General features: G+C 71.5%; 53 protein-coding genes and 4 pseudogenes (1 of these 57 only partly in view). 30 read left to right on the top strand and 27 right to left on the bottom strand.

From position 1 onward, the window contains the following. Positions 1–147, bottom strand: the start of a protein-coding gene (locus ACWCPI_RS03355) for a class I SAM-dependent methyltransferase (protein WP_451036812.1). The gene continues 717 nt to the left of window position 1, outside the view; only the first 147 of its 864 coding nucleotides appear in the window; its start codon is at positions 145–147; its stop codon lies off the left edge, out of view. 367 nt (positions 148–514) lie between these two features. Here ACWCPI_RS03355 and rpsA point away from each other — a divergent pair, with 367 nt between their 5' ends. The 4 genes from rpsA to ACWCPI_RS03335 all read left to right on the top strand — a co-directional run bounded on the left by rpsA (position 515) and on the right by ACWCPI_RS03335 (position 4,258). Then, on the top strand, positions 515–2,008 hold the full coding sequence (rpsA, locus tag ACWCPI_RS03350; RefSeq protein ID WP_376532476.1) for a 30S ribosomal protein S1: 1,494 nt from the start codon (positions 515–517) through the stop codon (positions 2,006–2,008). Between the two features lie 181 nt (positions 2,009–2,189). Further along, positions 2,190–3,128, top strand: coding sequence for a PAC2 family protein (locus ACWCPI_RS03345; RefSeq protein WP_451036494.1), 939 nt, complete (start codon positions 2,190–2,192; stop codon positions 3,126–3,128). A gap of 63 nt (positions 3,129–3,191) precedes the next feature. Continuing rightward, complete coding sequence (coaE, locus tag ACWCPI_RS03340) at positions 3,192–3,827, top strand: dephospho-CoA kinase (RefSeq protein WP_451036493.1); 636 nt, start codon at positions 3,192–3,194, stop codon at positions 3,825–3,827. Between the two features lie 50 nt (positions 3,828–3,877). Continuing rightward, the gene (locus ACWCPI_RS03335; protein WP_451036492.1) at positions 3,878–4,258 is read left to right on the top strand and encodes a tetratricopeptide repeat protein; all 381 of its coding nucleotides are present in this window, start codon (positions 3,878–3,880) and stop codon (positions 4,256–4,258) included. 32 nt (positions 4,259–4,290) lie between these two features. Here ACWCPI_RS03335 and ACWCPI_RS03330 read toward each other — a convergent pair whose 3' ends face one another. Next, the gene (locus ACWCPI_RS03330) at positions 4,291–4,611 is read right to left on the bottom strand and encodes a DUF6343 family protein (protein ID WP_451036811.1); all 321 of its coding nucleotides are present in this window, start codon (positions 4,609–4,611) and stop codon (positions 4,291–4,293) included. Between the two features lie 64 nt (positions 4,612–4,675). On the opposite strand from ACWCPI_RS03330, the gene ACWCPI_RS03325 reads away from it, so the two are divergent. Beyond that, positions 4,676–5,599 carry an acyltransferase domain-containing protein gene (locus ACWCPI_RS03325; RefSeq protein WP_451036491.1) on the top strand — a complete coding sequence of 308 codons (924 nt, stop codon included), beginning with the start codon at positions 4,676–4,678 and terminating at the stop codon, positions 5,597–5,599. A 101-nt stretch (positions 5,600–5,700) separates the two neighbouring features. Continuing rightward, positions 5,701–6,159 carry a DoxX family protein gene (locus tag ACWCPI_RS03320; RefSeq protein WP_451036490.1) on the top strand — a complete coding sequence of 153 codons (459 nt, stop codon included), beginning with the start codon at positions 5,701–5,703 and terminating at the stop codon, positions 6,157–6,159. A 63-nt stretch (positions 6,160–6,222) separates the two neighbouring features. Here ACWCPI_RS03320 and ACWCPI_RS03315 read toward each other — a convergent pair whose 3' ends face one another. Further along, a complete protein-coding gene (locus ACWCPI_RS03315) occupies positions 6,223–6,753 on the bottom strand; it encodes an RNA-binding S4 domain-containing protein (RefSeq protein WP_451036489.1) in 531 nt (176 codons plus the stop codon). A gap of 50 nt (positions 6,754–6,803) precedes the next feature. Here ACWCPI_RS03315 and ACWCPI_RS03310 point away from each other — a divergent pair, with 50 nt between their 5' ends. From ACWCPI_RS03310 to ACWCPI_RS03295, 4 genes and pseudogenes are all read left to right on the top strand, one after another. Beyond that, a complete protein-coding gene (locus tag ACWCPI_RS03310; RefSeq protein WP_451036488.1) occupies positions 6,804–7,529 on the top strand; it encodes a uracil-DNA glycosylase in 726 nt (241 codons plus the stop codon). 48 nt (positions 7,530–7,577) lie between these two features. Then, positions 7,578–7,790, top strand: a pseudogene (locus ACWCPI_RS03305) (hypothetical protein); the annotation flags it as partial. Beyond that, positions 7,763–8,425, top strand: a complete 663-nt coding sequence (locus tag ACWCPI_RS03300) for a maltokinase N-terminal cap-like domain-containing protein (RefSeq protein WP_451036487.1) — start codon at positions 7,763–7,765, stop codon at positions 8,423–8,425. The pseudogene ACWCPI_RS03305 and the gene ACWCPI_RS03300, both read left to right, overlap by 28 nt. A 187-nt stretch (positions 8,426–8,612) precedes the next feature. Next, positions 8,613–8,956, top strand: a pseudogene (locus tag ACWCPI_RS03295) (aspartate/glutamate racemase family protein); the annotation flags it as partial. Between the two features lie 88 nt (positions 8,957–9,044). Here the strand turns inward: ACWCPI_RS03295 and ACWCPI_RS03290 are convergent. The 3 genes from ACWCPI_RS03290 to ACWCPI_RS03280 form a co-directional block, all read right to left on the bottom strand. Further along, positions 9,045–9,503, bottom strand: a complete 459-nt coding sequence (locus ACWCPI_RS03290; RefSeq protein ID WP_451036486.1) for an N-acetyltransferase family protein — start codon at positions 9,501–9,503, stop codon at positions 9,045–9,047. Next, on the bottom strand, positions 9,500–9,937 hold the full coding sequence (locus ACWCPI_RS03285; protein WP_451036485.1) for a RidA family protein: 438 nt from the start codon (positions 9,935–9,937) through the stop codon (positions 9,500–9,502). Before ACWCPI_RS03285 ends, ACWCPI_RS03290 begins: the two co-directional genes overlap by 4 nt. Before the next feature lie 94 nt (positions 9,938–10,031). After that, positions 10,032–10,700, bottom strand: coding sequence for a hypothetical protein (locus tag ACWCPI_RS03280; protein ID WP_451036484.1), 669 nt, complete (start codon positions 10,698–10,700; stop codon positions 10,032–10,034). Positions 10,701–10,984: 284 nt separating this feature from the next. On the opposite strand from ACWCPI_RS03280, the gene ACWCPI_RS03275 reads away from it, so the two are divergent. Then, positions 10,985–12,907, top strand: a complete 1,923-nt coding sequence (locus tag ACWCPI_RS03275) for an FUSC family protein (RefSeq protein ID WP_451036483.1) — start codon at positions 10,985–10,987, stop codon at positions 12,905–12,907. On the opposite strand, the gene ACWCPI_RS03270 is transcribed toward ACWCPI_RS03275, so the two are convergent. Further along, positions 12,866–13,441, bottom strand: a complete 576-nt coding sequence (locus ACWCPI_RS03270) for an SAM-dependent methyltransferase (RefSeq protein WP_451036482.1) — start codon at positions 13,439–13,441, stop codon at positions 12,866–12,868. The genes ACWCPI_RS03275 and ACWCPI_RS03270 overlap by 42 nt on opposite strands. Positions 13,442–13,659: 218 nt before the next feature. Between ACWCPI_RS03270 and ACWCPI_RS03265 the strand changes: the two genes are divergently transcribed. The 3 genes and pseudogenes from ACWCPI_RS03265 (at position 13,660) to ACWCPI_RS03255 (ending at position 15,896) form a co-directional block, all read left to right on the top strand. Further along, a complete protein-coding gene (locus ACWCPI_RS03265; protein ID WP_451036481.1) occupies positions 13,660–15,024 on the top strand; it encodes an amidohydrolase in 1,365 nt (454 codons plus the stop codon). Positions 15,025–15,198: 174 nt separating this feature from the next. Next, a pseudogene (locus ACWCPI_RS03260) lies at positions 15,199–15,556 on the top strand (DUF899 family protein); the annotation flags it as partial. A 154-nt stretch (positions 15,557–15,710) separates the two neighbouring features. Continuing rightward, on the top strand, positions 15,711–15,896 hold the full coding sequence (locus ACWCPI_RS03255) for a hypothetical protein (protein WP_388811769.1): 186 nt from the start codon (positions 15,711–15,713) through the stop codon (positions 15,894–15,896). A 44-nt stretch (positions 15,897–15,940) separates the two neighbouring features. Here the strand turns inward: ACWCPI_RS03255 and ACWCPI_RS03250 are convergent, their stop codons facing one another. The 3 genes from ACWCPI_RS03250 to ACWCPI_RS03240 form a co-directional block, all read right to left on the bottom strand. Beyond that, the gene (locus ACWCPI_RS03250; RefSeq protein WP_451036480.1) at positions 15,941–17,884 is read right to left on the bottom strand and encodes an ABC transporter ATP-binding protein; all 1,944 of its coding nucleotides are present in this window, start codon (positions 17,882–17,884) and stop codon (positions 15,941–15,943) included. 162 nt (positions 17,885–18,046) lie between these two features. After that, a complete protein-coding gene (locus ACWCPI_RS03245) occupies positions 18,047–18,472 on the bottom strand; it encodes a hypothetical protein (protein WP_451036479.1) in 426 nt (141 codons plus the stop codon). Next, positions 18,463–19,098, bottom strand: a complete 636-nt coding sequence (locus tag ACWCPI_RS03240; protein WP_451036478.1) for an ATP-binding protein — start codon at positions 19,096–19,098, stop codon at positions 18,463–18,465. The genes ACWCPI_RS03245 and ACWCPI_RS03240 overlap by 10 nt, the downstream gene beginning before the upstream one ends. A gap of 239 nt (positions 19,099–19,337) precedes the next feature. On the opposite strand from ACWCPI_RS03240, the gene ACWCPI_RS03235 reads away from it, so the two are divergent. From ACWCPI_RS03235 to ACWCPI_RS03225, 3 genes are all read left to right on the top strand, one after another. Continuing rightward, entirely contained in the window at positions 19,338–20,198 is an 861-nt protein-coding gene (locus ACWCPI_RS03235; protein ID WP_451036477.1) for a helix-turn-helix domain-containing protein, read from the top strand. Then, entirely contained in the window at positions 20,199–20,453 is a 255-nt protein-coding gene (locus ACWCPI_RS03230; RefSeq protein WP_019757219.1) for a DUF397 domain-containing protein, read from the top strand. It abuts the gene before it with no gap. A gap of 102 nt (positions 20,454–20,555) precedes the next feature. Then, on the top strand, positions 20,556–21,371 hold the full coding sequence (locus tag ACWCPI_RS03225; RefSeq protein ID WP_451036476.1) for an SAM-dependent methyltransferase: 816 nt from the start codon (positions 20,556–20,558) through the stop codon (positions 21,369–21,371). A 21-nt stretch (positions 21,372–21,392) separates the two neighbouring features. Here the strand turns inward: ACWCPI_RS03225 and ACWCPI_RS03220 are convergent, their stop codons facing one another. From ACWCPI_RS03220 to pdxR, 4 genes are all read right to left on the bottom strand, one after another. Then, positions 21,393–22,097: a fused DSP-PTPase phosphatase/NAD kinase-like protein gene (locus tag ACWCPI_RS03220; protein ID WP_451036475.1), complete on the bottom strand. Its 705-nt coding sequence runs from the start codon at positions 22,095–22,097 to the stop codon at positions 21,393–21,395. A gap of 126 nt (positions 22,098–22,223) precedes the next feature. Further along, entirely contained in the window at positions 22,224–23,138 is a 915-nt protein-coding gene (locus ACWCPI_RS03215; RefSeq protein ID WP_451036474.1) for a hypothetical protein, read from the bottom strand. Beyond that, entirely contained in the window at positions 23,135–25,759 is a 2,625-nt protein-coding gene (locus ACWCPI_RS03210) for a PEP/pyruvate-binding domain-containing protein (RefSeq protein ID WP_451036473.1), read from the bottom strand. The genes ACWCPI_RS03215 and ACWCPI_RS03210 overlap by 4 nt, the downstream gene beginning before the upstream one ends. Positions 25,760–26,085: 326 nt before the next feature. Then, positions 26,086–27,564, bottom strand: a complete 1,479-nt coding sequence (gene pdxR, locus ACWCPI_RS03205; RefSeq protein WP_451036472.1) for a MocR-like pyridoxine biosynthesis transcription factor PdxR — start codon at positions 27,562–27,564, stop codon at positions 26,086–26,088. A gap of 143 nt (positions 27,565–27,707) precedes the next feature. Here pdxR and ACWCPI_RS03200 point away from each other — a divergent pair, with 143 nt between their 5' ends. Beyond that, a complete protein-coding gene (locus ACWCPI_RS03200) occupies positions 27,708–28,226 on the top strand; it encodes a carboxymuconolactone decarboxylase family protein (RefSeq protein WP_451036471.1) in 519 nt (172 codons plus the stop codon). An 18-nt stretch (positions 28,227–28,244) separates the two neighbouring features. Here the strand turns inward: ACWCPI_RS03200 and ACWCPI_RS03195 are convergent, their stop codons facing one another. The 3 genes from ACWCPI_RS03195 to ACWCPI_RS03185 form a co-directional block, all read right to left on the bottom strand. Further along, complete coding sequence (locus ACWCPI_RS03195; protein WP_451036470.1) at positions 28,245–29,732, bottom strand: glutamate synthase subunit beta; 1,488 nt, start codon at positions 29,730–29,732, stop codon at positions 28,245–28,247. A 194-nt stretch (positions 29,733–29,926) separates the two neighbouring features. Continuing rightward, positions 29,927–30,406, bottom strand: coding sequence for an anthrone oxygenase family protein (locus ACWCPI_RS03190; RefSeq protein ID WP_451036469.1), 480 nt, complete (start codon positions 30,404–30,406; stop codon positions 29,927–29,929). Between the two features lie 655 nt (positions 30,407–31,061). Then, entirely contained in the window at positions 31,062–31,757 is a 696-nt protein-coding gene (locus tag ACWCPI_RS03185; protein WP_451036468.1) for a DUF2293 domain-containing protein, read from the bottom strand. A 174-nt stretch (positions 31,758–31,931) separates the two neighbouring features. Here ACWCPI_RS03185 and ACWCPI_RS03180 point away from each other — a divergent pair, with 174 nt between their 5' ends. Both ACWCPI_RS03180 and ACWCPI_RS03175 read left to right on the top strand, forming a co-directional pair. Continuing rightward, complete coding sequence (locus ACWCPI_RS03180) at positions 31,932–32,591, top strand: uridine kinase (protein ID WP_451036467.1); 660 nt, start codon at positions 31,932–31,934, stop codon at positions 32,589–32,591. A gap of 150 nt (positions 32,592–32,741) precedes the next feature. Beyond that, entirely contained in the window at positions 32,742–33,179 is a 438-nt protein-coding gene (locus tag ACWCPI_RS03175; protein WP_388811802.1) for a CBS domain-containing protein, read from the top strand. Positions 33,180–33,381: 202 nt separating this feature from the next. Here ACWCPI_RS03175 and corA read toward each other — a convergent pair whose 3' ends face one another. Further along, entirely contained in the window at positions 33,382–34,509 is a 1,128-nt protein-coding gene (gene corA / locus ACWCPI_RS03170) for a magnesium/cobalt transporter CorA (RefSeq protein ID WP_451036466.1), read from the bottom strand. Positions 34,510–35,011: 502 nt separating this feature from the next. Between corA and ACWCPI_RS03165 the strand changes: the two genes are divergently transcribed. Beyond that, a complete protein-coding gene (locus tag ACWCPI_RS03165) occupies positions 35,012–35,806 on the top strand; it encodes a methyltransferase domain-containing protein (protein WP_451036465.1) in 795 nt (264 codons plus the stop codon). A gap of 333 nt (positions 35,807–36,139) precedes the next feature. Here ACWCPI_RS03165 and ACWCPI_RS03160 read toward each other — a convergent pair whose 3' ends face one another. Both ACWCPI_RS03160 and ACWCPI_RS03155 read right to left on the bottom strand, forming a co-directional pair. Next, positions 36,140–37,030: a carbohydrate kinase family protein gene (locus ACWCPI_RS03160; protein WP_451036810.1), complete on the bottom strand. Its 891-nt coding sequence runs from the start codon at positions 37,028–37,030 to the stop codon at positions 36,140–36,142. Positions 37,031–37,201: 171 nt separating this feature from the next. After that, positions 37,202–38,110: a pseudouridine-5'-phosphate glycosidase gene (locus ACWCPI_RS03155; protein WP_451036464.1), complete on the bottom strand. Its 909-nt coding sequence runs from the start codon at positions 38,108–38,110 to the stop codon at positions 37,202–37,204. Between the two features lie 100 nt (positions 38,111–38,210). Between ACWCPI_RS03155 and ACWCPI_RS03150 the strand changes: the two genes are divergently transcribed. Next, a complete protein-coding gene (locus ACWCPI_RS03150) occupies positions 38,211–38,639 on the top strand; it encodes a VOC family protein (RefSeq protein ID WP_451036463.1) in 429 nt (142 codons plus the stop codon). 29 nt (positions 38,640–38,668) lie between these two features. Here the strand turns inward: ACWCPI_RS03150 and ACWCPI_RS03145 are convergent, their stop codons facing one another. The 3 genes and pseudogenes from ACWCPI_RS03145 to ACWCPI_RS03135 all read right to left on the bottom strand — a co-directional run. Beyond that, on the bottom strand, positions 38,669–39,958 hold the full coding sequence (locus ACWCPI_RS03145) for an MFS transporter (RefSeq protein ID WP_451036462.1): 1,290 nt from the start codon (positions 39,956–39,958) through the stop codon (positions 38,669–38,671). A 146-nt stretch (positions 39,959–40,104) separates the two neighbouring features. Beyond that, positions 40,105–40,659 (bottom strand): methylated-DNA--[protein]-cysteine S-methyltransferase, encoded by a 555-nt coding sequence (locus ACWCPI_RS03140; protein WP_451036461.1) that lies wholly within the window; start codon positions 40,657–40,659, stop codon positions 40,105–40,107. 71 nt (positions 40,660–40,730) lie between these two features. Further along, a pseudogene (locus tag ACWCPI_RS03135) lies at positions 40,731–41,594 on the bottom strand (glycerophosphodiester phosphodiesterase); the annotation flags it as partial. Positions 41,595–41,872: 278 nt separating this feature from the next. Here ACWCPI_RS03135 and ACWCPI_RS03130 point away from each other — a divergent pair. From ACWCPI_RS03130 to ACWCPI_RS03100, 7 genes are all read left to right on the top strand, one after another. Further along, positions 41,873–42,739 (top strand): MHYT domain-containing protein, encoded by an 867-nt coding sequence (locus tag ACWCPI_RS03130; protein ID WP_451036460.1) that lies wholly within the window; start codon positions 41,873–41,875, stop codon positions 42,737–42,739. A gap of 40 nt (positions 42,740–42,779) precedes the next feature. Beyond that, positions 42,780–44,927, top strand: coding sequence for an excinuclease ABC subunit UvrB (uvrB, locus tag ACWCPI_RS03125; RefSeq protein WP_451036459.1), 2,148 nt, complete (start codon positions 42,780–42,782; stop codon positions 44,925–44,927). 198 nt (positions 44,928–45,125) lie between these two features. Then, a complete protein-coding gene (locus tag ACWCPI_RS03120; RefSeq protein WP_451036458.1) occupies positions 45,126–45,704 on the top strand; it encodes a TerD family protein in 579 nt (192 codons plus the stop codon). Positions 45,705–45,758: 54 nt separating this feature from the next. Next, a complete protein-coding gene (locus ACWCPI_RS03115; RefSeq protein ID WP_451036457.1) occupies positions 45,759–47,780 on the top strand; it encodes a TerD family protein in 2,022 nt (673 codons plus the stop codon). Between the two features lie 224 nt (positions 47,781–48,004). Next, the gene (locus tag ACWCPI_RS03110; protein WP_451036456.1) at positions 48,005–49,006 is read left to right on the top strand and encodes a TerC/Alx family metal homeostasis membrane protein; all 1,002 of its coding nucleotides are present in this window, start codon (positions 48,005–48,007) and stop codon (positions 49,004–49,006) included. A 139-nt stretch (positions 49,007–49,145) separates the two neighbouring features. Next, complete coding sequence (locus ACWCPI_RS03105) at positions 49,146–49,448, top strand: hypothetical protein (protein WP_451036455.1); 303 nt, start codon at positions 49,146–49,148, stop codon at positions 49,446–49,448. Positions 49,449–49,551: 103 nt separating this feature from the next. Beyond that, positions 49,552–50,652 carry a calcium:proton antiporter gene (locus ACWCPI_RS03100; RefSeq protein ID WP_451036454.1) on the top strand — a complete coding sequence of 367 codons (1,101 nt, stop codon included), beginning with the start codon at positions 49,552–49,554 and terminating at the stop codon, positions 50,650–50,652. A 92-nt stretch (positions 50,653–50,744) separates the two neighbouring features. Here ACWCPI_RS03100 and ACWCPI_RS03095 read toward each other — a convergent pair whose 3' ends face one another. Both ACWCPI_RS03095 and ACWCPI_RS03090 read right to left on the bottom strand, forming a co-directional pair. Continuing rightward, positions 50,745–52,049 (bottom strand): MFS transporter, encoded by a 1,305-nt coding sequence (locus tag ACWCPI_RS03095; protein WP_451036453.1) that lies wholly within the window; start codon positions 52,047–52,049, stop codon positions 50,745–50,747. A gap of 62 nt (positions 52,050–52,111) precedes the next feature. Then, positions 52,112–53,158, bottom strand: a complete 1,047-nt coding sequence (locus ACWCPI_RS03090; protein WP_451036452.1) for a S66 family peptidase — start codon at positions 53,156–53,158, stop codon at positions 52,112–52,114. A gap of 103 nt (positions 53,159–53,261) precedes the next feature. Here ACWCPI_RS03090 and aroQ point away from each other — a divergent pair, with 103 nt between their 5' ends. Continuing rightward, positions 53,262–53,735: a type II 3-dehydroquinate dehydratase gene (aroQ, locus tag ACWCPI_RS03085; RefSeq protein WP_451036451.1), complete on the top strand. Its 474-nt coding sequence runs from the start codon at positions 53,262–53,264 to the stop codon at positions 53,733–53,735. Positions 53,736–54,007: 272 nt separating this feature from the next. Here aroQ and ACWCPI_RS03080 read toward each other — a convergent pair whose 3' ends face one another. Both ACWCPI_RS03080 and ACWCPI_RS03075 read right to left on the bottom strand, forming a co-directional pair. After that, entirely contained in the window at positions 54,008–54,664 is a 657-nt protein-coding gene (locus tag ACWCPI_RS03080) for an MBL fold metallo-hydrolase (protein ID WP_451036450.1), read from the bottom strand. A gap of 65 nt (positions 54,665–54,729) precedes the next feature. Beyond that, entirely contained in the window at positions 54,730–55,416 is a 687-nt protein-coding gene (locus tag ACWCPI_RS03075) for a maleylpyruvate isomerase family mycothiol-dependent enzyme (RefSeq protein WP_451036449.1), read from the bottom strand. Positions 55,417–55,542 lie beyond the last annotated feature (126 nt).

Raw genomic sequence — 55,542 nt, 5'->3', positions numbered from 1 at the left:
GAGGAACGTGCCGTGCTCGACCTGGTACTCGTCCGCGTTGCGGTCCCACCAGCCCCGGTTCGCCCGGGAACTCTCCGCGACACCGGCGCCGCGCCGGGTGGCCTCGGGTTCGAAGGCTTCGGTTTCGGACGCTTCGGGCTCTTGGATGATCGGCTCCCTCGTCGTACTCTTCCGTCCAGCCCGTCCCGGCGGTGCCGCGAAAGGGGCACCTCGGCCTCTGCGTGGCCTCGGAAGACTGGACTTGTGCCGGTTATGCGGCGATCCGCCCCGCGTGGGCGGCTTCGCGCATTGACCCTGTCCGGCTGCCCCCGTATGCTACAAGTTGCGCTGCGGGCCTGCGCACCTCAGACGTAGCAGGCTGCGCTCGCATCTGTTGTATGTCCCCTCGGTTGTCGAGGCGCCACCAGGATTTTCAGTGGCGCTTCCTTGGCTGTCCGGCTTCTTCAGAGCGAAACGGGCTCCCGGCGTAAGCAGTACCTACGACTTCAATGTCCGTACCGGAGCCCTTTCCCACATGACGAGCAGCACCGAGACCACCGCCACCACCCCGCAGGTAGCGGTCAACGACATCGGTAACGAGGAAGCCTTCCTCGCCGCGATCGACGAGACGATCAAGTACTTCAACGACGGCGACATCGTCGACGGCGTCATCGTGAAGGTCGACCGGGACGAGGTCCTGCTCGACATCGGTTACAAGACCGAAGGTGTCATCCCGAGCCGCGAGCTCTCGATCAAGCACGACGTCGACCCCAACGAGGTCGTCGCCGTCGGTGACGAGATCGAGGCCCTGGTCCTCCAGAAGGAGGACAAGGAAGGCCGCCTGATCCTCTCGAAGAAGCGCGCCCAGTACGAGCGTGCCTGGGGCACCATCGAGAAGATCAAGGAAGAGGACGGGATCGTCACCGGTACCGTCATCGAGGTCGTCAAGGGTGGTCTCATCCTCGACATCGGCCTCCGTGGCTTCCTGCCGGCCTCCCTGGTCGAGATGCGCCGTGTCCGCGACCTCCAGCCGTACGTCGGCAAGGAGCTCGAGGCCAAGATCATCGAGCTGGACAAGAACCGCAACAACGTGGTCCTGTCCCGTCGTGCCTGGCTGGAGCAGACCCAGTCCGAGGTCCGCCAGACGTTCCTCACGACCCTGCAGAAGGGTCAGGTCCGTTCCGGTGTGGTCTCCTCGATCGTCAACTTCGGTGCCTTCGTGGACCTGGGTGGCGTCGACGGTCTGGTCCACGTCTCCGAGCTGTCCTGGAAGCACATCGACCACCCCTCCGAGGTCGTCGAGGTCGGCCAGGAGGTCACCGTCGAGGTCCTCGACGTCGACATGGACCGCGAGCGCGTCTCCCTGTCGCTGAAGGCGACCCAGGAAGACCCGTGGCAGCAGTTCGCCCGCACCCACCAGATCGGCCAGGTCGTGCCCGGCAAGGTCACGAAGCTGGTTCCGTTCGGTGCGTTCGTCCGCGTGGACGAGGGCATCGAGGGTCTGGTCCACATCTCCGAGCTGGCCGAGCGCCACGTGGAGATCCCGGAGCAGGTCGTCCAGGTCAACGACGAGATCTTCGTCAAGGTCATCGACATCGACCTCGAGCGTCGTCGCATCAGCCTCTCGCTGAAGCAGGCCAACGAGTCCTTCGGTGCCGACCCGGCCTCGGTCGAGTTCGACCCGACCCTGTACGGCATGGCCGCGTCCTACGACGACCAGGGCAACTACATCTACCCCGAGGGCTTCGACCCCGAGACCAACGACTGGCTCGAGGGCTACGAGAAGCAGCGCGAGGAGTGGGAGCGCCAGTACGCCGAGGCGCAGACCCGCTTCGAGCAGCACCAGCAGCAGGTCATCAAGTCCCGCGAGGCCGACGCCGCTGCCGCGGCCGAGGGCGGCGAGGCTGCGGCTCCGGCCGCGTCCGGCGGCGGCTCGTACTCCTCCGAGGGCCCGGACAACTCCGGCGCGCTGGCCTCGGACGAGGCGCTTGCCGCGCTCCGCGAGAAGCTGGCCGGCGGCCAGAGCTGAACGCTCGCTGAGCAGTAGCTCCTGACTGAGGGGCCGCACCTTTCGAGGTGCGGCCCCTCAGCCGTGTCTGGGGGCGGCCGACCAGCGGCCGGATCCGCAAAGATCGTGAGTCGCCCTGTCCCGGGAATGTCCACGCCCGTAAGGGCGTTGTCACGTACGGACACAAGGAGGAGCGGTCACAGTGCTTGATCCGCAGGGTTTGTACGCATGGGAGCCGAAGGGTCTGGCGGTCGTCGACATGGCGCTGGCCCAGGAGTCGGCCGGTCTTGTCATGCTCTACCACTTCGACGGATACATCGACGCGGGGGAGACCGGCGACCAGATCGTCGAGCGGATCCTCGACTCGCTGCCCCACCAGGTCGTCGCCCGCTTCGACCACGACCGGCTGGTGGACTACCGCGCCCGCCGTCCGCTGCTGACGTTCAAGCGCGACCGCTGGAGCGGCTACGAGGAGCCCGCTATCGAGGTGCGGCTCGTCCAGGACGCCACCGGGGCGCCCTTCCTGCTGCTGTCCGGGCCCGAGCCGGACGTGGAGTGGGAGCGTTTCGCGGCGGCCGTGAAGCAGATCGTGGAGCGGCTGGGCGTGCGCCTGTCGGTGAACTTCCACGGCATCCCCATGGGCGTCCCGCACACCCGCCCGGTCGGCCTCACCCCGCACGGCAACCGCACCGAACTCGTCCCGGGCCACCGCAGCCCCTTCGACGAGGCCCAGGTGCCCGGCAGCGCCGAGTCCCTCGTCGAGTACCGGCTGATGGAGGCCGGGCACGACGTCCTGGGCGTCGCCGCGCACGTCCCGCACTACATCGCCCGCTCGCCGTACCCGGACGCGGCCCTGACCGTCCTGGAGGCCGTCACCGCGGCCACCGGACTCGTCCTGCCCGGCATCGCGCACTCCCTGCGCACCGAGGCCCACCGCACGCAGAACGAGATCGACCGCCAGATCCGCGAGGGCGACGAGGAGCTGACCAACCTCGTCGAGGGCCTGGAGCACCAGTACGACGCGATCGCCGGGGCCGAGAGCCGCGGCAACATGCTCGCCGAACCGGTCGACATCCCGTCGGCCGACGAGATCGGCCGTGAGTTCGAGCGGTTCCTGGCGGAGCGCGAGGGCGACAACTGACGGCAGCCGAGGGGGCCGGTCCTGCCGGGCGCGCTGTCGGTGGCAGGGCCTAAGCTTCGGCACATGTTGAAGGTGGGCCTGACCGGCGGCATCGGTGCCGGCAAGAGCGAGGTGTCGCGGCTGCTCGTGGAGTGCGGGGCCGTGCTGATCGACGCGGACCGCATCGCGCGTGAGGTCGTCGCACCCGGCACGCCCGGTCTCGCGGCCGTCGTCGAGGCATTCGGCGAGGACGTGCTCGCCGCGGACGGCAGTCTGGACCGGCCCAAGCTGGGCTCGATCGTCTTCGCCGACCCCGACCGGCTCGCCGTGCTGAACTCGATCGTCCACCCCCTCGTCGGTGCCCGCTCCCGCGCGCTCGAAGAGGCCGCCGCCGAGGACGCCGTGGTCGTCCACGACGTACCGCTCCTCACGGAGAACGGCCTCGCGCCGCTCTACGACCTCGTGATCGTCGTCGACGCGAACGCCGAGACCCAGCTCGACCGGCTGGTCCGGTTGCGCGGCATGGCCGAGGAGGACGCACGGGCGCGTATGGCCGCGCAGGCCACACGTGAGGAGCGTCTGGAGATCGCGGACATCGTCATCGACAACGACGTCCCACTGGAAGCGCTTCAGCGGCGCGTCAAGGACGTGTGGGCGGACCTGGTGCGCCGGGCCCAGGGGGCTCAGCACACCACCCGGCCCCAGCCGCCCCAGGAATAGCGGCTCGGTGTTCGCGCGTTGAACCGTCCCAGTGAGGGAAGGACTTCGCCGTGCCCGAGACCAGCGGTTCGACCGGACGTACTCCGCAGACGCATGTCATCGACTTCCGCGCCGCCGAGCAACTGCTCGCCGCACGCGACCCGCGAGGCGCGGTGAAGCTGCTCGACGGGGTCATCGCCGCGCACCCCGAGAACACCGCCGCCCGGCTGCTGCGCGCGCGTGCCTTCTTCGCCGCCGCTCAACTACGGCCCGCGGAGCTGGAGTTCACCATCGTCCTGGAGCGTGAACCGGACAACGCGTTCGCGCACTTCGCGCTCGCCCGGACCTATGAGCGCCAGGCGAGACCCGAGCAGGCCAAGCGCCACTTCCGGTTGGCGGCGGCACTCGACCCGAACCCGGAGTACCTGAAGGCGGCCCGGTTCGACGAGTGAGCGACGACCCTGAGGCGGGAGCGAGGGGCCGGCTACCGGCGGTGGTCCCCCCGGGCCGGCGGGTACGGACGGTTCGGCGACGGCGGCCGGTGGGGACGGCTGTCGGGCGGGCTGTACGGCGGTATGTCGCGGCCCGGCTGGTAGTGCGGGCCCTGACGGATGTGCCGCAGGACCATCGCCAGGTCGACGGTGATCACCAGCCACAGCGCCCCGCAGGCCGCCGCCCAGCCGGGTCGGCCGACGAGCGCGAACGCGACGGTACCGAAGACCGTCCAGACGACACCCCACACGCACAGCCAGAAGCGGACCCGCAGCGCACTGCGTGCTGTCGTCGGCTCGCTGCCCGTACGCATCCGCATCACCACTCCTTCTTGAAAGGTACTCCTCGTACCCGCCGGATTCCTTGCAGGGGGCTCAGTGCTACCGGACACCGATGACCTCGCCGAGATGCTGCTCGACCTCCAGGTGAACCACGAGGACGTCAACGACCTCGTGCGGATGGGCCGACGCGTCACGGACGACCCGGAACTGCGTCGGCTGCTGGAGGGGTTCGTCGACGAGCTGGTCCGGGGGCTGGGCGAGGTCGGCGACCCGACCGGGCGGTGCGCCTCGGACTGGGAGCTGGACTGGCCCTCGGGGGCGCTGCGGCGCTGCTTCCCCGTGTACGTGTTCGTCGCGGCACTGCCGTACACACGCGCGTACCACCGAGAGCGCGGCATCCCGGCCGAGGTCTCCCGGCGTACCCTCGCCGACCTCGGGCGGAACATGGCCGAGCACCGCAGGCGGTACGGCCGGACCGGGGTGCAGGCCCCGTGGTGGCTCGTCCGTCACTTCCGCGGCGAGCTGTATCAACTGGGGCGGCTCCAGTTCGAGCGGACGCGGCTCGGGGAGCGGACGGCTGCCGCGCTCGCGGCGGCCGGGCTCGACGCCGGCCCGGGCACGCCCTGTCTGAACCTGCACATCCCCGACTTCCACGGACCGCTCTCCCCGGCCGCCGTCGACCGGTCGCTGGCGCTCGCCCGCGAGTTCTTCCCGCGGCACTTCCCGCAGGAGCGGTACGCGGCCGCGACCTGCCACTCCTGGCTGCTGGACCCGCAGCTCGCCGAGTACCTTCCCGAGGACTCCAACATCGTCCGGTTCCAGACACGCTGGAGCATGGCCCCCCAGGGCGGCGAACCCACCGACACCGAGCCGGTCCGATTCGTGTTCGGGGACCCGGAGTCGCCTGTCGACGGCCTGCCGCGCCGAACGGCCCTGGAGCGGGCGGTCGGAGACCATCTGCGGGCGGGCGGACACTGGTACATCGGGCACGGCTGGCTGCCGTGGGACGGGGGCGGGTGAAAGCCGCCAGAACTCCCGTCGTGCAGCGATGAGTTCCGCCGCGAAGCCGGGTCTACCCCTGTGACAGCACCACGGACCACCGCTCACACAGGAGAACCCCCATGTCCGAGACGACCGCCTCCGTCGGCGCCTCCGCCCCGTCCGGCACCGTCATCGCCGAGTCCGCGACCCCGCGCGGCCGCCGGGCCCGAATCGCCCTGCGCGGACTGCAGATACTGCTCGCCCTCTTCTACGCCGTCGCGAGCGGGCTGCCCAAGCTGATCGCGCACCCGACGGCCGTCGAGGGCTTCGAGGAGCTCGGCTGGGGCAGCACGGGGATGTACATCATCGGCGCACTCGAACTCGCCGGTGCCCTCGCGCTGTTGATCCCGGTGCTGCAGTCCGTGGCGGCCATGGCGCTGAGCGCCCTGATGGTGGGGGCGTTCGTCGTCACGATCACGGCCTTCGAGGGCGAGAACGCGGCGACACCGCTCATCCTGATCGTGCCGCTCGCCCTGATCGCCTGGGCCCGGCGAAGCTCCAACGCCGATCTGCTGCGGCTGCTGCGACGGCGTGCGTGAGCCGACGGCATCGGTGGCGTCCGGAACGGGGCTCGTCGGCCCGCTGGACGCCACCGTCGTACGTCACGGTCCGGGGGGCCGTCCCGCGCCGCCCATGAGGCCGCGCAGCCGTTCCATCTCCCGCCGGTCCCGCTTCGTCGGCCGGCCCGTGCCGCGGTCGCGGACACCGGCCGGGGCGACGGCCTCGCGAGGCGGCGGAGGGGGCGAGTTGTCGACGTAGCACTGGGCGGCCACCGGGGCACCGACCCGTTTGCGGATGAGCCGCTTGACGATGACGATCCGCTCCCGGTTCTCCTGCCGAACGCGCACCTCGTCGCCCACACGCAGGGAATGGGAGGGCTTCACGTTCTGGCCGTTCACGCGTACGTGCCCGCCCTTGCAGGCGGTGGCGCCCAGGGAGCGGGTCTTCACCAGACGTACGGCCCAGATCCAGCTGTCGACCCGGACGGACTCGCCGTTCTGCGGACCGGCGGCCTCCGCCGCGGCCACGGCGGCGGCGGTCTTCGGGTCGACGACGGGCCGCTCGGCCTTCGCCGCGTCCGGCTGACCCTCGGCCGTGCTGCCGGCCCTCTCCTCGACATCCTCGGAAGCCATGCTCCGACCTTAGCCCGCGGACCAGGTCGGGGCGGCCGTACGGTGGAGCTGTGGACGCCCTCGCCGCTCTCGACCGCCGGATCGCGGACTGCCGGGCCTGCCCGCGGCTGGTGGCCTGGCGTGAGGAGGTGGCCCGCACCAGGCGCGCCGCCTTCGCCGACCAGACGTACTGGGGCCGACCGGTACCCGGCTTCGGCCCGTCGGACGCCCGGCTGCTGATCGTCGGGCTCGCCCCGGCCGCACACGGGGGCAACCGCACCGGGCGGATGTTCACCGGAGATCGTTCCGGGGACGTGCTCTACCAGGCGCTGTACGACGTCGGCCTCGCCACGCAGCCCACCTCGGTCGCGGTGGGCGACGGCCTGGAGCTGTCCGGCGTCCGTGTCACGGCGCCGGTGCACTGTGCCCCGCCCGCCAACAAGCCCACGCCGGGGGAGCGGGAGACGTGCCGGCCCTGGCTGCTTCAGGAGCTGAGGCTGCTGCGGCCCACGCTGCGGGCGGTCGTCGTGCTGGGGGCGTTCGGCTGGCAGGCGACGCTGCCGGCGCTCGCGGAGGCGGGATGGAGCGTGCCGCGGCCGCGGCCCGCCTTCGCACACGGGACGCGGGTCGCGCTGGACGGGCTCGACGGCCGTGACCGGCTCGACCTCTTCGGATGCTTCCACGTCAGCCAGCGCAACACCTTCACCGGCAGGCTCACGCCTGCGATGCTGCGGGAGGTGCTGCGTTCGGCGGCGGTCGCGGCCGGGCTCGAAACCGAGGCGACGCGGTCTCCGTAGGGACGTTACGTTGATCGAATGGGCCTCTGTCCGCAGATCGAGCCGTACCTCGTCCAGGGCAGCCTCGACTTCGGCAACCTCCTCGGCACCGTATGGCGCCTCCATCATGCCCGGCCGCGCAGCGAGTTGGTCGTCGTCGACGAGGCCGGGCACGACACGGCGGCACCCGGGATGACCGAGGCGCTGATCGCGGCGACGGACAAGTACGCGCACCTCGAAGGAGACTCGTTCACATGGCAGTCATTCACCACACGACCCTGAAGCCGACGAAGGTGGAACTCCTCACCTCCTGGCTGCCCACCCGCCCCTGGTACGCGGGCGGCACGGGCGAACCGCAGCTGACCAAGGCGGGCGGCTTCCGGCTGGACGACCCCGAGGGCGAGGTCGGGATCGAGTTCATGGTGGTCACCGACACGTCCGGCCCCAGCCCTCACACGTACCTGGTACCGCTCACCTACCGCGGCGCACCGCTCGACGGCGCGGAGCACGCCCTGGTCGGCACCATGGAGCACGGGGTGCTGGGTCCGCGCTGGGTGTACGACGGCTGCCACGACCCGGTGCTGCTCGCCCAGCTGGCGGCCCTGCTGGAGGGCCGGGTGCACGCCCAGGCGCAGAGCGTCAGCGACACACCCGACCACGAGGTCACCCGTTCCCACGCCGGTGACGAAGCCCTTCCTCCGGCCTTCCCCACAATCACCGACGACCCCGAGGGCACCGACCTCACCGCACCGCGGGGCGTGACCCTCCACCTGCACCGCGTCCTGCGGCCCGCCCCGGACGGTCAGCCCCTCCCGGAGCCGGGCTCGACGGGCCATGTCGCGGGCGCCTGGTCCATGCCGGACGGCACCCGCGTCCGCGGGCTGTTCGCCACCTTGAGCGCGGGTCCGCGATCCTGACGGCGTACGGCGTGACCGTCCGGGCCGGGCTCGGTGTGCGGTGTTGTTCGCGCGGCCCACGGTCGGGGCGCTGTCCGTCCGGCCGACAGACGCGGCGCGGCCGCCCGCGACCGCGGGCCTGCGGCAGCTGACCGAGCGCGCTGGGGGTCCGGGTGGTTGTCGGCGGCGAGGGTCCCCGTTACGACACAGCCTGGACACGGCCGGGGTGGGCCGCAACTGCGTCGAACCGTCGTCGGTAACGGGCTCGGGGTCCTGGAGCTGGAGGACGGCGAGCGCGCGGAGTACGCGCTGCCGACGGCGGCCGAACGGGCCCGGGACGCCGGTGCCGAGGTCCTGGTGCTGGGGTGTGCCGGGATGACGGGGCTGGGACGGGCGATGGGGCAGAACCTGGGGCTTCCGGTGGTCGACGGGGTGGCGGCGGCCGTCGGACTCGCCGAGTCACTGGCCGCGTTGGGGCTGAGGACGAGCCGGGCCGGGAGTTACGGCAAGCCGTTGCCGAAGCGGCGGGCATGGGGGCGGCCGACGGGTTGACCACCCCTGCGCGGGGCGCGCCGGTCGGTCGCTCCTGCGCAGGGCCCATCGGCCGGTCGCTCCTGACGAAGGGCGGCCGAGGGGTCGCTCACCCCCGGCCCGGGCGCCAGACGTACCGCACGTCCGGCTCCCGCTCCTCGTTCCCGCTGCCGTCCGTGCGCTCGACGGCGACGAAGCCATGGCGTTCGTAGAAGCGGTGGGCGGGTGTGTTGACCTGGAAGGTCCACAGGCTCAGCCCGCCCGGGCGGCGGCGCTTGGCCAGGTCGACGAAGCGGTCGCCGATGCCACGGCCGCGCCAGTCGGGGTCGAGGTAGAGCTGGGAGAGCTGGTCGCCGTCGAGCACCATGACGCCGGTGACGCGGTCGGCGGCCTCGGCGACCCAGGTCTCTCGCAACAGCACCACCACTTCCCGGAAGTACGTCCGCACCTCGTCGTCGGAACGGGGCCGCACGACCGTCGGCAGCGCGGCGGCGAAGGACCGCAGCCAGACGTCGGCGACGGCGCCCGCGTCGGTCGCGACGGCCCGGCGGAGCGCCACGGGGGTCACGACCGCGGCTCCCGGACCGCCTCCGGGACGACGGCGGTGGCCGTGATCTCCACCAACTGCCCCTGGTACCCGAGGCAGGCGACCCCGAGCAGCGTGGACGCGTGCGGACCGGCGCTCAGCCCCGACGCCTCGACGACGTCCCAGACGGCGGACAGCACCGCCGTGTCACCGCTGACGACGTACACGTCGGTGGACAGCACGTGTGCCAAGTCGCTTCCGACCGCGCGCAGTTGCTCCGCCAGGTTGGCGATCACCTGCTCGGTCTGCCGCACCGGGTCTCCCTCGCCGACGAGGTTCCCGTCGGCGTCGAGGGGCACCGAACCGGCGAGAAAGGCGAGCCTCGTGCCGGCCTCGACGACGGAGGCGTGCGAGTAGGTGGGGGGTGGGAAGAGGGCGGGGGAGGTCACGCGGCGGATGGCGGTACGGGCGGTCATGCGGGCTCCTGAGGGCCGGGGTGGAGTGCGCGGCGGTCGACCCGCCGATCATGAGTGCCCGCACCGGCCCGCGCATCCGATTTTCCCGCGCCGGTCACCCCGCGGGTCCCACCGCGCCCGTGGAGTCACGCAGCTGTCGTTCGCATTCCCGGGCGAGTTCCGGGTACGCCTCGGCGATGGCCGCGTAGACCCTGCGGCGCAACACCTCCTCGGCCGCCGCCCGTCCCGCGCTGTCGCGCAGGTCGGCGAGGATGTCGTCGTAGCGGCTCAGCCGGTGGCGCAGATAGTCGACCTTCCAGCGGTCGAGGATCCCGGCCGCCCCGGTACGCCCCGTCGGCTCCCCGCTCTGCGCGGTGCGCTCCGCGGCCCGCCGCTCATGGTGCGCGACGGCGAGCACCGTCAGCCTGGCCGGTGCCAGCCGTGGCACGTCCAAGGCCTCCGCGGCCACCCGCGCCGACACCTCGCGCCGCCTGCGCTGCGAGGCGGCCCGCGCTCCCGGGGAGCGACGTGCGGCTACGGCGGACAGGGCCCGGAACTCCTCGCTCCGCTCGGCGGCTTCGACGCGCTCGATGCGGTAGAGGCGGGTCGGCGGGGCCGACCGGGAGACGGGACTGGCCCGCAACAGATCCGGTCCGTGGAGCAGTTGGCGCACCATGGCCACGGTCCACCCGCGGGCGCGCAGGTTGGCGGCGGAGAGATACGCGCGGGCAGGCCGCTGCCGTTCCTCGCTCTGCTCCCTCGGGCCCTTCTCGTGCGTCGCCATGACCGCTCCCCCCGTCGTCGTGACACTGAGTGACGAGATCATTGATAACGCGCGGCACTGACAACGCGGTCGAGCGGCGGCGGCCCTGCTCCGGCGAGCGGTCGCGGTCCTTCGTGGTTGCGTTCATAAAGAACGTGGCGTTTTCAAGCATCGTCACATCCCCGAAACGTTCACGTCCTCCCGCCTCCAGCAACCCGTTCTACCGTGGACAGCACAGCCAACAGCCCCGGCCGCCGTCGCCCGAAGGCACCACCCCTCGCCCTCGACGAGACGACAGGAGCCCCGTGTCCCGCCCCGCACCATCGTTCCTCGCCCTCCCTCCCTGGCTCGCCCACGCCCTGCGCGCCCAAGGCGGCCCCGTGCCCTGGAGCGCGGTCGTCCGGGGAGCACTGGCCGCCGGACCGTTGCTGTCCGTCGGGGTGGCCACGGGTCACACCACCCTGGGCGTCGTGGCCGCCGTCGCCGCCATGCTGGCCGGCGTCAACGACCGTCCCGGCAGCCGCCGTGCCTCCGTCAGGCGGCTCGGGGCGCCCGCGCTGGCGGGAGCGGCGGGGGTGCTCGCCGGGACGTACGCCGGGGAACACGTCGGAGCGGTTCCGCTGACTGTCCTGCTCACCGGCCTCGGACTCCTCGCCGGGGGCATCAGCGCCGTCGGGCCCGTGGCCTCCGCCGCCGGTACGCAGCTTCTCGTCGCCGCCGCCATCGGGGCCGGGATGCCGTTGCCCGAGCCGGGATGGCAGCGGGCGCTCGGCTATCTGGCCGGGGCCGTGTGGCTGCTCGCGCTGCGCCTCGCGCTGCCCACGCCCGGTTCGCTCGCCGGGGACTTCCGGTTCGACGGGGAGCGGGAAGCCGTCGCCGACGTGTACGACGCCGTCGCGGACCTCCTCGACGCCGCCGGCGGCGCGCACGCCACCGCCCGACGCGCCGCGCTCACCGCGGCCCTCGATCACGCGCAGGACGCCCTCACCGGGCCCCGGCTGCGGCGGTACGCCTCCTCGTCCACCGAACGTCGGCTGCATGCGCAGTACGCCGCCGCGCTGCCGCTCGGCGAGGCCGCCACCGCGCTCGCCTGGGTGGGGGAAGCCGTGCCCGCCCGGGCCTCCGCGGGGCCCCGCCGGCTCGCCGCGGCCGTACGCGCCAACACACAGCCCGGCCCCCTCCCCGCGCCCCACCGCTCGGCGCCCGCCCTGCGTGCCCTCGACGACGCCCTGCTGCATGCCGCCGAGGCCTTCGACCGGGGGAAGGGAAGCGACCTGCACACCCGGCGGCATACGGCCGGAGACCTGATCCGAGGTGTGTTCGGGGCCGGCGGACGGGAGTACGGCCTGCGGGTCGCCCTGTGCTTCGGGGCCAGTGTCGGCATCGCCCAGGCCCTGCACCACGCCCAGTGGTACGGGCAGCACGAACACTGGTACTGGCTCCCGGCCACCACCGTCTTCCTCGTCAAGCCCGACCTCGGACCCCTCGTGTCCCGGGTGCTGTGCCGGGCCGCCGGCACCGTGCTGGGAGCCCTGCTCTTCGCCGGGTTCGCGGCCGTGCTGCCCCGGCCGGAAGGGCTCATCGCGCTCGTGGCGCTCAGCGGCGCCCTCATCCCCGTGGCGACGCGGCACTTCGCCGCCCAGACCCTGGTGGTGACCCTCCTCGTCCTCGCCCTGGTGATGGTGGGCGGCGAACCGCAGGCGTCCGCGAGCCGCATCGGGGAGACCCTGCTGGCCTGCGCGCTCGTGCTCGTCGTGGGGCACCTCCCGATGCCGGGGCAGCGGGGCGGGGGCGTGCGGTCACGCCTCACGGCGGCCGCCCGGGCCACCTACGCCTACCTCGCCCACGTGCTGCGTGAGTCCGGGGCCGGGAACACCGTCGACCTGCCGTACGGCCCCGACCCCGCCGCCCCCGGCGCCCGCGCCGTGCGCTGGACCCTCCGGCGCGAGGCCTACCGTGCGCTCGCCGAGGCCCGTGGCGCCATCGCCCTCGCTTCCGCCGAACTGCCCGCGCTCGCCCGGCACACGGAGGGCGCGGACGAGGTCGTCGCCACCCTCGAACGGCTCGTCGACGCGACGACCGCCTGCGCCGTGCACCTCGACGACTCCGGTCGGCTCACACCCGCGGACATCGGCCAGCTCGCCGGTCTCCTGGAGGAGCTGGAGAAGGAACGGGGTCGGTACGGGCTACGGTTCCCCGCACCCCCCGGCCTCCCCCTCGCCGTCTGAGACGGGTGCGACAGCACGTACGGCCACCAAGTGCCCGCCCGCCGCCGTCACTCCCGCCCGCACCTGGGTCGCGAACCCCTGCGCCGCCACGACCGGCTCCACCTTCCCGGCGATCTCCTCGGCCCTTCGCCCCTTGGGTGGCTCCCAGCACAGGCACAGCACACCGCCGGGCGCCAGCCACCGCCGCAGGGCGGCCACCGCGGCGACGGCCTCCTCGTCCTCGGCGTGGGCCCAGAAGAGGTTCACATTGACGGCGAAGACCTTGTCGAACGCGGCGACGGGGAAGTCGGCGTCCTCGAGGGACGCCCGGTGAAGGACCGCCCGGCCCGCCGCGACCCGGCGCGCGTTACGCAGCCGTGCCGCCCGTACCGCCGTCTCCGAGCGGTCGATCGCCGTCACCGTGCCGGAGGTCAGCCGCTCGCACACCAGGGCCACCGCTGCTCCCCGGCCGCAGCCGATCTCCAGCACCCGGTCGGTGGGGGAGACGTCCAGGTTCTCGACCGCCCAGGTCAGACGCTCCGGGACGTCACCCACGGCCCGTCTCTCCTCTCATCCCGCCGGTCTGCCTTCCGGCTCCGTTCCGGGTCCCCGACCGTCACCGCGGGCCCCGGCCCCGGCCCCGCCCCGTACCCGGACCGCCGCCGGGTCCGGCCCCGGCGCGCCCGCAAGGGGAGCGGGCGGTGCGACGGGTCCGCGACGCGAATGCGCGGTTCGGCCCACGCGACCCGACGGCCCCGCCGTACGTTGGCGTGATGACGCCTTCTCCCGAAGAGGCTCCCGCCGACCTCATCATCACCGGCTGCACCGTCCTCGTGCACGATGATCACGAGCGGATCGGGTTCGAGGAGAACGCCGCGGTCGTCGTCCGCGACGGAGTCGTCGAGTCCGTCACGACCGCCGACGCCGTGCGCGGCCGACCCGCCCTCGAACGCCTCGACGCGCCCGGCCAGGTCGCCCTCCCGGGCCTCGTCAACTGCCACACCCATGCCCCCATGGTCGCCCTGCGCGGCGTCGCCGAGGACCTGCCCACCGAGGAGTGGTTCAACGACGTCGTCTGGCCCGTCGAGTCCAACCTCACCGGCAAGGACGTGGAGCTGGGGGCGCGGCTCGCCTGCGCCGAGATGATCCGGGGCGGCGTCACCTGCTTCGCCGACCACTACTTCTCGATGGACGCGGTCGCCGCCGTCGTCGCCGAGTGCGGGATGCGGGCCCACCTGGGTGAGGCGTTCTTCTCCTCCCAGGGACCCGGCGGACGGGAGAGGTCGCTGGACTTCGCGCTCCGGCATCGGGGCGGCGCGGACGGCCGTATCACCACCGCGCTCGCCCCGCACGCCCCCTACACCGTGGACGAGGCCGACCTCGCCGCCACCGCGGAACTCGCCCGCGAGCACGGGCTCCCGGTCCACATCCACGCCTCCGAGAACCGCGACCAGACCGACACCAGCCTCGCCCGCCACGGCGTGACCCCCGTCGAGGTCCTGAAGCGCACCGGGCTCCTCGACGTCGACGTCCTCATCGCCCACGGCACCGGCATCCTCGCCCGCGACCTGCCGGTCCTGCGCGACGCCCCCGGTCTCACGGCCGTGGCCACCGCGCCCCGCGGGTACCTCAAGTTCGCCTGGCCCACCACCACACCCGTACGCGCCCTGCACGACATCGGCATCCCCGTCGGCCTCGCCACGGACGGCGCCGCTTCCAACAACTCCCTCGACGTGTGGGAGGCGATGGCCCTGACGGCCCTGGTCCAGAAGTCGACGACCGGCGACCCCCGCTGGCTGACCTCCCGTCAGGCCCTGCACCACGCCACCCTCCAGAGCGCCCGCGCGGTCGGGCTCGGTGACCGCCTCGGCAGCATCGCGCCCGGCCGGCGCGCCGACCTCGTCCTGGTCGACCTCACCGGCCCGCACACCCAGCCCGTCCACGACCTCGCCGCCACCCTCGTGCACTGCGCCCGCTCCTCCGACGTGCGCACGACCATCGTCGACGGACGGATCCTGATGCGGGACCGGGAGCTGCTGACGATCGACGTCCCCTCGGCCGTGGCGGAGTTGGAGGAGCGCATGCCCGCCCTGCTCGACCGCGGCCACGGCAGGCGGATCCAGGAGTACGACACCTAGGTCGTGCCCGCAAAGTCCCGTCGTCCGCCCGCAGGGCAGGCGGGACTTTGCGGACACGACCTAGGGACCCGAGACGGAGATTCGCCGGCAGTAGGCGGCGACCCTGCCGAGGATCTCGTCGGCTGTCTTGGTCCAGGCGAACGTTCTGGGGTGTGCGAGGACGGCACCGACTCGTCGCGGGCGCCGTACACGAAGATTCTTCCCTCCAAGGCACGCATGGGGTGGACGGTGCCTTGGTACTCGTCGTAGGGCAGCGAGTTCAACCACGACTTCGAGGTGACCCTGGTGCACGAGGGCGAGTTGGTGGAACGGCCCGGCGTCAGCCGCTTCCTGCGGGACAGGGAGCGCGTGTTCCACACGTACTCGACGTTTCGAGCGAGGCCTGGACGGGCTCGGCTCGACCACCGGCTTCCTTGACCTCACCGCGCTGGGTCGGCAGGAGGAGTGGGAGGAACCCAAGGGGCGCGCGTCGGCTCTTGGGGCGCCTGCGGGAAGTGAGCGCCTGCGTTATCACGACGAGTACGAGGACTGACACCGAACGTAGTGTTTGACCCTCAAGAGTGAGCGAGCCTTCACCCAGAGCGGTGAACGAGTGTCAACTACGTCTCAGTCCCGTCACCGGGCGAGGCGATTCACCTCCGGCGGGCGTTAACTCCTACAAGCACGACGCTTACTGGAGGTGCAGGATGGTGAACGGGCGAACAGTGCTCGAACGCTTTCCCGCGGGAGGGCCGCGGGGATCGTGGCCGGCGGAGGAGTTCGCGCACGCACGGCGGATGGAGGGCCTGGCCGCCGAGGTCGTCATGGACCTGGCGACGGACACGTTCCTGGTGATCGTCCGGGGAGAGGCCACGGCCGACGCGGCCGCGTGAGACGGGGCCCGTCGGGCCGTCCTCCGGTCGGGCCGCGGCGTCGATCAGCCCGCCTCGGGGGCGGGCACCCGCGCAGTGAACTGCTCGGCCTGGAGTGAGTACAGCTCGGCGTAGATGCCGCCGGTGGCCAGCAGCTCGTCCGGTGTGCCGGACTCCACGAGCTTGCCCTGGTCGAGGACGTGCACCAGGTCGGCGTGGCGTACGGACGCCAGCCGGTGGGTGATGAGGACGACCGTCTGGCCGCCGGAGGCCAGCGCGCGGATCTTCTCGAAGACCTCCAGCTCGGCCCGGGCGTCCAGGGCTGCCGTGGGCTCGTCCACGATCAGGATGCGGCCCCGCCGGTAGGCGGCCCGGGCGATCCCGAGCCGTTGCCACTGACCGCCGGACATCTCGTGCCCGCCGCTGAACTGCCGGGCCAGCAGGGTGTCCAGGCCGCGCGGCAGATCGGCCACCACGTGCTCGGCCCCCGCCTCGGCGAGCGAGGCGGCGAGACGTTCCTCGGTCAGGGGCGCGGAGGACCGGCCGACGGCGACATTGACCCGTGCCGTGAACGGCCAGCGCTTGAAGTCCTGGGCCACCATCGCGATGCGCTCGGCGAGTTGGTGCCGGTCGGCGCCGGCCGCGTCGACACCGTCCCACAGGATGCGGCCCCGGTCCGGGGCGTACAGCCCCGCCAGCAGCTTGACCAGGGTCGTCTTACCGGATCCGTTCTCGCCGACCAGCGCGACGATCCGGCCGAGGGGGAGGGTGAGCGTGACGTCGTCGAGGGCGGGACGGGCGGACTCCCCCGGGTAGCTGAAGCTGACGTTCTCGAAGCGGATCTCCTCCGGATCCTCGGGCAGCGCGGCTCCGCCCACCGGGATCGCCCGTTCGGCCGCCTCGACGTACAGCCGCTGAAGGTCACCCACGAAGAGGGCCTCCTCGTGGAGCGCGTTGACCTCCAGGACGAGGGTGTCGAGGCTCGACGAGCCCGTGCGGATGGCGATGACGGCCGTACCCGCCACCGACAGCGCCATGGCGCCGGCCAGCAGCAGAGCGCCGAGCGTCGTGTACGTCGCCACGGTCGCGAGCCCCGTCCATGCCGCCGCGATCAGCCCCGTGCGCGCGGCGAGCCGGGCCAGCCGGGCCTGCTCCGCCTCCGCCACCTCGGACATCGCCCGATAGTGGCGCAGCAGGAACGGGCCCACACCGTGCAGCCGGATCTCGGGCGCCGCCGCCGGCTCGGTCAGCAGCCCGCTGATCAGATGGCCGGCGCGGGAGTGCTGCACCCAGGTGTGGAAGGACTCGTAGCGGCGGCGGGCGTTGGTCAGGGCGCTCCAGGCGCTGGGCAGCGTCATCGTGACGAGTAGCGGCAGCAGGGCGGGGTGCAGCACGGCGAGCACGCCCGCGGCCGCGATCAGCGAGATGGCGGCGTTCACCACACGCGTGCTGTACGAGATCATGCGGCGGGCGGAGGCGGCGCCGTACTGCGCGGTGTCCAGCAGCTTGTGGAAGGCGTGGTCCTCGATCGCGGCCAGCTCCACGGCCGCCGCCCGCTCCAGATACAGCTCGGTCGCCACCCGTTCCACCTTGGGCTCCAGCCGCCCGGTGGCGTACGTCGACGCGGCCCGCAGCAGCGTCGAGACCACCATCACGGCGGCCATGGCGGCGAGCGCCGGGACGGCATCGCGCAGCCGCTCCTCCAGCGCCCCGCCGCCGATCAGCCGCCCCAGCACACTGTTGACGGCGAGCAGTCCGACCGCCTGCGCGAGCCCTCGGCCGACCTCGGCCACCAGCACGATCCGCGCGGCACGCCGGTCGGCCTGCCAGGCCAGCCGGAAACTGATGCCCAGCAGCGACGGCAACCGCGTCACCATGGCCCGCAGGCTCAGCTCCAGATAGGCGTCGCGGTGCTGGTTCCACCCCACGTCGTACCGCAGCGGACCCCCGAACAGCAGCCGCTCCGACTCGGAGACCCCGCCCGCACCCGTCCCGCGCTTCTTCCCCACCGTCCGCCTCCCCCGACCGCCACTAGTGACGGAGGGCCACTATGGCCGGGCGGACGCGTGCGGGGGAGGGCGTGCGGGGAGGTGGGGGGTGCGCGCGGGCGTACCCGCGTGTCCGGGGCGCCGGCCCGTCGGCGGGCGGCAGACCTCAGCGGGGGCGAGGTGTCACGCGCTCAGCGGCTGCGACCAGGAGGGCGTGGTGCCCGTCACCCGGCACAACACCAGATACAGCGGAATCGGCGGCGTGTAGGGAACGGTCCCGTCCGGCCGATGGATCAGCCGAGGCGTGTCCAGGACCGCCGCTCCGGTCGAGTACCGCACCCCGTCCGGCCACTCCAGCGCGTAATCGGAGTCGGACGGCACGATCCACCACCAGTACGCGTCGTCGGCGTACACACACCCCGCCCGGGGCAGCCGGGGCAGGACCGACGGGCCGAACCGCGCCGGCACCCCCACCGCGTCGCAGCCCAGCGGTGTGGTCATCCCCTCGGGAAGCGTCAGCCGCGGCGGAGCGGTGAGGCCGCGACGGAGCCGGATCAGCGTGTCCAGGCTCAGCACCTGGCCCCCGCCGGACGCGCCGCTCACTGCCATGCGGCCCCCGTCTCCCCGTCGTACCGCGCCTGTGCCTCGTCCTCGTCGCCGGAACCCCCGGCCGGGCCCGGCTTGGGCCGAGACCCCCAGCCGAGGTCGCCGCGGGGCTCGATGCCGCCTGGGGAAGCGTCCCAGCACATGTCGCCGCGGGGCAGATCCGCCCAGACCACCAGTCCGGATTCCTGCTCGTGGGCGCCCCACGCGTGGCACAGCGCGTCGACGAGGAGCAGTCCCCTCCCGTGCTCCTCCTCGGGGCGGGCCGCCAGCGGGTGCGGCTCGCCGGGCGCGCATCCCTCGTCACGTACGGCTATGCGCACCAGCTCGGGGCCGTCCTGGAGCTCGCACACGATGTGTTCGCTGGCGGTGTGCACGATCGCGTTCGTGACCAGCTCCGACACGACCAGAGCCGCCGTGTCGCAGGTGTCCTCGCACACCGTCCAGCCGCTCAGCCGCGCCCTGGTCAGACGTCTGGCCTGTCCGGGGGAACCCGGATGCGCGGCCAGTTCGAAGCGGAACCGGCGCTCGGCGGCATCGCCCCGCTGGGGGCCGACGGCCGGGGCGCCGAGGTCGTGGGGGAGCGCGGCGGCGTCTGTTCCTAAGGGCGGGGACGGAATCACGCTTGCCACTATCTCCCCGGCGTGAACACTTGGCAAGTGTCACTCTGAAAATTGCAGAGTGCTGTGTGACTCTCTGGAAGGCCGTGGCACACTGCTCGCAACAGCATGTCGAACGGCGCCAGTTGGGATCGCGAGGACCCGCCGGTTCTACCGAGGTCTTCGAGCAGGTCTTCGAATGGCGCCGTCGGCCTGTCGGGGTTCAATCGGTCTGTCGGGAATCAGGCGGGACTCATTCGTGGAGGTGGAGCGTGAGCGAGCCGCGGTCCGCGCCGACGGTCGGTCAGGTCGTCCTCGGGCGACGCCTGCTGGACCTGCGGGAACGCGCCGGGCTCAAGCGTGAGGACGCCGCCCGCGTCCTGCGCGTCGCCCCCGCCACCGTCCGCCGTATGGAGACGGCCGAGGTCTCTCTCAAGATCCCGTACCTCCAACTGCTGCTGAAGGCCTACGGCATCCCCGACGACGAGGCCGCGGCCTTCGTGCAACTGGCCGAGGAGGCCAACAAGCCCGGTTGGTGGCAGCGGTTCCACGACATCCTGCCGGGCTGGTTCTCGATGTACGTCAGCCTGGAGGGCGCCGCCAGCCTCATCCGGTCCTACGAACCCCACTTCGTGCCCGGCCTGCTGCAGACCGAGGACTACGCGCGCGGGGTACTGAGATCGGGCGCGATCGGCCAGACCAGCCCCGACGACATCGAGGGCCATGTCGCCCTGCGCATGCAACGCCAGCGACTGCTCACCCGCGAGGACGCGCCCCGGCTGTGGGTCGTGATGGACGAGACCGTGCTGCGCCGCCGGGTCGGCGGCCCGGAGGTGATGCGTGCCCAGCTCGACCGGCTGCTCGACGCCACGAAGATGCCCAACGTGACGCTGCAGGTGGCCCCGTTCGCGAACGGGCCGCATCCCGGCACGTACGGGCCCTTCGTGCTGTTCCGATTTGCCATGCCAGAACTGCCGGACATGGTCTACAGCGAGTACCTGACCGGCGCCGTCTATCTCGACGCGCGCGCCGAGGTGGCGACCCACCTGGAGGTCATGGACCGCATGGCGGCGCAGGCCGCCACGGCACATCGCACGAAGGAGATCCTCCGGGATCTCCGCAAGGAGCTGTGAATGGATCGCATCAAGCCGCGCATACGCGTCTACAACGGCATGCCCGCGCGGGACTTGGGCAGCGAGGGCTGGCACAAGCCGTGGAGCGGCGGCAACGGTGGCAACTGCCTGGAGGCGATGAAGCTCGCCGACGGCCGTATCGCCGTTCGTCAGTCGACCGACCCGGACGGGCCGGCGCTGATCTACACCACGGACGAGATGACGGCGTTCATCGAGGGTGCCAAGGCCGGGGAGGCGGACTTCCTGTTGTCCTGACCGCGCCGGGCCCCTGAGCCCTGCCGCCCCTTGTCCGCCCGCCAATTCCCTTACTCTGGTGCCGAGTTGAGAACGCTCCGTTCTCCGCCGCCCCAGAGCCCCATGGAGTTCGTCATGACCGGGCCGGACCCCGTCGAGATCGACACCGGCAAGCCCCATCCCGCCCGGATGTACGACTGGTATCTCGGCGGCAAGGACAACTACCCCGTCGACGAGGCCATGGCGCGGCAGATGCTGGCCCTCGACCCGCGCGTACCGGTGATGGCGCGGGTCAACCGGGCGTTCATGCAGCGGGCCACGCGCTGGCTCGCCGAGAACGGCGTACGCCAGTTCCTGGACATCGGCACCGGGATCCCGACCGAACCGAACCTCCACCAGATCGCCCAGCGGGTCGCCCCCGACGCGCGCGTCGTCTACTGCGACAACGACCCCATCGTGCTGGCTCACGCGGCGGCCCTGCTGCGCGGCACGGACGAGGGCGTCACCGAGTACCTGCAAGCCGACGTGCGCGACCCCGGCAGCGTCTTCGAAGGCGCCAGGAAGGTCCTGGACTTCGACCGCCCGATGGCTCTCTCCCTCATCGCGCTGCTGCACTTCGTCTCGGACGACGACGGTGCCCACGACCTGGTCCGTCGACTGCTGGCCGAACTCCCCTCCGGCAGCTACCTGGTGATCAGCCACGCCACCGCCGACTTCACGCCGGAGGAATCCGCGGCGGCCACCGCGAAACTCCAGGCGGCCGGCGTCACGCTGGCGCTGCGCTCCCGTGCGGAGTTCACCCGCTTCTTCGACGGCCTCGAACTCGTCGAGCCCGGCGTGGAGATCCCGCACCGGTGGCACCCCGAACTGGGAGAGCCCGTACCCGGGCAGGACGAAGGGGTCATCCCCGGGTACGGGGCGGTGGCGCGCAAGCCGTAGCGGGGGCCCGCCGGGCCGGGGCTACAGGTACGACATCATGCGCCGCGGGGCGTCCACGAGCCGGCTGACGACCACCACCGGCAGCGGCGGCTGCTCGGCCTTGGCCGGGGACAGGTTCAGCCCGTAGTAGATCTGCTCCAGCGAGGGCGGTCCGACCGCGAGGTTGCGCCGGACCGCCTGCGCCGGCGACTCCTTGCCGGTGTGCACGAGGTACGCGGCGACCATCGCGCCCGTGCGACCGACACCCGCGCCGCAGTGCACGAACACCGGTCCGGACGTCGAGGAGACCACGCCCAGGAAGCGCTGCACCTGCTGCGGCGACGGCGTCTGCCCGTCACGGATCGGCAGGCGTACGGCCTTCAGCCCGGCCTTGCCCGGTTCGGCGAGCTGAGTGGCGTTCATCCGCTCGGCGCGCAGGTCGACGACGGTGGTGATGCCCATGTCCGCCAGCGCTCGGTAACCGGCGGGGGAGGGGGCGGAGCCGCGCCACAGCCGGCCGTCGGAGTCCACGGGCTGGAAGTGGTTCACGCCCTGGACGCTGCGCGTTCCGGTCGGTGCGGGGGTCTCCGTCCGGGCCCAGTACGACAGGCCCAGAACGCCGCCGGCGCCGGCGGCCCAGAGGACGAGGTAGCCGATGAGGAGACCCAGGAGGACGCGCGGGGCGCGCCAGGAGAGCGGGCGTTCGCGGAAGGCAGGGCGGGGCAGGGTGGCAGAGATGACAGCCATGGGCGACCCGGGGGGCTAGGGGACGAGGGCGCCTTAGAAGAGTACCCCCCGGTCTGTGATCAATGAGTGATAGGTCAGATTATGTGCACTATGTCTCATTTTCCGGGCAGGTTGCCCCCTTGCCGATCACTCAGAGTCCTCGCTCGACTCCATATCGCTGACAGCGACCACCGTGAGGTGAGCGCGCTCCAGCGTCGCGTCCTCCAGGCAGCCGCGCAGCCGCATGACGTCGTGATCCCTGAGCGCGGGCCGGACGACCCCCGCGAACATGCCGTTCCCCAGGTCGCCGAGAGGGGCGCGCAGCAGCGGCGCGGATGTGGAGTGCCGGCAGCTCTCCCAGATCTGCCGTGCGGCCAGCGCCTTGCCTTCGGCCGACACGTGCGGCTCCCGCAGGTCGACCCGGAGGAGCACCGAGGTCGCCTCGTGCCCGTTGGCCTCCCCCTTTCTGGTCTGGGTCAGGTCGGCGAGACCCACCACCAGGGTGGCGAGCAGGGCGACGCCGGCCGTGGTGACGGCGGCGAGCCGTGCCGTACGCCGGATTCCGCCGAGCGGAGGCAGATCCTCCAGGTCGCCGGATGCCGCCGGATCCGGCGCGGCGAGGACGGCCAGCCGCCCGGACAGGTGACGTTCGGCCGGTCTCGCCGTGGCCGAGGCGACCTTCTGCACCACCCAGGCGAGCGCCGACAGCAGCACCCCGGCGACCATCAGAACCGGCACGAAGACGTACGCCCGGTCCGCCGGGTCGTCCAGCCAGCGGAACCGCTTTTCCTCGCGCGCCGCTGCCGGCTCGCGCAGCCGCGTCAGTACGTCCTCCTGGCGGGCGTCCCACTCGCGCTGCCGCCGGTCGGAGTCGCGCAGCCGTTCCTCGATCCGGTTCAGCCGTCCCATGGTCACCAGACCGAACAGGAGCACCTCGACCACCAGCAGCAGCACCCCGCAGATCAGCGCCCGCTGCCACTGCCACCGGTACAGGTAGATGACGAGGTAGGTGCCCGCCCCGGCGGCGGCCAGTGCTGCGAAGACGTACGCGACCTTCCTCATGGCGCGTCCCCCGGTCGCACGTCACCGGCGGTCCCGTCGACGGTGAGCCGGGAACCGGTCGGGAAGCGGCGTACGGCGTCCGCGGCGCCGACGACCGCGGGGATCCGGAACTCCCTCGCCAGGACGGCCAGATGGGACAGCGGGCTGCCGGTCTGGGCGACCAGGCCGCTGAGGTGCGGCAGGAGCGGGGCGAGCGTGGGGTCCAGGGTCCGCACGACCAGCACCGCGTCCGCCGGCCGGGGGTCCGCCCCGTCCCATGCGGTCCCGACGGCCCGCCCGGCGGACACGCCCCGCACGCCGTCGCCCCGGCGTGCGCCGCGCTCGGCCACGACGACCTCCCCTTCCGCGAGCCGGAACAGGTCCGGCAGCGGCGGCGTCCGGGGCCGGGGCACGCGCGCGGGGAGGTCGGCGGGCAGATCCGCGCCGTCCAGCACGGCGGCCAGCTCGGCCCAGCGCAGCAGGCCGAGACGCTCCACGTCGAGCCCTGCCCGCCGCGCCACGTCCCGGACGATCCGCACCTGCAGTTCCTGCACCCAGCGGATGCGGAGGCGGAGGGCTTCGCGGGGTGGGAGGGAGGTGGGGGGTGAGGTGGGGGTGGTGGGGGGTTCCGTTATCGGGGGGTGGGGGTGGGGTGGGGTGTGTTCGGTGGTGTTCGGTGGGTGGGGTGTCGTGTGGGCCGCGGGTGTGTTGGTGAGACGGGGGCCTTTGTGGGGCGGCTGGGTCCGGCGGGTCAGGTGGCCCTGCTGGATCTGGGGGATCTGCTCGATCGGTTGGGTGCGCTCGATCGGCTGGGTCTGGTGAATCCGCTGGGTCTGGTGGGACCGCTGGGTCCGCTGGGTCTGGTGGGTTGGCTTGGCCGGCCGGATCCGCTGGGTCCGTTCGAGGGCGGGTGGACGCGGGGCGGTCGGGTGGCTGCTGCCCTCGCTTCCGGGGTGGGGTGTGCCGTTGGTCGGCCGTATCAGGGCTGTTGCCTCGTCGAGCCCGGGGGTCGTCGTGGCTGCGGGCGTGGTGGTGGCCGCGGGCGTGGTGGAGGGCGTAGCCGTGGCCGCGGGCGTCCCTGTGCTCGTGGGCGGCGCAGTGCCCGTGAAGGCCGCTGTGCCCGGGGTGTCCGGCTGCCGTCCTCGGTCTCGCAGGCTCGGGGCGGTGAGGGCCAGGATCACGGGATCGGTGGTGATCAGCCGGTCCTCGGGTACGCCGCGGGCGCGGGCGTCGGCCAGGGCGGCGAGAGCCGTACCGGCGGCTGTCCGGCTCCGGGGCGGTTCCTGCAGGAGGGCTCCCGCGAGGGCCTCCTGGGCGTGCAGGGAGGCCAGGGCCCGGCGGGTCCAGCGGAGCTCATCGGCCAGGGCGGCACCGGGCAGTCCGCTGGGCGAGGGGATCTCGGCGAGGTGGCGGTCGACGTCGGCGGCGAGATCGGCAGCCAGCCCCGGCAGGGACGACGCGAGGCGCCCCATCCGCCAGGCCGCGGTGAGCCGCCGGGCGCCCGGCGCCGGGTTGAGCAGCGCCAGCCAGCGATGCCGCGGTGGCACGGTACCGAGGAGGCGCAGGTCGGCTGCGGCGCGTCCGGCGACCGTGGTGACCACCGGCACCGACCTCAGCAGCCGGCGCGGCGCTGTGCCCGCGAGGTCGAGCGCGGTGGCGAGCCCACGGGCCATCGGCGCCACCCACAGGTCCTCCTCCAGGGGCGCCAGTTGTCCGGGCAGCGTCTCCGCCACCGGTCCGGGCCCGAGCAGCCGCGCCCCGCGCGCGGGCCGTGGCGCCATCGCGGTGATCGGCCGGCTCTGGAAGAGCCAGAGCCCCCCGTCGTCGTCGAAGCCGAACTCGATGTCCTGCGGTCCGCCGAAGACCCGCCGGACCTGCCGAGCCAGCCGCGCCAACCGGAACAGTTCACGGCGGGTGAGCAAGGGGCCGGCCTGCAGGGAGGCGGCGCGGACGTCGCCCGAGGGTATTGCCCTGACGGCCTCCGTGGCGCTGTTCTGCGAGACCTCCGTCCGCAGGAGCCGTCCCTGTCCGCTCAACCAGTAGTCGGTGCCGGTCCGGGCACCGCTGACCAGGCTGTCCGGCCCACCGCACACCGCGCTGACCAGTATCCGGTCGGCCCGCCCTTCGACGGGGTCGGCCCCGAACATCACCCCGCCCACCCGCGCCGTGAGCATCGGTTGCACCAGCACCGCCATCGGCGCCGTGGACCCGTCGGGACGGTGTGCCGAGTCGAGCACGGTCCGCACGGCCGAACGGAAGGCGCGCCAGCCGAGCACGTCCAGTACCGAGGCGAACTGGCCCGCCAGCGAGGATTCCTCGGTGTCCTCCTGCGGTGAGGAGGACCGTACGGCGAGTGGGCGGGCGCCGCCGTCGGAGAGCTCGTCCCAGGCACGTCGCAGGGCCACGGTGTCGCCGCCCGCGCGGGGCGGGATCACGAAACCGGGCAGCACGGGCAGGCCGGCGCGGGCCGCGCGGGCGAGGTTCGCGGCCTTGGACCCGATCAGGCGCGGCAGTGCGACGCCGGGCTGGTCCAGCGGGACGATGGCCGGCCGGTACATCTCGGCCAGGCCGGTCTTGACGTCGCCCCGGTGCTCTTCCCCGTCGCGTGCACCTTCTCCGTGACGTTCGTAGAGCGTCGTCATGAGCACCCTCCAGGACCGGCCGCCAACAGGGGGGACGCGCGGGGGTGGCCCTGCGCCTGACGGCGGAACGAAGGATGGGGCGAGCCGCTGCCGATCCGGGCCCAAGCCCGGGTACGACGACAGCGCGCCTCCTGGTCCGATGATCCCACTCCCGTTCGCATACCTGTAGTCCGGAAGTCACTTTTCAGGTGGATAGGATGAGAAATCCGGACAGGGCAGGAGCCGTACTCGGGTGGCTCGGTCCGAGGGGTGCGAAGCCGGGTGGGTCGGGGCGGCTCAGGGGCAGCAGGTGGCTGCCGCGTGGCGGTTGCGGCGGGCGGCGCGCCTCACGGCAGCACCCCGCACAGCGCCTCCAGCGCCGCCCCGTAGGCATGCTCCGACGGTGTCGCGCAGCCGACGACGAGGCCGTCGCGCACCGGCATGTCCGCTTCTGCCACCTGCGGGTGGCGGAACTCGGCGAGGCCTTCCAGGGCGATGCCCTCCCTGGCGGCCGCCTCCACCGTGGCCCGCTCGGTGCCCGGTGGCAGCCGCAGCACCGCGTGCAGTCCGGCGGCGACACCGGTGACCCCGATGTGCGGGGCGTGCGCGGCGAGCGCCGCGACGAGGCGGTCCCGACGACTGCGGTACCGCTGCCGCATCCTCCGGACATGACGGTCGTACGCCCCGGAGGCGACGAGGTCGGCGAGGCTCAGCTGGTCGAGAACGCTCGCCCAGGCCTCACGCTCACCCTTGACCGCGAGGACGCCGCCGACGTACCGCTCCGGCAGCACCATCCACCCCAGCCGCACCGCCGGTGACAGGCTCTTGCTGACCGAACCGATGAAGATCACGTGTTCGGGGTCGAGGCCCTGGACGGCGCCGACGGGCTTGCGGTCGTAGCGGAACTCGCCGTCGTAGTCGTCCTCCAGAATCACGCCGCCACGCGCGCGTGCCCACTCGACCGCCGCGGCGCGGCGCTCGGGGTGCAGCGGTCCTCCCGTCGGGAACTGGTGCGCGGGAGTGAGCAGCACGGCCCGCTCGCGCGTCAGTCGCTCGACGCGGGCGCCGTGCTCGTCGAGGGGGAGCGGTACGGTCCGTACGCCCCCGGCGGCGAGGAGTTCCCGGTGGAAGCCGAGCCCGTACGCCTCGACGGCCAGCGGACCGCGGAGCACTCCGCCGCCCCCGCCCTTGTCCTGGCCGAACAGCAGCCGCAGGGCGTGCGCGAAGCCGGAGCAGATCACGATCCGGTCCGGCTCGGTGCGCACGCCGCGCGCGCGTGCCAGGTACTCGGTGAGCGCCTCACGCAGTTCCACACGGCCGGCGGGGTCGCCGGGTCCGAAGGCCTCGCTCGGCGCCCGCTGGAGCGCCCGCCTACAGGAGGCAAGCCACGCGGTACGTGGGAACGACGACGCGTCCGGGGCGCCCTGGCGCAGGTCGTGCAGAGGTTCACGCGCGCGTGGCGGCGCCTTGCGCGGTGCCGCCTGCCGGGAACCTGGCGGTGGTTCTGCCTTCCCCCGGTGCCTGAAGGGTGTGTGCGCCACCCCCATGGCGACCCGCGTCCCCGAGCCCTGGCGGGCGGTGAGCCAGCCTTCGGCGACCAGTTCGGAGTAGGCGTCGGCCACGGTGTTGCGCGCGATTCCGAGGTCGGCGGCGAGCGAACGGTAGGGCGGCAGCCGGGTGCCGGGCGCGAGCCGCCCGCTGCGCACGGCCTCGCGCAGCGCACGCGTCAGCGCGGCCCGCCGCCCGCCCGGCCCAGACGGCTCCGAGAGGTCGAGATGCAGGTCGATACCGAACCGCTGCGCATAATTGACCCACGATTTCGCCATGGAAATGCACCCTACAGCCGGTCTTTCCAGTCCGTAGCGTGGAGCACATGACGACGAACACGACTGTTGCGCACGGTACTTCCGCCCTCCCTTCACCGGACGCCGGGACGGGCCTCGGAGCGGGCTCTTCGGGGAAGACCGCGATGAACGCCACGATGCCCTCCACGACGCACTCCACGACGCACTCCGCGATCGAAGCCGCCGACGCCGCGAGGACCCGACTGGACCTCGCGAGGTCGGCCCCGAAGGTGTTCCGGGCCATCGTCGGCTTCGACGCGGCCGCCCGCGAGGGCCTGGACCCCGCACTCGCCGAACTGATCCAGATCCGCGCCTCGCACCTGAACCACTGCGCCTACTGCCTCCACATGCACACCAACGACGCCCGCAAGGCCGGCGAGAGCGAGGACCGGCTGCACATGGTGGCGGTCTGGCGCGAGGCCCGCCACTTCTTCACCGAGAAAGAACAGGCCGCCCTGGCCCTGACCGAGGCGGTCACCCTGGTGGCCGACGGCGGCGTCCCCGACGAGGTCTACGCCCGGGCCGCGGCCCACTTCGACGAGCAGGAACTGGCACACGTACTGTCCCTGATCCTCACGATCAACACCTGGAACAGGGTGGCCCTGGCGACGGGAAAGGTGGCCGGGACGGACGAGCGGCGCTGAACAGCGGCGATCGGCACGTCACACGGCCATGGGCCGGTCGTACGGCGATATCGGCGCCGGCAGCCGCGAACTCCCCGTCAGATAACGGTCGACGGCCGCCGCCACCGCCCGCCCTTCCGCGATGGCCCAGACGATGAGTGACTGCCCGCGGGCGGCGTCCCCGGCGGCGAACACCCCGCGGGCGTTGGTGGCGAAGCCGGCGTCCCGCGCGAGCGTGCCCCGCGGCTCCAGCTCCAGTCCCAGCTGGTCGATCAGCCCGTCGGCGCGGTCGGGTCCGGAGAAGCCGAGGGCGAGCAGCACGAGGTCGGCCGGCAGCGAACGCCCGGTGCCCGGGAGCGCGCGGCGCTGCGCGTCCACCTCGACCAGGTGCAACGACCGTACGTGTCCGTCGGCGTCCCCCGTGAAACGGAGCGTCGACGCCGCGAACAACCGCGCGTCCGCATCTGCCGCGGGCGCCGTCTCCAGGTCGCGCGCCTCCTCGTGCGCGGCCGAGAGGCGGTAGATCTTCGGGTACGTCGGCCAGGGCTCGGCGTCCTCGTCTCGCGCGGCGCCGGGCTGGGCGTAGATGTCCAGCTGGGTCACGGACGCGGCACCCTCCCGGACAGCCGTGCCCAGGCAGTCGGCCCCCGTGTCACCGCCACCGACGATGACGACGTGCTTCCCGGCAGCGGACATGGGGGAGCTCTCCAGGTCCCCCTCGCACACCCGGTTGGCCAGCGGCAGATACTCCATCGCCTGCTGAATCCCGAGCAACTCCCGCCCCGGAACCGGAAGTTCGCGCCATGCCGTGGCGCCCGTCGCCACCACCACGGCGTCGTAGCGCGACCGCAGCTCCGCCGCACCGACGTCCCGCCCGACCGCCGTCGAGGTACGGAACCTGGTCCCCTCGGCCCGCATCTGCTCGATGCGCCGCTCCAGATGGTGCTTCTCCATCTTGAACGCGGGGATGCCGTACCGCATCAGCCCGCCAATCCGGTCGTCCTTCTCGTACACGGCGACCGTGTGCCCCGCCCGCGTCAGCTGCTGGGCCGCGGCGAGCCCGGTGGGACCCGACCCGATCACCGCGACCGTACGCCCGGACAGCCGGTCCGGCGGCCGTGGCGGCGCGAAGCCTTCCTCCCAGGCGCGGTCGGCGATGGCGCACTCGACGTTCTTGATGGTGACGGCCGGCTGATTGATCGCCAGCACGCACCCCGCCTCACACGGGGCGGGGCACAACCGCCCGGTGAACTCGGGGAAGTTGTTCGTCGCGTGCAACCGGTCGGCGGCCGCCCGCCAGTCCTCCCGCGACACCAGGTCGTTCCACTCGGGGATCAGATTGCCCAGTGGACAGGCCTCGTGGCAGAACGGTATGCCGCAGTCCATGCAACGGTCGGCCTGCTTGCTGATGATCGGCAGCAGAGCCCCGGGGACGTACACCTCGTCCCAGTCCTGCACCCGCTCCCCGACGGGCCGGCGCGGCCAGTCCTGGCGGGGGGTCTTCATGAAACCCTTGGGATCGGCCATGGCCGTCTTCCTCGCGTGCGCGTGCGACGTGCTGGAGCCGTGCGTCATCGAGCGGCACTCTTGCGGCAACGATACGTCCCGCGCGCCCCGTGCGCAGAGTGGAGGGACAGCGCTTTCTCTCGGCCTCCCGCCAGGTGCGTCCGGTGCCGGTGCCGGTGCCGGTGCCGGTGCTGATGCCGGTGCCGCGGAGGGAGTCAGCTGAGGGCCAGTACGTAGGCCACCGCCGCGGCGGCCGAGGCGACCGTGCGGACGTGGTTCCACACCGTCCACTCGCGCACGTACGTCGGCCAGTAGTCGGTCGCCTCCGCAGTGCCCGCGTCGAGCTTGAGCAACGTCTCGTTGCGAGGCACGTTCGCCACCACGGTCACTCCGAACGAACCGAACAGGTACAGCCCACTGCCCAGCAGCAGCTCCACCGTCCCCTTGTCCGGCCACAGCACGAACGTCACCACGGCGACCACCGCGCACAGCACCGCCGACCCCATGAACACCAGCATGAACGCCGGCCCCAACGCCGCCACGTTGATCGACTGCATCGCGGCGACACCCTGCGCCGGCGGCAGCGCGGCGAGCCCGCGCATCACGAAGGTCGAGAAGGCGCAGAAGACCCCGGCGACGAGGCCCGTCCCCACCACTCCCATCACGACCAGTACGAAGTACGGCCCATCAATCATCTCAACGTCACTCCCGCGCTCCGCCGAAGATCCTCCCCGGCCCCTGCCGTCACCACAAGTGAAATCCTGAACGAGAACGGTCACCATGGCCGATCGACGCGACCACATACGCGACCGTCCAGGGCGGCGGCGGGCGGGCGTCGGCCGGACAGGTCTGATGCGTGGGACCTGGACGGCCGGGCGCACGCCGCGTGGCCTTGCGGCGCGGGCGACCGTCGCCGGTCGGGGCCTGGCCGGGCGCACCTCGCACTCGCACCCGGGTGCCGGCACCGGTTGCCGATCGCGATCAGCGATCGACACGATGTCGCCGTCTCGCCGTCTCGCCGTCTCGCCGTCTCGCCGTTTCGCCGTCTCGCCGTCTCGTGGTGTCGCGGCTCGCCTTCCCCCGGTCTCGCCGTCACTGGTGCCGGGTGGTCGGGTGCCGGGCCGCACGGTATCGGCGGCGCTGCACCCCGCGCCCGCCCCGCGTCCGTCCCGCGCAGTGCCGTGGCGCGCGCTGGCGGGTCCTGTCCGCCGCGTCGTAGGCGCCGCGCCCAACGCTGCAGCCGTGCGAGGCCCCGAGCTCCGCAGCGGTGCCGGCGGCGTGTCCCTCGCACGCCCGGTCGGTCCGCACCACTGTGCCACCGTGTTCCCAGGCCCTGGTCCGGCCCTGCCGTCAGCCGACCTCCGCCCCCTCCGTCCGCCACGCCCGCAGCGTCGTCTCCACCGCCGCAGCGATCCGGCGCCGAGCCTCATGACGTGGCACCCCGCTCATCAACAGCTGGTCGTACGGCGTGTCCAGGTGCCGTACGGACGCCACGACCGCCGATGTCACCGCCCCCTCCGACAACGCCCGCCCCGCCGCGCTCCGCCCCACTCGCCCGCTGCCCCGCAGCGACGCATGCGCCGCGATGTCCCGTGCCCGGTCCGCCGGACACCCCGGGAACAGCCTCCGTATCTCCGCCGCGAACGCCTCCGTGAACCGCACGTCCTCCCGCGCCCGCCGCCGGGCGTCCCGCACCCGGCGCCGCTGCCTGGCCTCCGCGTCCGCCAGGCACCGCTGCTCGGCCCGGGCGAGCCCCGCCTCCTCGACGAGGACGCCCTGTCGTTCGTAACGGCTCTTGCGCCGGTTGAACCGCACGACCACCGCCGACAGCACGCTCTCCTCCCGTGACCGACGCGTCAACGCCGTGTCCCCACGTGGCAGGAACACCAGATGCCCGAGGTCGGCACAGTCAAGGCAGCGCGGTGCACCCTCCTCCAGCACCAACATCCGCAACGGTCCCGCATGACACTCCGCACAGTGCCGCCGCTTGAGCGGCTGGACGACGAGAAGGCCGGTGCGGGACGGGGGAGTTGCGAGGTGCGCCATAGGGCGTTCTTCCCCGCGGGGAGGGCCTGGAGAACTGCCGGACCGGGCCCGACCGCACGGTCTGCCTGTCTGTGAGCTGATCCTTTTCGACGCGGACGGAGGCGCGGGCGCGGGCAGGGGCGCGGGTGCGAGCGCGAGCGGGAGCGCACTCCTCCCGACCGTGCCTGTCGCATCATGGGCCGTGTGCGACTCGAAGCGATCACTTGGGACCGGCTCGGCGACCTGTTGGCCGAGCGGCTGCTCGACCTGAAGCCGGCCGACGGCAGCCCTTGGCCGCGCGTCGCCTTCGACGGCGCCCCCGCGGCCCGCCCGGGAGACCTCGCCGCCCGGGTCGGCGAGGCGCTGCGCATACGTGGCCGCGCCTCCCTCACCGTCGGCACGGAAGGCTTCCTGCGCCCCGCCTCGCTCCGTCTGGAGTACGGCCACCAGGACGTGGACGCCTATTACGACGGCTGGTTCGACACCGGCGCCCTCTGGCGCGAGGTCTTCGGTCCTCTGGAGCCCGACGGCAACGGCCGTGTCCTGCCCGACCTGTGGGACCCGGCCACCGACCGGGCGACCCGCAGCCCTTATGTCCAACTGCCGCCGGGCGGCGTCCTCTTGTTGCACGGTCCCCTCCTGCTGCGTCACTGGTTCCCCTTCGACCTGACCGTCCACGTCCTCCTCTCCTCCGGAGCCCTGCGCCGTCGTACCCCCGAAGCCGAGCACTGGACCCTCCCTGCCTTCGAGCGCTACGAGCACGAGACCGACCCGGCAGGCGCGGCCGACGTCCTGGTGCGAGCGGACGATCCGCGGCACCCGGCGTGGAACGGAGCATCCGTTGACAACGGCTGATCCGTCGGGCGATCCGGGGCACCACCTGACCGGGGGGCGGGCCCGCTCGGCTCCAGGTGCATGTGCCGGGTGGCACGGCGAGAATGAAGGGCGCCGGGACTAGCGGTGCGTCCCGCGCCGCGCCGGCCGTCCGGCATCGGGAGGTACTCCATGACCACTGCCGGAGACATCATGCACCGTGGCGCCCAGTGGATCCCGGCCCACGAGACCCTGGACCGCGCCGCCCAGCTGATGCGCGACCTGGGGGTCGGAGCCCTGCCCATCAGCGACGAGAACGAACGGCTCTGCGGCATCCTCACCGACCGGGACATCGTCGTCGGCTGCGTGGCCATGGGACACGACCCGAGCAGGGTCACCGCCGGTGAGATGGCCCAGGGCACCCCGCGTTGGATCGACGCGAACGCCGACATCAGTGACGTGCTGCGGGAGATGAAGGAGCACCAGATCCGCCGGCTTCCCGTCATCGACAACAAGCGCCTGGTCGGCATGATCAGCGAGGCCGATCTGGCCCGGAACCTGCCGGAGAGCGACGTCGCGCACTGGGCGGAGAGCGTCTATGCCAGGACCACGGAGCCTACGACGCGCTGACCCGGCGGGACCCCACTCCGGCTCCGCCTCTCGTACCGCCCTCGTCCGCATACCCGGCCGGGGCGGGCGAGGGCGGACGAGGAGGGGGGAGAAGGCGGGCGGACACGGGCCGGCCACTGAGGCGGTGACGAGCGTCAGAGCCGGCCGTGCATGAGGGCCGGCCGTGCGTCAGAGCCGGCCGTGCGTGAGAGTCGGCCGTGCGTCAGAGCCAGCCGTTGCGCCGGAAGCCGCGATACAGGACCACGCAAGCCACCGAGATCACGGTTATGACCAGCGGATAACCGAACGTCCAGCGCAACTCCGGCATGTAATCGAAGTTCATGCCGTACACACCGCACACCATCGTCGGTACGGCGATGATCGCTGCCCAAGCGGTGATCTTCCGCATGTCCTCGTTCTGCGCCACGGTGACCTGGGCCAGGTGCGCCTGCAGGATCGAGTTCAGAAGTTCGTCGAAGGCGAAGATCTGCTCCTTGACCCGCAGCAGATGGTCGGAGACATCGCGGAAGTAGGCCTGTATCTCCGGCTCGACCACCCGGATCGGTCGGGTGGCCAGCTCCTCCAGCGGGCGGCTCAATGGGACCACCGCCCGCTTCAGCTCCAGGAGTTCGCGCTTGAGCTGATAGATCCGCCCGGGATCGGCCCGTGCGCCGTTCTCGGCGAAGACATCCGTCTCCACCTGGTCGATGTCCTCCTGCACCGAGCCACTGACGTTCAGATACTCGTCGACCACATGATCCGCGATCGCGTGCAGCACCGCCGCCGGCCCTTTGGCGAGCTGTTCAGGGGTCGTCTCCAGCTCCTCACGCAACGGGCCGAGTGACCCGTGCCGTCCATGCCGCACGGTGATCACGAAGTCCTGGCCGACGAACACCATGATCTCGCCTGTGTTCACGACTTCGCTCGTCGCCGTGAGTTCCTCGTGCTCGACGTAACAGACCGTCTTGAACACCGCGAAGAGCGTGTCGTCGTAGCGCTCCAGCTTCGGTCGCTGATGCGCCTCGACGGCGTCCTCCACGGCCAGCGGATGCAGGGCGAACAACTCCGCGATACCCGCGAACTCCTGGTCCGTCGGCTCGTGAAGGCCGAGCCAGAGGAATTCGTCCCCGCGTTTGCGCACCTTCTGCAGGACGTCGACCAGATCGTCGCTCTCCGGTACCCGCACGCCGTCCCGGTATCTCACGCAGTTCACCACCGAGGAGCCCAGCGGGGACCGGGCAGGATGGCTGAGGTCGACGCGGGGATGCCGTCGAGCCAGCCGTGCCACCTTGCGGAGACCACCGACCTTGCTGAGGCCGGTGACCTTTCGCAGATTTCCTGCCATGGACATCTGGATCTCCTCGCCTGGCTCCCTCGTGCCGCATTTCTGCGCCCTGGCCCGCCAGTTTGCCAGTTGAGGGTGAGCCGCGGGTAAGCCTGTGGGAGCAGCGCATTCCGCTTTGTTCCCGCCTGTGGATGAAAGCGGCCCAGATAGGATCGGGCCGCGTGAAGAGGGACAGAAGGTGGCGCGGGAGTCCTCGGGAGTGGCGCTGGGGGAGAACGGGAGGGGTGCGGGGGACGTCGGGAGTGGATCTGGGGGAGAACGGGAGGGTGCGGGGGACGAACGGTAGGCGCGGCGGGAGCTCGGGGGGCTGCGGAGCGAGCACTGGAGGCGCGGCGGAAGAAGGGTGTGCGCGACCGGAGGGGGTTGGCGTGGGCGGGGCCGGCCTGACTGGAGAGGGCTGTCGCGTGGATACGGAGGGGGCGTGGATGCGGATGGGGCGTGGAATTCGAGACCGTGCCGCCGAGCGTCGGCCGTTCCTGACAAGCCGGACAACTGGGATGATCTCGGCATGATGCGAACCGACGGGTATCTCCTCGACAACCGGCAGTCCGCGGCGGGCGAGCAGGGCGACGCCGTGGGCCCCCTCTTCGACCCCACGACGTTCAGGCACCTCGAAGGGTTCGGCATCGGACCCGGCTGGCGTTGCTGGGAGGTGGGCGCGGGCGGCACCTCGGTGGTCTCCTGGATGGCCAAGAAGGTCGGACCGACCGGAAAAGTGATCGCGACCGACCTCGACACCTCAAGGCTCGCCGCGGCCGCCCGCCCGCCGGTCGAGGTCCGTGTCCATGACGTGGTGACCGAGGAGCCGCCGGGGGAGGGGTTCGACCTGGTGCACGCACGGATGGTTCTCGCTCATCTCCCGGACCGCCGACGGGCGTTGCGGTCGATGATCGACGCCCTGGCCCCCGGCGGTCGACTTCTGATCGAGGACACCGATCTCGCGCTGCAACCCCTGCTGTGCCCCGACGAGCACGGTCCCGCACAGCAACTCGCGAATCGTCTCCGCGACGGTGTCCGCAGCCTCCTCGTCGACAACGGCTCCGAACTCTCCTTCGGCCGTGGACTGCCTCGACTGCTCCGCGATGCCGGACTCCGCCGGGTCGCGGCCGACGTGTACTTCCCACTCGTCTCGCCTGCCTGCGCCGCGCTTGAGTCGGCCACGATCCGCGCACTCCGGGACCAGCTCGTCACCTCGGGGCATGCCACGGACCAGGACATCGACCGCCACCTCGCCAACGTCGCCGCCGACGGCATGGACCTGGCCGCGGCACCGATGATCTCGGCATGGGGGCGCAAGCCGTAGAGGGGCCGTCGGCCCTGAGCGCCGGGCAAGGCCCGGAGGCAAACCGGTCGCTGTCCACCTGCCGCCCATGTCATCAGCCGCCCATGTCGGCCCGGTCGGCGCGGCACCGTGGGAACGGCGGCGTCGCTCGGCCGCGGCGTGGACGCACCGCACGCGGCGGTGTCCGATCCGAGCACGCGGCCCAGGTCTCCGGCGTCACGTGGCGGCGGAGACGCCCCGTGTCGCTGCCGCGTGGACATACCGCACGCAGCCGTACGCGCCGAGCAACCGGCCGAGGACTCCGGCGTCACATGGCCGCGGAGACGCACTGTGCCGCTGCCGCGTGAGTGACCGTCACCGTGACGTCGGTGGCCTTCCTCCCACCCGCTCCACCGCCAGAGCCCCGGCCCTGCACCCTTCCCGCGCCGCGTCTTCAGGCCCGGCACCGGCAAGGAGGGATGCCAGAAAGGCACCCGTGAACGCGTCACCCGCTCCCGTCGTGTCCCTCGGCGCCGTCGGCACGGCTGGGACACGGGCGATCACGGTGCCCGACCGGGCGATCAGCGCGCCTTCCGCACCCTGCTTGGCGACCACGAGAGGGACATGACGGCTCAGGCCGGCCGCCGCGTCCGCCGGGTCGGAAAGACCGGTGAGCAGGCACGCCTCGTCGCGGCTCGGCAGCAGGACGTCCACGTCCTCCACCAGCGCCAGGAAACGGCCGACGCCCAGTTCCACCAGGAAGCCCGCCGAGGCCGGATCCAGGCTCACCGGCACCCCACGCGCGCGTGCCGACGCGAGAGCCACCGCCACCAGCGCCCGGCTCGGCTCGGAGAACAGCAGGTAGCCCGAGAGATGCAGCCGGGCGACGCCGTCGAGCACCGTGTCCGACCAGTCGGCCGGTTCGAGCCGCAAGGACGCGCCGCTGTCGGTGAGGAAGGTGCGCTCGGCCGCAGCTCCTTGGTCGACCAAGCAGATCACGGTGCCGGTCGACGCCTGCGGGTCCACGACGAGGCGTGGCCGCACCCCGCTCCCGATCAGTTCCCGTTCGTGCCAGGCGGCCGTGTCCGCGCCCACCCGTCCCAGCAACCGGACATGCGCACAACCCCAATGGGCGGCCCAGCAAGCCACATTGGCTCCCGCGCCGCCCGGCACCGTACGGATCGTCGCGGTCGTGTCCGTTCCGGACGCGAGGGGTCCTCGATGACGAGCTATGACGTCCGTCACCACATCCCCGACGACCAGCAGCGCGCCGTCACGAGCGCCACCGAGGTCCGGCCCACCCCCGCTCGCCGCGCTCCCGGACCGATGCCCGCTCGCACCGCCTTCGGTTCCGTGTGCCCCGGCTTCACCCAAGTCCGCTCCCGGTTCCACGTGCCTCCGCCTCGGTCAGGTCCCGCCTGCCTGCTTCCGTCCGCGTCACGCCCCGGCCCATGCGGCCGCGATCCGCGCCGCCAGCCGTACGTTGCCGCGGACCGCCGCGAGATTGGCGCTCAGGGAGGCCCCGTCGGTGTGGCGTACCAGGTAGTCCAACAGGAACGGCGTGACCCCCTGACCGCTGATGCCCTGTTCCTCGCAGGCGTGCAGCGCCTCGGCGAGCACGCGCGCGTGCAGCTCGGGATCCAGTTGTTCCGCCTCCGGCACCGCGTTGGCGACGATCAGCGCCGACTCGGGTCCACCGAGCCTGTCCTGAGCACGCATCACCTCGGCCGCCTCCTGTGGCGACCGCAGGGTCCAGTCCACCGGGTGTCCTGAGTCGGACAGGTAGAAGCCAGGGAAGCGTTCCGTGCGATAGCCGGCCACGGCGACGCCCAGCGTCTCCAGCCGCTGCAGGGTCGCCGGGACATCGAGGATCGACTTCACCCCGGCACACACCACCGTGATCCGCGTGCGCGCCAGCAGCCCCAGGTCGGCCGACTCGTCCTGTGTCACCGTCCACTCACGGTGCACACCGCCGAGCCCGCCCGTCGCGAAGACGCGGACTCCCGCGAGGGCCGCCAGCTGAGCGGTCGCCGACACCGTGGTCGCCCCGCTCGCCCCCGAGGCCATCGCCAGCGGCAGATCACGGTGCCCCAGCTTGCGGATCCCGTCCTCGTTCGCGATTCGCTCCAGTTGCTCCTTGTCCAGCCCTACCAGAGGTCGCCCGTCCAGCACGGCGATCGTCGCGGGAACGGCGCCCTCCCGCCGCACGACGTCCTCCAGCTCCAGTGCCACCTGCAGGTTGCGCGGCCGCGGCAGCCCGTGCGCGATGATCGTGGACTCCAGGGCAACCACGGGTCGACCCGCGTCGATCGCCCCTCGCACCTCTTGGGACACCATCAGCACCACGCGACTGCCTCCTGTCTGTCGGTCTTCCCTCATCTCTGGCGGGCGGCCCGCCCGATCAAACCCCTTGCGGCCTGTGGGGGAGGACACCAGCCTTGGAGGCATGACCGACAACACGACACGTCTCGACCACGTGGTCCTCTGGGTGCGCGACCCGGTCGCGTCGGCCGAGTTCTACGACAAGACGCTCGGCATGGCCCCCGTCCGGCTTGCCGAGTTCATCGCGGGCGAGGCGCCGTTCCCCTCGGTGCGCGTCAACGACGAGACCATCCTCGACCTCATGCCGATGACCATGGTGGAGCGCATGAAGATGCTGCCCGGCGCCGCCCAGAGCGCGGGGCACCCGGTCAATCACGTCTGTCTGTCCCTGCCGGAAACCGATCTCCACAAGCTCCGCACACACCTGGAGGAGCAGGACGTCCCCGTCTCGGACTACTCGTACGACGCCTTCGGCGCCCGCGGCAAGGCCAGGCGCAGCTTCTACTTCCGCGATCCCGACGGCAACGTCTTCGAGGCCCGGCACTACGACTAGCGAGCCGGCAGAAGGAACTCGGGCCGGCCTCAGACGTCCGCGTCGGCGCTCTTCGCCCGTGTCCTGCCCCGTGTGAACAGCGCCAGTGCCGCCAACGGGATCAGCAGGCACGCGGCGGTGAAGTTCAGCCAGCCGTAGCTCGCCTTGGCGACGACGAGACCGGCGATCGCCCCGCCGACGCCCGCCGAGGCGTTCATGACGAGATCCGAGAGCCCCTGCGCGGCGGCCCGCGCGGGCTGCGGCACGGAGTCGGTGAGCAGCGCGGAACCGGAGACGAGCCCCGCCGACCAGCCGAGCCCCAGCACGAAGAGCCCGACGGCCGTCTGCCCGTGACTGGCGCCGGCCGTGCCGGCGAGGAACACGGCGCACGCCAGCAGCCCCACCGCCAGCCCGATCCCGGACAGCCGCCCCAACCGGTCCGTCAGCCGCCCCATGAGCGGTGCGAACGCGTACATGCCCGCGATGTGCACGCTGATGACCAGCCCGATCAGATCGATGCCCGCGCCATGGTGCGCGAGGTCGACCGGAGTCATGGCCATCACCGAGACCATCGCCGTGTGCGCCACGGCAACCGTCACCACCGCGAGCCGGGCTCGCGATGAGGCCGTCACGGCGGCCAGCCCGGCGCGCAGCGAGCGGGCCGCGGGCGACTGGTCCTCGGTCGGCGCGAGCGCCCGCGCCGTGAGCAGTGGATCCGGCCGCAGCAGTACGGCCACCACGACCGCGGATATCAGGAAGATCCCCGCTGCCCACAGGAACGGACCAGCCGCGGCGGGTATCCCGAGGCCCATGACGCTGCGACCCGCGGGCGCGGCGATGTTCGGTCCGAGGACCGCGCCGATGGTCGTCGCCCACACGACGAGCGAGATGGCCCGGGCCCGCCGTTCCGGTTCGGCCAGATCGGCGGCCGCGAACCGCGCCTGCAGATTCGCCGCCGAGGCCGCGCCGAACGCGGCCAGCCCGCCCAGCAGCAGCGGGAAGCTTCCGACCGCGGCCGCGACCACGGCGACACCTGCGCCCACGGCGCCGATGAGGTAGGCGAGGACGAGCCCGGGACGCCGCCCGCGCGCGGTCATCAACGCGGCCAGGGGCACCGACAGCATCGCCGTACCGGCGACGGTCGCGGTGGGCGCCAGTCCGGACAGTGACTCGGTGCCGCTCACCTCCGTGGCGAGGACGGCCGCGAGCGCGATGCCGGTGGCGACGCCCAGCCCGCCGAGGATCTGCGTCGCGATCAATACGGCCGAGATACGGCGGCGCAGAGCCGGCAACCGGTCTGCCGGCACGGCTGCGACGACCTTCCGCTGGACGGTGGTCACGACGCGCACCCGGGCGCGGGACGCCTCGCAGGAGCCGACACGGGGCAGCGCACCGCAGTGGCCGCGTACAGGTGGGTGAAAGGTGTCGTCACAGGCGCAGTCTCCCCCTCGTCGCTCGTCCGCCCAACCCGTTGGTGTCGGACATCTCAGAACAGCGGCTCCGGCAGCACCCCCTCCAGCGCGAGCAGCTTCCGCTTGGTCTCCAGACCGCCCCCGAACCCGCCGATGCCGCCGTCGCTCTCCACGACCCGGTGACAGGGCACGACGACCGGCAGCGGATTGGCGCCCATCGCCATCCCCACGGCCTGGGCCGCGCCGGGCTGTCCGACCCGCCCCGCCAGATCGCCGTACCCGACGACCGTGCCGTACGGGACACCGGCGGCCAGCTCGCGCAGCACCTGGCGGTTGAAGCCGGAGATGAGCGACCAGTCCAGCGGCAGGTCGAAGTCGCGGCGCGCGCCCGAGAAGTACTGCTCCACCTGGCGTATCGCCTCGGTCAGCAGCGGGGAGTCGGGTGCCTCGACCGGCTCGCCGCCCAGCCGGGCCGCCAGGCGGTCGAGCGCCTTGTCGCGCACCTCGTCCGTGGCGTGGAACACGACGCTGACCAGGCCTTCGCGGGTCGCGGCCAGCATCAGCGGACCGATGTCGGTACCGACGACGGCCCATACGACCTGCTGCTCGTACTGCCCATGGCTGTCCATGCGCCCACCGTACGGCCCGCCACTGACAACGCCCCGGCGACCGGCGTCGGCTCCTTGGCGGGGAACGCACTCCCGGTCAGCGCGTCCCGCACCACGTCGGGATGGTTGGTGATGATGCCGTCCACGCCGTACCCGGCGACCAGCCGAGCGGTGATCGCGTCGTTCACGGTCCACGCGAAGACCTCCAGCGGCCTGCCGTGCGGCCCGGTGAACTCGTGGACGGAGTCGACGTAGTCCGTGGAGATGGAGCCGTACGAGGGATTGATCTGGTCGGCGAAGGCCGCGTACCCGGCGAGGTCCTCCTCCGGCGGTGTCCCGAGGAAACCGGTCTTGACGTCGGGCTGCAGCTCGTGGACGGTCCGCACGGTCTCGGCGCTGAAACTCTGCACGATCAACCGGCCGGCGAGGTGCTCCGGGTCCAGCCAGCCCTCGTCGTCCAGGACCCTGAGGGTCTGCCGCTCGATGCCGGGATACAGATCAGGGTTCTTGATCTCCAGAAGAAGCTTCTGATGGTGCAGCTCCACACGGTCCATGAACTGCTCCAGCGTCGGCACACGCGCGCCCGCGTAGCCGGGGCCGAACCAGCTGCCCGCGTCCAGACGGGCGATCTCGGCGGCGGTGAAGTCCTTCACCTTCCAGGGCGCCCGATCGGGAAAGACCTCCTCCACGTCGGTCGTGCGTTTGAGGTTGTCGTCGTGGAGGACGACGAGCTCACCGTCCCTCGTGCGCTGCACGTCGTTCTCGACCCAGCTGATGCCCAGATCGGCGGCCTTGTCCACGGCGGCCAGCGTGTTCTCGGGAGCGTAGGCCGAAGCCCCCCGGTGGGCGACGACCGTGGGCACGTCGTCGCGGGCCCGGGCGTCGGAGGCGGGCAGCAGAAGCGCGGCAGTTCCCAGGAGCGCGGTCGTCGTTGCGGCTACAGCGCGCGCGTGCATGCGTACTCCTCGCGTCGAACGATCACAGACGGTTCAACTGTGACAGCAGTCGGTCAACGGCGAAGGAGTGCAGAATGGCCACAGAATGAATGGAGTTGCCCGGGCCCGCTCACTTGTGCCGCACAACTGGGGCAAGGCCGTGTTTCTTTGCCGGAAAATCGTTCGACCATTCCGGTGGGAGTTACTCTCTGCCTCAACCCCGACCGCCCGGGCGGTCCTGGGAGGGGGCGCATTTCACGGATTTCAGGGACGTAAGAGGGCGGGAAGGGCAACTGCGTATGCAGGGCACGATCGACGGATTCAGCTACGGACTCGTCACACCGCTGGTGGCCTATCTGATGGCCTGCCTCGGCGGTGCGCTCGGTCTGCGCTGCACCACCAGATCGATGCTCGTCCCGCAGTCCTGCCGCCCGGGGTGGCTCGCTCTGGCGGCGGCGGCCATCGGCTCCGGCATATGGACCATGCACTTCGTCGCGATGATGGGCTTCACCGTCGAGGAGACGCCCATCCACTACGACAAAGCGATGACGTTCGCGAGCCTCGCCGTCGCCATCGTCATGGTGGGCATCGGGATCTTCATCGTCGGCTACAAGGGCGCCCGTGGAACGGCCCTGTTCACCGGCGGCACCATCACCGGTCTGGGCATAGCCTCCATGCACTATCTCGGCATGGCCGGGATGCGACTGGGCGGAAGGCTGGAATACAACACCTTCACCGTCGCCGTCTCCGTGGTCATAGCCATGGTGGCGGCCACCGCCGCATTGTGGGCCGCAGGACAGGTCAGAGGATTTCTCTGGAGCGTGGGCGCGAGCCTCGTGATGGGACTCGCCGTCAGCGGCATGCACTACACCGGCATGGCCGCCCTCAGCGTCCACCTCCACGACACCGACGTCCCCACCGCGGGCGACTCGCCCGCCGCCCTGGTCGCGCCGATGCTGGTCGGCCCGCTCGCGTTCCTGCTGCTCGCGGGCCTGGTCGTGCTCCTCGACCCGTGGATCGTCACGGGGAACCCCCCAGCGCCCCCCGCCGAGCCCAAACCGGGTGTCCCGGCCCGCCCCGCCGTCCCGCACCGGGCTCACCGGCCCCGGCTGCGCGTCCGCCCGAACCAGGACCGACGCGGGTCCCGAGCTCCGCAGAACCACTGATCCGGACGCGTTGTCAGTGGGGGGTCGTACGGTGGATTCCATGCGGCCCGTTTCCCAGATCGAACGCACGGTGGCGCCCTTCGAGGTCGTCAGCCCCTACCGGCCCAGCGGCGACCAGCCGCAGGCCATCGCCGAGCTCGCCCGGCGCATCGAAGCCGGCGAGAAGGACGTCGTCCTGCTCGGCGCGACCGGCACAGGAAAGTCCGCCACCACCGCGTGGATGATCGAAAAGCTTCAGCGCCCCACCCTGGTGATGGCGCCGAACAAGACTCTGGCCGCCCAGCTGGCGAACGAATTCCGCGAGCTCCTGCCGAACAACGCCGTCGAATACTTCGTCTCGTACTACGACTACTACCAGCCCGAGGCCTACGTCCCGCAGTCGGACACCTACATCGAGAAGGACTCCTCGATCAACGAGGAGGTCGAGCGCCTGCGGCACTCCGCGACCAACTCACTGCTCACCCGCCGTGACGTCGTCGTGGTCGCCTCGGTCTCCTGCATCTACGGACTCGGCACCCCGCAGGAGTACGTGGACCGTATGGTCCCCCTCAAGGTCGGCGAGGAGATCGACCGGGACGAGCTGCTGCGCCGCTTCGTGGACATCCAGTACACACGCAACGACCTGGCCTTCAGCCGGGGCACCTTCCGCGTGCGCGGCGACACCATCGAGATCTTCCCGGTCTACGAGGAGCTCGCCGTACGCATCGAGATGTTCGGCGACGAGATCGAGGCCCTGTCCACACTCCACCCGCTCACCGGCGAGATCATCAGCGACGACCAGCAGTTGTACGTCTTCCCCGCCTCCCACTACGTCGCCGGCCCCGAGCGCATGGAGCGGGCCGTCAACGACATCGAGAAGGAGCTGGGGGAGCGCCTCACCGAGCTGGAGAAGCAGGGCAAGCTGCTGGAAGCCCAGCGCCTGCGGATGCGCACGACCTACGACCTGGAGATGCTCCGCCAGATCGGCACCTGCTCCGGCGTCGAGAACTACTCCATGCACTTCGACGGCCGCTCGCCCGGCTCCCCGCCCAACACCCTGCTGGACTACTTCCCGGACGACTTCCTGCTCGTCATCGACGAGTCGCACGTCACCGTGCCGCAGATCGGAGCCATGTACGAGGGTGACGCGTCCCGCAAGCGCACCCTCGTCGACCACGGCTTCCGCCTTCCTTCCGCCCTGGACAACCGCCCCCTGAAGTGGGAGGAGTTCCAGGAGCGCATCGGGCAGACCGTCTACCTGTCGGCGACCCCGGGAACCTACGAGCTCTCCCGCTCGGACGGCCATGTCGAGCAGATCATCCGGCCCACCGGCCTCGTCGACCCGGAGGTCGTGGTCAAGCCCACCGAGGGGCAGATCGACGACCTGGTCCACGAGATCCGCGCACGCGTCGAGAAGGACGAGCGCGTCCTGGTCACCACCCTCACCAAGAAGATGGCCGAGGACCTCACGGACTACTTCCTGGAGCTCGGCATCCAGGTGCGCTACCTGCACAGCGACGTCGACACGCTGCGCCGGGTCGAGCTGCTGCGCGAGCTGCGCTCCGGCGAGTTCGACGTCCTCGTCGGCATCAACCTCCTCCGCGAGGGGCTCGACCTTCCCGAGGTGTCCCTGGTCGCGATCCTCGACGCCGACAAGGAGGGCTTCCTGCGCTCCGGGACCTCCCTCATCCAGACCATCGGCCGCGCGGCGCGCAATGTCTCCGGTCAGGTCCACATGTACGCCGACAAGATCACACCGGCGATGGAGAAGGCCATCGACGAGACCAACCGCCGCCGGGAGAAGCAGGTCGCCTACAACAAGGCGAACGGCATCGACCCCCAGCCGCTGCGTAAGAAGATCAACGACATCGTCGCGCAGATCGCGCGCGAGGACGTCGACACGGAGCAGTTGCTGGGCAGCGGCTACCGAGCGAAGAAGGACGGCCGGGGCACCAAGGCTCCCGTTCCCTCTCTCGGTGACAAGGCGGCCAAGGGCACGAAGGCGTCCAAGTCGGCGAAGGGCAAGGCCGCGGAGAAAGTGCCGACCGACCGCCCGGCGGCCGAGCTCGCCGAGCAGATCGAGGAGTTGACGGCGCGTATGCGCGCCGCCGCCGCGGATCTGCAGTTCGAGATCGCGGCCCGGTTGCGCGACGAGGTGTCCGAGATGAAGAAGGAACTGCGCCAGATGAAGGAGGCGGGCCTGGCCTGACGGCCCACGGGCGCCGGTCACCGACCCCGGGACCGGCGCCCTCGAACGGCCTGAACCGCCCCGCCGGGCACGCCCTGTGTTGCAAGACCGACACAAAGTGCGGACCGGGGTACGTCACTGTCAGTGCTCCTGCGTAGGGTTCTGGTCATCCGCGGAGTCCGCGGCCAACAGGGGACAGCTCGAGAGGGGATTCAGCACGTGACCGTCAACATGACCAAGGGTCAGGCCATCAGTCTGCAGAAGAACGACGGGGGCAGCCTGACCGCGGTACGCATGGGTCTCGGCTGGCAGGCGGCTCCCCGGCGCGGCCTGTTCGGCTCCCGCACCCGGGAGGTCGACCTGGACGCGTCCGCCGTTCTGTTCGCGGACAAGCAGCCCGTGGACGTCGTCTTCTTCCGTCACCTGGTGAGCGACGACGGCTCCGTCCGCCACACCGGTGACAACCTCGTCGGCGGTGTCGGCCAGGGCGGCGACGACGAGGCGATCCTCGTCGACCTCGCGCGCGTGCCGGTCCACATCGACCAGATCGTCTTCACCGTGAACTCCTTCACGGGCCAGACCTTCCAGGAGGTGCAGAACGCGTTCTGCCGCCTGGTCGACGAGACCAACGGCCAGGAGCTGGCCCGCTACACCCTCGCGGGCGGCGGCGCCTACACGGCGCAGATCATGGCGAAGGTGCACCGCTCGGGCCCGGGCTGGTCGATGACGGCCCTCGGTACCCCGGCCAACGGCCGCACCTTCCAGGACCTGATGCCGGCGATCCTGCCGACCCTGTAAGGCCCGCCCGGCGAGCGGCACTCGACAAGACAAGCGACACAGGGGGACGAAGTCATGACGGCCGAGCTGGTGCGGGGGCAGAACCACCCGCTCTCCCAGACCCGTCTGGAGATCAGGGTCTCGGCCGGAACGCCGATCGTGGCCGGAGCCACGCTCGGCGACGACGAGGGCAGGATCCACGGGGTCGAATGGGTGGCCCACCCGGGCGCCCCGACCCTGCCCGGCCTTGAGGTCTCACGCCAGGCGGCCGCCGACCACCGTCTTGCGGTGGACCTGGACGCCATGCCCGAGGCCGTCCACCGCGTCAGCGTGCTGCTCGCCCTGCCCGCCGGGGTCGGCGGTCCGACCCGCTTCGGCGCCGTGGCCACCCCCTTCGTCGCGGTCACCGGCCTGGACGGCACCGAGGTCGCCAGCTACACGATCACCGGCCTTGAGGCGGAGTCGGCCGTGGTCGCCCTGGAGCTCTACCGTCGACAGGACGCCTGGAAGGTGCGTGCCATCGGCCAGGGTTACGCCGGTGGTCTCGCCGACCTCCTCACCGACCAGGGCCTGTCCCAGGCCCATCAGCTGGCCGGCAGCATCAACGAAGCGGTGGCCCAGGGCATGGCCCGCTCCGTGCCGGCACCCTCCGCACGGACGGACGGCGACCGTTCCCGGCAGGCCGCCGCACCCGCACTCGGCCCCGAGCAGGCAGGCTCCGCACCGCAGAGCTCCTCCGGGGCCGTACCCCAGCAGCCGACATCGCCCTACGGCACCCAGACGCCCGGTGCGCCCGGCCAGCCGGCGCCGCAGATGCCGTATCAGGGCCCGACCGGCAGCGGTGACCCCGCCCAGCCGTCGACGCCCACCTCCGGCGGCCCGATCGACTACAGCCACCCCCGCCGTCGGAACGCGGCTCCCCCGCCGCCTCCGCCGACCGCGCCTGCGGCCCAGCCCGGACAACCGGCTCAGCCCGTCGCGGGTGACGCCACCGGCTGGTCCATGGACGAGCGGCTGTACAACCAGGTGTGGGGCATGTTCGAGGACCTGGCTCGCACGACCGCCGCCTACCGCAGCGCGGTCGACTTCGCCGACTCCCGCATGGAAAAGGAGCTCGACCAGGTCCTGTCGGACCCGCGCAGCCGGATCGGCGGACAGGGCGACGCCGCGCGCGAGGCCGCAGAGGCCAAGCACGCCCAGCTCATCAGCCAGGCGAGGGCGACGCTCGACCGGGACCTCGCCCAGCTCACCGCCGAGGCCGAGGTCGTCGAACCCGCGCTGCCGCCCGCGTACGCACGCTGGGACAATCCCGTCTGGCACGGTTACCGCGTACCGATGGAGATTCCCATGGCCGTGCGCCTGGGCGACCTCCACCTGCCCGAGAGCACCCAGTTGCGCATACCGATGCTGATCCGGCTGCCGCTGGAGCGCGGTCTGTGGATCGACAGTGGTCGCAGTGGTTCGATCGACGGCTCGTTCACCGACGCCCACGACCTGCGGCGCCTCGCGATGGAGACGGCCGTGGCGCACGCGGCCCGGCTGCTCGCCGTCCACCCGGCGGGCGAGTTCACCGTGCATGTCGCCGACCCTGCCGGTTCGGGAGCACAGGCGCTCGTCCCCCTCGTGCAGAGCGGCGCGCTCGCGGGTCCGCCGGCGGTGGGCGCGGGCGGAGTGGCCGACATCCTCGCGCGGCTCACCCAGCGCGTCGACCTCGTGCAGATGGCGCTGCGCGCCGGCGCCCCCGACTCGCTGCCGCCCGGGTTCGACACCTCCCAGCAGCTCCTCATCGTCAACGACTTCCCGCACGGCTTCGACGACCGGGCCGTCAATCAGCTGCGCTACCTCGCGGACGAGGGACCCGCAGTCGGCGTCCACCTGATGATGGTCGCGGACCGTGAGGAAGCTGCCGCCTACGGCCCGTTGCTCGACCCGCTGTGGCGTTCGCTGCTGCGACTGACCCCCGTCCCCGACGACCACCTGGCCGACCCCTGGGTGGGGCATGCCTGGACCTACGAGCCTTCGCTCGTGCCGCCTGGCAGCCAGGTCCTCCAGCAGGTGCTCAGGCAGGTCGCCGAAGCTCGGGCCAAGTACAGGTAAAGCGCCTCTGACCAGCACACTTGGCCTTCTTTTTGCCAAGCACTTTACCTTCCCTTGGTGATTGGGGTAGAGTTCATCCCACGGAGGGGAGTACTCCCTGTCTAGTGCGACGTACCCGTCAATACGGATCCGGCCAGATCCCGGGGCGTCGGCCCATCGTGGGTGGAAGAGACCTCCGGCGCGCGACGACGCTGACATTTGCCGTTACGACTGCCGGAGGCGCAGTGGAAGTTTCCACGACCCTGTGGGTCCTGACCATCGTGGGCCTTGCCGCCCTGATCGCGGTCGACTTCTTCATCGGCCGCAAGCCGCATGACGTGTCGATCAAGGAAGCAGGTATCTGGACGGTCGTCTGGATCGTCCTGGCCGCCCTCTTCGGGCTGGGCCTGCTGTTCTTCGGGGGCGGGCAGCCCGCCGGCGAGTTCTTCGCGGGCTTCATCACCGAGAAGTCGCTGAGCGTCGACAACCTCTTCGTCTTCGTTCTGATCATGGCGAAGTTCGCGGTGCCGTCCCAGTACCAGCAGAGGGTGCTGCTCATCGGTGTCCTCATAGCCCTGGTGCTGCGCGCCGTCTTCATCGCCGCGGGCGCCGCCATCATCGCCAGCTTCTCCTGGGTGTTCTACATCTTCGGCGCCTTCCTGATCTGGACCGCCTGGAAGCTCGTCCAGGAGGCGCGGGCCGACGAGGAGGACGAGGAGTACGAGGAGAACAAGCTCCTCAAGGCGGCCGAGCGCAGGTTCGGCGTCGCCGACCGTTACCACGGCACCAAGCTGTGGATCCAGGAGAACGGCAAGCGGGTCATGACCCCGATGCTGGTCGTGATGCTGGCGATCGGCACCACCGACGTGCTGTTCGCCCTGGACTCCATCCCCGCGATCTTCGGCCTGACGCAGGACCCGTACATCGTGTTCACGGCCAACGCCTTCGCCCTGATGGGTCTGAGGCAGTTGTACTTCCTGATCGGTGGCCTGCTGAAGAAGCTGGTCCACCTCAGCTACGGCCTGTCGGTCATCCTGGGCTTCATCGGCGTCAAGCTGGTGCTGCACGCGCTGCACGAGTCCGGCGTCCACGTCCCCGAGATCAGCATTCCGGTCTCGCTCGGCGTGATCTGCTCGGTCCTGGTGATCACCACGATCACCAGCCTGAGGGCTTCCAAGAAGCAGGCGGCGGCCGAGGCGGCGCAGGAGAGGAGCGAAGGCGCTCCGAAGGACAGCATCGACGTCTGACCCCGTCGAACGTAGGAAGAACCAACACCGGGAGTGGTGCCCAGCGAATTGCCGAGCACCGCTCCCGGTGCTTCTTTGGGCGCTGGGGTGTTCCCGTCGGGGACACCACGGCCGGGTGGAGGCACCTGTGGACGCACCCATGAAGTTCGTACAGATCATCGACTTCGAGACCGAGCGTATCGACGAGATGCGGGAACTCACCCAGGACACCGAGCAACGCCTTGCCGGGCGCAGCGGTGGCCCCAGGCGCCGCCTCGTCCTCAAGGACCGGGGCCGGCCCGACAGGTACCTCGTGGTGGTCGAGTTCGACTCCCACGAGGACGCCATGCGCAACAGCGATGACCCCGAGACGACCAAGTTCGCGGAGCAGATGGCCGCGCTGTGCACCAGGCCGCCGTCCTTCACGGACTGTGACGTACAGGAGATGACCGATTTCGCGTAGCGACACACACCGCACCAAGGCCCCGCACCCCGAGGGCTCGGGGCCGCTCGACCACCAAGCGGACCGGAATGCGGACCCCCAAGGGCTCTGCGACGATCGCTCCATGATCGCTCGGCTGAGGCCGCTCACGACTCGTTGGACGTCCTTCGTGCCGGTGCTCGCGGTCGTCCTGCTGGTCTTCACCTGGGGGCGGGACCTGCCCGGCGCGGTCGTGGCCGTGGTGACGCTGGTTCTCGCGGGGGCCGTGCTGTCCGCCGTGCACCATGCCGAAGTGATCGCTCACCGGGTCGGTGAACCTTTCGGCTCCTTGGTCCTCGCGGTCGCCGTCACGATCATCGAGGTCGCCCTGATCGTGACCCTGATGGCGGACGGCGGGGACAAGAGCTCCACCCTCGCCCGGGACACGGTCTTCGCCGCCGTGATGATCACCTGCAACGGCATCGTCGGCCTGTGCCTGCTGGTCGCCTCTCTGCGGCACCGGACGGCGGTCTTCAACCCCGAGGGCACCGGGGCCGCGCTCGCCACCGTCGCCACCCTGGCCACGCTCAGCCTGGTGCTGCCCACGTTCACCACGAGCAAGCCCGGGCCGGAATTCTCCACCGTGCAGCTGACGTTCGCCGCGGTGTCCTCGCTGATCCTGTACGGCCTGTTCGTGGCGACCCAGACCGTACGGCACCGCGACTACTTCCTCCCCATCACCCGGCAGGGCGAGGTGATCGCCGCCGACGACCATGCCGACGCTCCCTCGGCCCGCACCGCGCTGATCAGCCTGGGACTGCTGGGCCTGGCACTGATCGGCGTGGTGGGCCTGGCCAAGGGGGTGTCGCCCACCATCGAGTCCGGGGTGGCGGCGGCCGATCTGCCGCACGCCGTCGTCGGCGTGGTCATCGCCCTGCTCGTGCTGCTGCCCGAGACCATCGCCGCGCTGCGCTCCGCGCGCCGGGACCGTGTGCAGACCAGCCTGAACCTCGCGCTCGGCTCTGCGATGGCCAGCATCGGTCTGACCATTCCCGCGGTCGCCCTGGCTTCCCTCTGGCTCTCCGGCCCGCTCGTCCTCGGCCTCGGCCCCACCCACATGGTGCTGCTGGCCCTGACGGTGGTGGTGAGCTCGCTGACGGTGGTGCCGGGGAGGGCGACGCCACTCCAAGGAGGCGTCCACCTGGTGCTGTTCGCGGCCTACCTGGAACTCGCGATCAATCCGTAGCCGCACAGGCGACCTGCCGGGCAGGCGAACCGCCGCACGGGCAACACCGTGGCGCAGCCGCACCCAGCATGGTCACGGTGTTCCGGGGCCCGTCACCCCGTGGCGGGCTCCGCCGCCGCGGCCGGCGCGGGACGTGTCTCCGGCAGCAGCGCGAAGCACCCCAGGCTGAGCAGCGCGACCCCCGTCAGATACGCCCCCACCGCCCAGGGCACCCGGCCGCCCTGCTCGGCGAGCGCCGTCGCCACGAGGGGGGTGAGCGCGCCCCCGAGGACACCACCGAGGTTGTAGCCCACCGCGGCGCCCGTGCAGCGCACCCGGGGCTCGTACAACTCCGGCAGATACGCGGCGATCACGGCGAACATGGTGATGAACGCGAGCATCGCCCCGAGGAAACCCAGGAACATCGGCAGCGGCGCGCCCGTGGCGAGAAGCGCGACCATCGGGAACATCCACAGCGCGGCGGCAGCGCACCCGATCAGGGCCAGCGGCCGACGCCCGTACCGGTCACCGAGCAGCGCGGCCAGCGGAGTGAGCGCGCCCTTCACCACCACCGCCCCCATGATGCAGGTCAGCATGACACTGCGGCTCACCCCGAGCCGCTCCGTGCCGTAGGCGAGGGACCAGGTCGTCACGGTGTAGAAGATCGCGTATCCGACCGACAGCGCTCCGGCCGTGAGCAGCAGGAGCCGCCAGTGGTCACGTACGACTTCGACGAGCGGCACGCGCGCGTGGCTGTCGAGTTCGAGGAACCGGGGGCTCTCCGTGAGCGAAGACCGAAGCCACAGCCCCACCAGGGCCAGGACTCCCGCCGCCCAGAACGGCACCCGCCAGCCCCACTGCGCGAACTGCGCCTCGGAGAGGGTCGCCGACAGTGCGAGCACCACTCCGTTGGCCAGCAGGAAACCGAGCGCCGGCCCGACCTGCGGAAAGCTCGACCACAGACCGCGCCGGTCGGCCGGCGCGTGCTCCACGGTCAGCAGGACCGCCCCGCCCCACTCACCGCCGAGGCCCAGCCCTTGGAGGAAACGCAGCACGAGCAGCAGCAGGGGAGCGGTCACGCCGATCGTGTCGTACGTCGGTACGCAGCCGACCGCGACCGTGGAGGCGCCGGTCAGCAGCAGCGAGGCGACGAGAACCGGCCGGCGCCCGTGCCGGTCGCCGATGTGTCCGAACAGCACCGAGCCCAAGGGCCGCGCCACGAAGCCCACGCCGAACGTCGCGAACGCGGCCAGGGTGCCCGCCAACGGGGAGAACGTCGGGAAGAACAGCGGTCCCAGAACCAGAGCGGCCGCTGTCCCGTAGACGAAGAAGTCGTAGAACTCGATGGCCGTGCCGGCGAGCGAGGCCGCCGCGAGCCGCAGCATGGAGGGCGCCCTTACGGTGCGTACGTCGTGCATGCCGCGTCAACTACCCACCGTGACCGTCGGTTACGGGGGCGCTCGGGGGTGGTCGGTCGACGTCAGTATGTGACCGTGATGCGCCGGGCGGGGCCGTCGACGCGGACGGCACCGCCGTAAGGGATCACGAGTTGGGGGTCGGTGTGCCCGAAGTCGACATCAAAGACGATCATGGTCTCGGGCGCGTACGTCCGCATGGCGCGCAGGACGGCCTCGCGCTGCTCGGTGGCGTAACGAGCGCCCTCCTCCGGGCCGTTGGGGCGCTGGAAGGACCAGGTTCGCGCACGGCCCATCAGCAGCGCCGAGAAACGCTGGAGCAGCCCGCGCTCGCCCATGCTCCGGAGCGTCCAGAAGACCTCGTCGGCGCTCGGCAGCGCCTCCGACGTCTCCAGCAGCAGCACTGCGCCGTCGTACTCCGAGAGATCCCGCGCGATCTCGCGGTCCGCCATCAGCAGCCAGCCGAGGATCTCCAGACAGCCGCCCCATGTCGGCCCGTCCACCACACGGTCGGCGTTGACCCAGGTCCAGGCATCGGCAGGCCGCATCCCCGGCTCCGCCCCGAACGTCGCCGGATCGGCCCAGTCGCCATTGACGTCGTTCCAGCGCTCGGCCGGCTCCAGTTCGTACTCGCCCGGCGTGAACAAGGCGGCGCGCAGCGACTCGGCCGTCTGCGGGTTCATGGCGCCGGGTCGGCCCAGCTCGCACATCACGGTGGCGCCGTGGAAGCCGACGATGCCGCTGTTGCGCAGGAACATGAGCAGATTGGTGTTGTCGCTCATCCCGAAGAACGGCTTCGGGTTCGCCCGGACCAACTCCCGGTCCAGCCACGGCAGCACCGTGATCTGGTCGTCGCCGCCGATCGACGCGATGACGGCCCCGATGTCCGGGTCGGCGAACGCGGCGTGGATGTCGTCGGCCCGCTCCCGCGGTGACGCCCCCATCTTGCGGGTCGCCGGATACTCCACGGGTTCGAGCTTGTACTCCGTACGCAGTCGTTCCAGGCCCAGTTCGTAGGGCCGGGGGTAGAGCTCGGGCAGGCCGGCGCCGGGCGAGACGACGGCGATACGGTCCCCGGGGGAGGGCTTGGGCGGATACGAGATCATGGTCATCTGCGGAGGGTAGGACCCGAGGTGCCCTGCGTGCACCGTGATAAACCGGGTCCGAGCAGCGGTCCTGCACGGACCGCCCCACCCCGAACGGACCGGAGGAACCATGCCCCGCAGCCTGGCCAACGCCCCGATCATGATCCTCAACGGCCCCAACCTGAACCTGCTCGGCCAGCGCCAGCCGGAGATCTACGGTTCCGAGACCCTGGCGGACGTCGAGGCCCTGTGCGCCAAGGCGGCGGCCGCGCACGGCGGCACGATCGACTTCCGGCAGTCCAACCACGAGGGTGAGTTGGTCGACTGGATCCACGAGGCGCGGCTGAACCACTGCGGCATCGTGATCAACCCCGGTGCCTACTCGCACACCTCCGTGGCGATCCTGGATGCGCTCAACACCTGCGACGGGCTTCCTGTGGTGGAGGTCCACATCTCCAACATCCACAAGCGCGAGTCGTTCCGGCACCACTCGTACGTCTCGCTGCGCGCCGAGGGTGTCATCGCGGGGTGCGGTGTGCAGGGGTACGTCTTCGGGGTGGAGCGGGTCGCGGCGCTGGCGGGGGCGGGGCGTGCGGACACCTGACGTACGGGCCGGAGGCAGGAGCCTCGCCGGTGTGGTCCGGGCAGCCGCCGGGGCCGCCGGTCGAGGGCGGGGATTGAGGGACCGGCGGCCCGTACCGCTCAGGAGCCGTCATCCTGCGCGGGGCTGACTCCAGTTGACTGCGCAACAACGTCCGCCGGGAGCGCGCGTAGGGCACCGGCGTGTGCGAACGGTTCACACGGGGTGTGTGCGGCGCGCGGCCGCACATGTGCGCCCGGCGCGCGCTCTGTTAACGCGCGCCACCGGGTCCGCGTTCACCAGCCGCGCTCGCGCCACTCCGGCAGATGCGGCCGTTCCCGGCCCAGCGTCGTGTCGTTGCCGTGTCCCGGGTAGACCCAGGTCTCGTCCGGCAGCGCGTCGAAGATCTTCGTCTCGACGTCGTGGATCAGGCTGGCGAACGCGTCGGGATCCTTGCGGGTGTTGCCCACACCGCCGGGGAACAGACAGTCCCCGGTGAACACATGGGGGTGCCCGTGCGGGTCGTCGTAGATCAGGGCGATCGAACCCGGTGTGTGCCCGACCAGGTGGCGTGCGATGAGGTCCACGTGCCCCACCCGGATGGTGTCGCCGTCGTCGACGAGAACGTCGGTGGGCACCGGAATGCCGTCGGCGTCGTGCCGGCCGGCGTACGTGCGCGCGCCGGTGGCCTCGACGACCGCGGCGAGCGCCTGCCAGTGGTCGCCGTGCTGGTGTGTGGTGACGACGGACGCGATGCCGTCGTCACCGATCATGCCCAGCAGCGCGTCCGCGTCGTTCGCGGCGTCGATCAGCAGTTGCTCGTCCGTGGCCCGGCAGCGCAGCAGGTAGGCGTTGTTGTCCATCGGGCCGACCGCGATCTTGGTGATCATCAGGTCCTTGAGCTCGTGCACGTCGGCGGGGCCACCGACCGTCACCTGTCCGCTGTAGGTCATGTCGGCAGCCTATAGCGGCACAGCGGTCCGCGGACCGTCCAGGCGTCCGGTGCCAGAGGTGGGCGCTACAGCGGCGGAAGCGACGGCAGCGGACCGCCCTCCGTACTCAGTGCGGACCCGTCACGGCGCCCGGCGAGCCAGCCGAGCAGATCGGGCGCGGACCCGCGGACGGCGATCTCTGCCGCGTTCGCCTCCCGGCCGGTGCTCCACGCGCGCGTGCCGTCCGTGAGCCGGGTCGGCGGTACGTCGGGGTGCCCGCTGAACCGTTCCGTGAGGAAGTCGATCTCCCGTTCCACGAACTCCGCCGGCAGATCCTCCAGCTCGTACCCGATACCGAGATCCACGTGATGCAGCTCCACCTCCACCCAACGCCGGAACGGCACCCGGGCCGCCGCGTCGGTGACGCCGTTGCGCAGCTCCACCGTGCGGGACCAGTCCGCGGGGGCGGCACCCGTCTCCTGGAAACGGGCGGCGCTCTCGCGCACGTCGGCGAGCTGGACGTCGAGGGGGCGCGGGGCGTCACGCTCGATGTCGGCGTCCCGGGTGGCGGCGGAGGCGTACATGGGGCGTCCTTCGAGGACGTTCACGAGGGCGTCCGCGTTGCGGGCGAGGTGCGCGAGGACGTGGCCGCGGCTCCAGCCAGGGAGCCGTGACGGCTCGGCCACCGAGGCGTTGTCCAGTTTGGCCGCTGCGGTGAGCAGTCGTTCGGTCGCGTCATGTACAGACACCAGGTCACGAGCGTGATCAATCATGGTGCTGACATTAGCCCCGCCACACCTTCGGGTGAAGGTGGTGAACGGGTGCCGTAAATCGAATGCGCGTGCTATAGGGTCGGACGTGGCGTCGGGCATGCTGGATGGCCCGGGATTGTTGTCCCA

This window comes from Streptomyces sp. NPDC001920, assembly GCF_053594495.1.
This window is presented reverse-complemented; position numbering and strand designations above follow the sequence as displayed.

Excerpts from the sequence above, each read along its gene's own strand:
- ACWCPI_RS03330 (WP_451036811.1), bottom strand. The coding sequence starts at position 4,611 with ATGCGTACGGGCAGCGAGCCGACGACAGCACGCAGTGCGCTGCGGGTC.
- ACWCPI_RS03255 (WP_388811769.1), top strand. The coding sequence starts at position 15,711 with ATGGTGAACGGGCGAACAGTGCTCGAACGCTTTCCCGCGGGAGGGCCG.
- ACWCPI_RS03300 (WP_451036487.1), top strand. The coding sequence starts at position 7,763 with ATGGCAGTCATTCACCACACGACCCTGAAGCCGACGAAGGTGGAACTC.
- ACWCPI_RS03285 (WP_451036485.1), bottom strand. The coding sequence starts at position 9,937 with ATGACCGCCCGTACCGCCATCCGCCGCGTGACCTCCCCCGCCCTCTTC.
- ACWCPI_RS03080 (WP_451036450.1), bottom strand. The coding sequence starts at position 54,664 with ATGACCTACAGCGGACAGGTGACGGTCGGTGGCCCCGCCGACGTGCAC.
- ACWCPI_RS03095 (WP_451036453.1), bottom strand. The coding sequence starts at position 52,049 with ATGCACGACGTACGCACCGTAAGGGCGCCCTCCATGCTGCGGCTCGCG.
- aroQ (WP_451036451.1), top strand. The coding sequence starts at position 53,262 with ATGCCCCGCAGCCTGGCCAACGCCCCGATCATGATCCTCAACGGCCCC.
- ACWCPI_RS03200 (WP_451036471.1), top strand. The coding sequence starts at position 27,708 with ATGAACGCCACGATGCCCTCCACGACGCACTCCACGACGCACTCCGCG.
- ACWCPI_RS03225 (WP_451036476.1), top strand. The coding sequence starts at position 20,556 with ATGGAGTTCGTCATGACCGGGCCGGACCCCGTCGAGATCGACACCGGC.
- ACWCPI_RS03185 (WP_451036468.1), bottom strand. The coding sequence starts at position 31,757 with ATGGCGCACCTCGCAACTCCCCCGTCCCGCACCGGCCTTCTCGTCGTC.
- ACWCPI_RS03100 (WP_451036454.1), top strand. The coding sequence starts at position 49,552 with ATGATCGCTCGGCTGAGGCCGCTCACGACTCGTTGGACGTCCTTCGTG.
- ACWCPI_RS03180 (WP_451036467.1), top strand. The coding sequence starts at position 31,932 with ATGGGCCGTGTGCGACTCGAAGCGATCACTTGGGACCGGCTCGGCGAC.
- ACWCPI_RS03165 (WP_451036465.1), top strand. The coding sequence starts at position 35,012 with ATGATGCGAACCGACGGGTATCTCCTCGACAACCGGCAGTCCGCGGCG.
- pdxR (WP_451036472.1), bottom strand. The coding sequence starts at position 27,564 with ATGGCGAAATCGTGGGTCAATTATGCGCAGCGGTTCGGTATCGACCTG.
- ACWCPI_RS03320 (WP_451036490.1), top strand. The coding sequence starts at position 5,701 with ATGTCCGAGACGACCGCCTCCGTCGGCGCCTCCGCCCCGTCCGGCACC.
- ACWCPI_RS03130 (WP_451036460.1), top strand. The coding sequence starts at position 41,873 with ATGCAGGGCACGATCGACGGATTCAGCTACGGACTCGTCACACCGCTG.
- uvrB (WP_451036459.1), top strand. The coding sequence starts at position 42,780 with ATGCGGCCCGTTTCCCAGATCGAACGCACGGTGGCGCCCTTCGAGGTC.
- ACWCPI_RS03075 (WP_451036449.1), bottom strand. The coding sequence starts at position 55,416 with ATGATTGATCACGCTCGTGACCTGGTGTCTGTACATGACGCGACCGAA.
- ACWCPI_RS03245 (WP_451036479.1), bottom strand. The coding sequence starts at position 18,472 with ATGGCAGTGAGCGGCGCGTCCGGCGGGGGCCAGGTGCTGAGCCTGGAC.
- ACWCPI_RS03105 (WP_451036455.1), top strand. The coding sequence starts at position 49,146 with ATGAAGTTCGTACAGATCATCGACTTCGAGACCGAGCGTATCGACGAG.
- ACWCPI_RS03280 (WP_451036484.1), bottom strand. The coding sequence starts at position 10,700 with ATGGCGACGCACGAGAAGGGCCCGAGGGAGCAGAGCGAGGAACGGCAG.
- ACWCPI_RS03210 (WP_451036473.1), bottom strand. The coding sequence starts at position 25,759 with ATGACGACGCTCTACGAACGTCACGGAGAAGGTGCACGCGACGGGGAA.
- ACWCPI_RS03190 (WP_451036469.1), bottom strand. The coding sequence starts at position 30,406 with ATGATTGATGGGCCGTACTTCGTACTGGTCGTGATGGGAGTGGTGGGG.
- ACWCPI_RS03090 (WP_451036452.1), bottom strand. The coding sequence starts at position 53,158 with ATGACCATGATCTCGTATCCGCCCAAGCCCTCCCCCGGGGACCGTATC.
- rpsA (WP_376532476.1), top strand. The coding sequence starts at position 515 with ATGACGAGCAGCACCGAGACCACCGCCACCACCCCGCAGGTAGCGGTC.
- ACWCPI_RS03150 (WP_451036463.1), top strand. The coding sequence starts at position 38,211 with ATGACCGACAACACGACACGTCTCGACCACGTGGTCCTCTGGGTGCGC.
- ACWCPI_RS03140 (WP_451036461.1), bottom strand. The coding sequence starts at position 40,659 with ATGGACAGCCATGGGCAGTACGAGCAGCAGGTCGTATGGGCCGTCGTC.
- ACWCPI_RS03315 (WP_451036489.1), bottom strand. The coding sequence starts at position 6,753 with ATGGCTTCCGAGGATGTCGAGGAGAGGGCCGGCAGCACGGCCGAGGGT.
- ACWCPI_RS03265 (WP_451036481.1), top strand. The coding sequence starts at position 13,660 with ATGACGCCTTCTCCCGAAGAGGCTCCCGCCGACCTCATCATCACCGGC.
- coaE (WP_451036493.1), top strand. The coding sequence starts at position 3,192 with ATGTTGAAGGTGGGCCTGACCGGCGGCATCGGTGCCGGCAAGAGCGAG.
- ACWCPI_RS03175 (WP_388811802.1), top strand. The coding sequence starts at position 32,742 with ATGACCACTGCCGGAGACATCATGCACCGTGGCGCCCAGTGGATCCCG.
- ACWCPI_RS03230 (WP_019757219.1), top strand. The coding sequence starts at position 20,199 with ATGGATCGCATCAAGCCGCGCATACGCGTCTACAACGGCATGCCCGCG.
- ACWCPI_RS03220 (WP_451036475.1), bottom strand. The coding sequence starts at position 22,097 with ATGGCTGTCATCTCTGCCACCCTGCCCCGCCCTGCCTTCCGCGAACGC.
- ACWCPI_RS03195 (WP_451036470.1), bottom strand. The coding sequence starts at position 29,732 with ATGGCCGATCCCAAGGGTTTCATGAAGACCCCCCGCCAGGACTGGCCG.
- ACWCPI_RS03215 (WP_451036474.1), bottom strand. The coding sequence starts at position 23,138 with ATGAGGAAGGTCGCGTACGTCTTCGCAGCACTGGCCGCCGCCGGGGCG.
- ACWCPI_RS03115 (WP_451036457.1), top strand. The coding sequence starts at position 45,759 with ATGACGGCCGAGCTGGTGCGGGGGCAGAACCACCCGCTCTCCCAGACC.
- corA (WP_451036466.1), bottom strand. The coding sequence starts at position 34,509 with ATGTCCATGGCAGGAAATCTGCGAAAGGTCACCGGCCTCAGCAAGGTC.